We start from the raw sequence: 57,671 nt of genomic DNA, 5'->3' as shown, positions 1-57,671 counted from the left end.
CACTTTTTGAAAACGTGTATTTCTGTGCTCGGTTAGATAGGTTTGAAGGTGTTTTAAAAGGTCTAAATCCAAAATTATTGGGTTATTAGGTTATTGAATTTTTGCTAAGATAAAAGTTATTGGTTTAATTGGTTGTTTCTTAAATCAGCAATTATGAATAACTTAGTAACTAAATAATTTAATGATGAAAATTGCAGTACTCACAGGAGCTGGAGTCAGCGCAGAAAGCGGAATAAAAACTTTTAGGGACAGCGACGGACTTTGGGAAGGCCACGATGTGATGGAAGTTGCCTCGCCAGAAGGTTTTCAGCGCAATCCCGCTGCAGTGCTCGATTTTTACAATCAACGGCGAAGACAACTGTTGACGGTTCAACCCAACGCCGCACATATTGCGTTGGCAGAACTGGAAAAAAAACACGATGTTACAATCATCACCCAAAATGTGGACGACCTGCACGAAAGGGCTGGAAGTACAAATATTATTCACCTTCACGGCGAGCTTCTGAAAGTGAGAAGCACTTTTGATGAAGACTTGATTTTGGACTGGAAAAAGGATCTGAACATTGGTGATTTCTGTGAATACAATCACCAACTGCGTCCACATATAGTTTGGTTTGGCGAAATGGTTCCGATGATTGAAGTTGCCGCAGATATAGTTGAACAAGCAGATGCGATAATAATCGTGGGAACTTCAATGCAAGTGTATCCCGCGGCTGGTTTGGTTCAATATGCAAAACTAGATGCACAAATCTATTTTGTGGATCCACAACCGTCCATTTCAGAAAACAGAAGAATCACGGTTGTTGCAGAAAATGCTTCCACAGGCGTTCCAAAGGTTGTTGAACTTTTAAAATAATGAACTATGCTTCCCGAAGATTTAAAAGAAAAATTGATGGAGGTTGACAGCAGTCGCAAAAAGAGACTGGAAATTGCTTTTTGGATAACCAAAAAACCCCATTATGTGCGTGAAACACTTCAATGGTGTTTTTCAGAAGAAAGCGAACTTTTAGTTCAATCTGCTTGGGTCCTGGAAGTTATCTGTGAGCATAAAGCTAAAAGCTTCTTTAAATATATGCACTTGTTTTTTGAGCAGCTTCCCCAAATAAAAAATGATTCTGCATTGCGCTCTTGTGCTAAAATATGTGAAATGCTTTGTCATTATCATTTTATGAAAGTGTTTGGTATAGTTTCCAATGTCTTAAATAAAAACGAAAGACAATGTATTACTGAATGTTGCTTCGATTGGCTAATCACCGACCAGAAAGTTGCTTGTCAGGCTCCAGCTATGCAATGCCTCTATTATTTGGGGTGGGATCACGACAAAAAATGGATTTATCCCGAATTGCGAAACATTCTTACTGAAAATGCACCGAATAAAAGTGCGGGCTACCAAGCTCGAGCTCGAAAAATTTTGAAGCGGATTCCATAAATTCATTATAACTATTGTTAAATTAATTATAAGCTAGATCAACAAACACAAATATTTCTATAGCTTTAACTTTTAACAAACCCTCCTAACAAACTAAGAATCAATTCTATGAAAAACCATCTTTTAATTTTTACCGCCATTGCCACAATTATAGCTTCTTCCTGTAAAAATGAAAACAAAAGAGAAGAATTTGAAGTTATAGCTCCCGAAGAAGCGGATATTATGCAAAGCGATGTGAATTCTCCCGAAATTGGGTGTTATCGATATGTTTCTAAAAAAGACACCGTTCTGCTTCAGATGGAAAAAATGAACGATGAAGTTGCTGGAACTTTGAGCTATAATTATTTTGAAAAAGATAAGAACGATGGTGTTTTTGAAGGAAAAATGGTAGGCGACACCCTTTTCGCCGATTATACTTTTGGATCTGAAGGCTCCGTTTCAGTTCGCGAAGTTATGTTCGTGAAGAAAGAGAACAAGTTTGTAGAAGGTTTTGGCGAAGTGGAAGAGGTTGATGGGAAAATGAAATTTAAAAAAAAAACAAAATATACCTTTAATGATTCTATGCCTTTAAAAGAAATAGATTGCGATGAAAACTAGTAAGACAATTCTAGTTTTCAATAGTCCACCCACCCATATGTTTTAATTGAGAAAGTTGTAGAGTATAGAAAAAAGAAATTGAAGCAAACCTTTAAAGCAAAATCAAAACCTACCGCCCCACGCCTTTCAAAAACCAATTTTCCATAATTTTTAGTATCTATAAATTTTTAAATTAATTATCGGTTGAATTTATAATATTCCAGATAAGGATGTGGCGTTTTATTGATGGAATTAATTAATGCGTCCATTCCCATCACACTGAAAGTAATCCCATTTCCTCCAAAACCCAAGATATAATGTTCATCATTTTCAGTATCTGGTTTTCCAAAATACGGTAAGCCATCCTTGGTTTCGCCAAAAATTCCCGCCCATGAATAATCTGCAATAAACGGTATTTCGGGGAAACATTTCTGAAACTTTTTGGTAAGTTCCTTTTCTTTCTTTGGAAGTAAAGCATCACGGCGAATGGCGTTTTTAAAATCTCGATCGCCTCCGCCCATCACTATCCGGCCATCATCAGTGCTCCTAAAATATAAATATGGGGCATCTGTATTCCAATAAATATGATTTTTAAATGCCTTTGGAAGCGTTTCAAATGCTTCTGACGCCAAGGCAAATGTGCTTTTTAAATTTACAATATTTTCCTTAATGGTTTCCGTACTTTCATAACCTGTGCAGTGTACCACGTGATCAACTTCAATTGCGAAACCTGATTTTGTTTTGGCTATTGTTTTGTCATTTTTCCTTTTAATTTCCACAATATCCGTTCTGTCATAAATTTCCACTCCCTTTATACTGCAGTATTTTAATAAGTCATTAGCCAATTTATATACATCCATCACAGCTCCAGATTGAGATTCTATAGCTGCGTAGGCATTTAGTCCAAGTTCTTTTACATCTTCTTTTGATAGCCATTTAACCTTAAAACCGTGTCGTTGCCTTGCTTCAAATTCATTTTTCAAAAAAGTTAAATCTTTTTTTGATGAAGCGAAATAGATACTTTTTTTATATTCAAATCCGCAATCGCTACCAATTTTAGTTACAATTTTTTTTAAATCCTTAATTGCCTTCTCACAATTCTGATAACTGGAAACTGCGCAGGTTAATCCTACCTGATCGATCAATTTATGCAATGGTACGTCTATTTCATATTGAAGCATCGAAGTGCTTGCCGAAGTACTTCCATTAGCAACATCGCGGCGATCTACCATAATTACTTTTTTGCCCTCTTCAAGAAGTTTATAAGCGATAAGCGCTCCAGTAATTCCCGCGCCAATAATTAAGACTTCGGAAGAAATTGATTTTTGTAAAGAAGGATAACTGTAAGGAAGGGAGTTTTTAATAAGCCAAAATGGCTCGTTTGAACGTATATCCATAGTTTTTTATTGAAAGTTAATCAATACCTTCTATTATAAATAAACTTTAATATTTTTTTATTATTTCTGATAATATACAATGTGAAAACTTTTAACAAAGTTCGTTAAACACCTCTCAATTGTGAAATCACTAAGATTCATTTCTTTCTAATAGAATTATCTTTAAATAAAATTTTAAAAAACAAAACTATGGAAACTACAAAAGAAAAAGCCGATCAAAACATTCACGAAAATGTAGTGAATAATCTTCAGGATTTGTTGGAAAAAAATTATGACGCAGAAAAAGGTTTCACCAAAGCGATGAAAGATGCTAAAAACCAAAATCTGAAACGCTTTCTTCAGAACCAAGCTGCACAACGAAGCCGTTTTGCAACAGAACTAGACCAACAAATAAGAAATCTAAACGAACAACCAAAAGAAAGCGGAAGCCTTACTGGGAATTTGCACAGAACTTGGATTGATATTAAAAGCTCAGTAGCTGGAAATACTGATGAAGCAGTTTTGGAAGAATGCATCCGAGGTGAAAAAGCTAGCTGGAAAGAATATGAAGAGAAGTTGCAAAAGCAAAACTTTTCTCCAAATATTTCTGGACTCCTGAAAAATCAGGCAACAGAAATCCACAATACACTTAACCGTGTTAAAACTTTAGAAGATCTTGCCGATGTTGAATAACTCAGCAATATGAAGAAGAAAGATGGCAAGAAAAAAGCCCTGGAACTTAATTGTTTCAGGGCTTTCCGATTTAACTAATTCTAACAACATACTAGTTTTTAACAAACTTCTTATTCACTACTGGTTTGTTATTATCCAAAATGGTTAAATTATAAATTCCCTCACTTAAATTACTAATATCAATAATTCCATCAACACTTATTTCAGCTTTTGAAACTTGACGACCTAACATATCTGTAACCGCTACTGAATATTGACTTAAATCTATTCCTGTTGCACTGATGTTTAATCTTTCATTTGCAGGGTTTGGATAAAGGGCAAATCCCGAAGAATCAAATTCAGAAACACTTAAAGGAGCTGATGGAAGTGCTAAAAGAGCACCACCTAATGGACTAGCAACATACAACCCAAAAGCAGGACCATTTGAGTTTTGTGAAGGATCTAAAAATCCTGAAGCTAAAACCGTTAAGGCCGCCCCTTCCAATCCTAAAGTTGCCAATGGCGCTTGGTATCTGGCGACGGTCACTGTGCCCGTTTCATCCGTTATATCAAGAATGTAATCGGCAGTTGGAAGCTCCAAATACCCTTGAAATTCTGTGTAAGAAATATCATCTACAATAGTTCCAGCACCTACGCCTGTTTCAACTACGTCAACAGTTGGAGCGTCTGTAGCGCCATGATGTACTAAAACATCTACATTGGTAGGGTCTGCAGCCATTTCTCTTGCCATTGGAAAAACCTGAAGACTTAATGGCGGTGCTGGATTATAACCAGTCGGACTAACAATACCATCCGCTACCACTATATATTTTTCATTTTCAGTAAGCGTTACAGGTACCGTTAATAGCACATCTCCTACATCTGTACTATTTCCTGGAGCTATACCGATATTAATCTGTACACCTGCTGGAAGGTCAAGAAACGGAGTGGCTGTTCTAAAGGCAAAATCGTCTAGAGCTAAATCTGCATTTATATAGACATCTACTTCTGCTGCAGCTGCATCGGCTGAGTTGTGTATCACTTGTACACGTGCTGTTTGTGCAATTGAATTAACTGTAAATAGAACAATTGCAATAATTGGTAAAACTTTTTTCATAATACATATATTTTTTTGTTCGAAGTAAAACTAAGAAATATATTATTTTGTTTAATCTTTTTTCAGAAAAGTTTAACAAAACTGTTTTTAATATTGATTTACAGTATTTTATAAACTACAGAAAGCATTGTTTTTAAGATATATTAGAAATATTTAAAAAGAAAGTGGATTTAAAATAGCCATAAAAAAAGCCCTCAATTGTTTATTGAGGACTTTACTTTTATAAACTTACTTTTGAAATTACAAGACGGGAATACCAACGTTTTTAATAGCAGCAATACCTCCCGCAACATTTACCACATTGTGAATGCCCCTACTTTTCAAGATGGAAGCGGCAATTACAGAGCGATAGCCACCCGCACAATAAAGATAACACTTATCTCCATTTGGAAAACCACTCACATACTGGTTCAAAAATCCCAATGGCGCGTGGGATGCACAAGATATTCTGCCATTGGCATACTCGCCATCATTGCGAACATCGAAGACAGAAATTTCGTTTTCCAGTTTTTCCTTAAAGTTTTCGGCATCAATAGATTCCAAAGTATCAAGTTCCTTTCCGGCTTCTTTCCAGGCTTCAATACCTCCTTGCAAATAACCAAGAGTTCTATCAAAACCAACCCTTGATAATCTAGTAACTGCTTCTTCTTCCCTTCCTGGGGAAGCAACTAAAAGTATTTTTTGTTCCACATCAGCCAACAAAGCGCCTACCCACGGAGCAAAGCCACCATCCAAACCAATAAATATGGAACGGGGAATATGTCCGTCAATAAATTCAATTTGATTACGAACGTCCAGCACAATTGCATCGGTTTCGTTCGCCATTCTTTCAAATGTACTTGGATTCAATGGAGTTGTTCCTTGCGTAATTACGTCATCAAAAGCAGTGTAACCTTCTCGATTCATTTTTACATTCATCGGAAAATACAATGGCGGCGGCGCCAAACCGTCGGTTACTTCTTTAATGAATTCTTCGCGGGTCATATCTGCCCGTAGGGCATAGTTCATTTTCTTTTGGTTGCCTAAAGTGTCCACGGTCTCTTTCATCATGTTTTTTCCGCAAGCAGAACCGGCTCCGTGCGCAGGATAAACAATTACATCATCAGCTAAAGGCATTATTTTATTTCGAAGACTGTCAAACAAAATCCCAGCCAAGTCTTCCTGAGTAATTTCATTTGCTTTTTGAGCAAGGTCGGGACGACCAACATCGCCCAAAAACAGGGTGTCTCCACTGAATATTGCGTAATCCTTACCATTTTCATCTTTTAACAAATAGGTAGTGCTTTCCATGGTATGCCCCGGTGTATGCATTGCGGTTATGGTTACGTTACCAATTTTAAATGTTTGTCCATCCTTGGCTACTATGGTTTCAAAAGATGGCTTTGCCGTAGGTCCATAAACAATATAAGCTCCGGTTTGCTGGGAAAGTGTTATATGTCCACTCACAAAATCGGCATGAAAGTGGGTTTCAAAAATATATTTAATCTTCGCGTTGTCGTTTTTAACACGTTCCAAATAAGGCTTTGTTTCCCGCAACGGATCAATAATTGCGGCTTCTCCGTTGCTCTCTATGTAATATGCTCCTTGGGAAAGGCATCCAGTATAAATTTGTTCTACCTTCATCTTTTTTCAGTTTTTTTTGCAAATATAGGCATTGTCTACACTACAATTTTAGTGCGAAATATTCAAACAGATATTTTTCACAAAACTTTTGCATTAAGGCATTCAACTTATTTTATCTTTACCCGTTAACCTTTTAACTTAAAACAAATTGTTATGCAAAAATTAGCATTCATATTAATAACATTTCTCGTGGTTTCTTGCTCCACAGAAAATAAACAAGAGACGGTAGTTCGCGAACTTGCCAAAAAAGACGCCATTGAAAAATTGCAACTTCCCGAAGGCACAAAGTTTATTAACGATGATATAGAATTGACCGAAACCAAAACAGGAGAAGCCTCCATCGGGATAAGTTATATAGTAAAGATTACCGTGAAATCACAAGACCGTGATGGCAACGAAGTTTTAAAAATATATACTTTAAACTATAAAAAAATTGGAGAAGGTGGTCTAGCTCCCGAAGATTATGAACTCATTTCCTTTGAATAATCAGAACCCCTCAAATTTATGAAGCTTATATTTTTCTTTATTTTTTCGCCTTTCATTTTATGCTGTAATGCCACACAAAGCTCTAATGGTCCAAAAAAAACCAGCCTTGATTACGCAAATACCATAACCGCAAAAGACCTTAAAAAGCATCTATACATTTATGCTGGAGACGAAATGGAAGGCAGAATGACTGGCTCCAAGGGCCAAAAAATGGCGGCAGAATATATTCGTGATTTTTATAAAAAAGAAGGAATTTCAGCTGCTCGGGGAACCAATGATTATTTCCAGGATATTCCCGCTAGTTTTTTTGCAGGGAGAAGAGATCCACAAGCTTCTGAAAATGTAGTCGCATTTATAAAAGGTTCTGAAAAGCCCGAAGAAATTGTTGTTATTTCTGCGCATTTAGACCACGTGGGGATGGACAAGGAAGGAAATGTTTTTAACGGAGCAGATGACGATGGCAGTGGCACGGTTTCCATACTGGAAATAGCCCAAGCCTTTCACCAAGCTGTAAAAGACGGTCATCCACCAAAACGATCTATACTTTTTTTGCACGTAACGGGTGAAGAAATTGGTCTTTATGGTTCGCGTTATTATACTGAAAACCCTTTATTTCCATTGAAAAATACGGTATGCGATCTCAATATTGACATGATTGGCAGAATTGATCCAGATAAAAAGGACAACCCAGATTATATCTATTTAATAGGAAGCAACAAGCTGAGCCAAGAATTGCAGGATATTTCTACTGCAGTTAATGATGAATACACAAAGCTGGAACTAGATTACAAATACGATGATCCCAATGATTCAAATCGTTTTTATTACCGAAGTGATCATTACAATTTCGCAAAAAACAACGTGCCGATCATTTTCTATTTCAACGGCGTTCATGAAGATTATCACAAAATAACCGATACGCCCGATAAAATTGAATACGATTTAATGGCGAAAAGAGCCCAGCTTATCTTTTTGACAGCATGGGAAGTAGCCAATCGAGATCAAAGGATAAAGGTGGACTAGAATCTATAAACCCCACGAACTTAAACGAAAAAATCCTCCCATAAAAGGGAGGTTTTTTTTTGGATGGAAGACCGTTATAACATAAAAAAAAGCCTCTCATTTCTGAGAAGCTTTTGTCTTGGGTGGAAGACCGGGTTCCCTTCGACTGCGCTCAGGATAAACTTCTCACCCGGTAGCACAGTTTGAAGTTTTTGCATAAAAAAAAGCCTCTCATTTCTGAGAAGCTTTTGTCTTGGGTGGAAGACCGGGTTCGAACCGGCGACCCTCGGTACCACAAACCGATGCTCTAACCAGCTGAGCTACAACCACCATTTATTGTGCTTTAACACACAACTTCGCTAAGCGGACGCAAATATAAATCAAATCTTACGGTTGCGCAATACTAACTATAAAGAAAATTAAATTAAATCGAAAATTGAATTCACAGCGGGGTACCTTTCCGCAGTAAAGCCTTCCCCATATTCAGTTCCAATTAGCCTTCCCAAGTCCTGTGCTCGGTATGTAATGCTATCCCTAAAATTTGTTGAGGAAATTGGTGTTTCCGGTTCATCGGGTTCTTTTTGATGAAATTGGCTTTTATATGCAAAAACAGCTTCCAATTTTTTCTCCATAAAATCCGTGACATCTACTACAAAATCGGGCTCAATATTTTTCCATTGAATGTAATGATAAACGTGCTTTGGCCGCCAAGCTTTTTGATGATTGCCGTCCTGAATCGTTTCAATTTTTTGCAAGCCACTTAAAAAACAGGCATCACTGGCAAGTTTACTCGCTTTTCCGTGGTCAATGTGCCTATCATCAATAGCGTTACAAAGAACCACATCTGGCTGATATTTTCTGATAATTTTAATAATTTCATGTTGCGATGCAGCATTGTTCACCAAAAATCCATCGGAAAACTCAAGGTTGTGTCGAAACTTTACTCCTAAAATTTTTGCCGCGTCGGCAGCTTCTTTGTCCCGTATTTCTGCAGTGCCTCGCGTTCCAAGCTCACCTCGGGTAAGATCTAAAATGCCTACTTTCTTGCCTTTGCTTATTTCTTTTGCCAAAGTTGCCGAACAGCCCAATTCTACATCGTCAGGGTGTGCGCCAATGGCGAGTATGTCAATCTTCATATTATTTATTTAAATTTTTTCCATTTTGGAAACCTTTTGAAAGGCAGCTTCCAAATCGGCAATTATATCTTCTATTTCTTCAATTCCCACTGAAAAACGAAGCAGACCATCACTAATACCCTGTTCTTTGCGAGCTTCAGCTGTCAATAATGCGTGTGATGTTTTTGTTGGTGAAAGAATGGTAGATTCCACTCCCGCCAAGCTCATCGACGGTTTAATCAATTTCAACGCTTTTAAAAAATCGCCAACATTCAATGATTCGTTTATTTCGAAAGAAAGCATTCCTGTATAACCGTTCATTTGCTTTTTTGCAAGTTCGTAATCGGGATGGTTTTTCAATCCTGGATAGTAAACTTTTTCTACCAACGGATGTTTATCCAACCATTTGGCCATTTTTTTTGCATTTTTATTTTGTGCTTTTACGCGCAACACCATTGTTTTCATACTTCGCTCCAAAAGCCATACAGTATAGTCGCTAAGGCTTCCGCCCAAGTTTTTGGCAAGATTCCATATCTTTTTTATATGATCTTCGCTTGCAGCTACCGCACCTGCTAAAATATCACTATGACCGCCCATATATTTCGTGGCACTGTGAATCATAATGTCTATTCCAAAGTCGACTGGAGTTTGGTTTACTGGGGAAGCAAACGTATTGTCAATCATCGTAACGATTCCCTGAGGTTTTGCAATTCGTGAAATCATTTCCAAATCTGTAATTCGCATTAAGGGATTTGAAGGGGTTTCAACAAATATCACTTTGGTATTCTTCTGAATTTTTTCAGAAAAATCTTTTTCCGAAAAACCTTCGGCAAAGGAGTATTCTATTCCAAATTTGTGAAATTCTTCAACAACGAAATTATACGTTCCTCCATACAAGGTCTGCGGAAGTACAACGTGATCACCTTTGTGCAAAAATGCCAGCATTGTAGTACTCACAGCTGCCATTCCACTTCCGAAGATAAGTCCCGCCTCACTTTTTTCAAGCATCGCTACTTTTTTACAGAGTGCCTCTTGGTTTGGGGTGTTGAAATAACGCGGATAGCGTTTTACATCCACATCTTCATAGGCGTAGCTACTGGACATATATAAAGGCGAAATGGCGCCTTTAAACTGTTTATCTTCCACCTCGCCAATGTGGGTGCAGATGGTGTTGATTCCTATATTTTTTGATTTCATTTAAAGTAATTTTCAGTTGGTTAAAGGTATAAATAACTGAGAAGAAAATCCTAAATATCAAAAATCAAATGACAAATAAATTCCAAATTTGAAAATTGGCACTTCCCTTTTAGCATTTAGTTTTTCTATCTTTATAAAAAATAACCGCTATTAAATTCTTACAATGAAATTACTACTCACACATATAAAAGAATTGCTCCAAGTCCGCGAAAACTGCCCAAAAAAACTAAGTGGGAAAGAAATGAAAGAACTCCCTACTTTAAAAAACGCGTGGGTGTTTATAAACCACGGTATTATTGAAGATTACGGAACAATGGACAAAATGGGGCCGCACCAAGGATTTAAAACCTTGGATTGCAGCGGGAAAATGGTGCTGCCAGCTTGGTGCGACAGCCACACACACCTAGTTTACGCTGGGAACCGGGAACAGGAGTTTGTAGATAGGATCAATGGACTGAGCTACCAAGAAATCGCAGAAAAAGGTGGTGGAATCGTCAATAGCGCAAAAAAACTGCAACAAACTTCAGAAGAAGATTTATACCATCAATCTGCTGCAAGACTGGAAGAAGTGATGCGTCTTGGTACAGGCGCAATAGAAATAAAGAGCGGGTACGGGCTAACCACTGATGCAGAATTGAAAATGCTTCGCGTGGCTAAAAAGCTTTCTGAAGAATATCCTATTACCATTAAAACAACATTTTTGGGCGCACACGCAATTCCCACGGAATACAAGGGCAACAAAGATGGTTATTTAGACTTGCTCTGTAACGAAATGCTTCCCAAAGTAGCCAAAGAAAAGCTCGCCGAATATGTGGATATATTTTGTGAAGAAGGTTATTTTTCTGTGGCCGACATGGAACGCGTTCTTTCAGAAGGTAAAAAACACAACCTCATCCCAAAAGTACACGTAAACCAATTCAACAGCATCGGTGGAATTGCTGCCGCAGTAAAACACAAAGCCTTGAGTGTGGACCACCTGGAAGTTTTGACAGATGAAGATTTGGATGCATTGAAAAATAGCGACACCATGCCTGTGGCACTTCCCTCCTGCTCCTACTTTTTAAGTATTCCCTACACACCTAGCAGAAAAATAATTGACGCTGGATTGCCGTTGGCGCTCGCTACAGATTACAATCCAGGTTCTACACCTAGTGGAAACATGAATTTTGTGATTGCAACAGCCTGTATTAAAATGAGGCTTACACCTGAAGAAGCTATAAACGCCGCAACTATAAATGGCGCTTATGCAATGGGCTTAAGCAAAACCCACGGCAGCATTACCAAAGGAAAAATGGCAAATCTTATCATTACAAAAGAAATTCCTTCATACGGTTATTTACCTTATGCTTTTGGCAGTAATTTGATTGATTCGGTAATTATAAATGGTCAAGAAGTAAAATGAGTTTATTGAAAATTTATTCTGAAAAAGATATCGCTTCCCTCCTCAAAAAAAGAGACGGTGAAACCAAGTTTGGTGAAAAAGTATCTTTTATAAAAACGCTCGAGGATTTAAAAAACCATTCCGCAAAATATGTTCTTTTGGGAATCCCAGAAGATATTGGGGTTCGGGCCAATTATGGGAATCCAGGGACTTCTAAAGCTTGGACAGCCGCTTTGGGAAGCCTTTTAAACATTCAGCACAATCACTTAACGAATGCTGAAAACGTAATTCTTTTGGGTGAATTAGATTGCGACACCCAAATGAAGCAGGCAGAAAGCATTTCCAAAGAAGAAAACCATTATGCAGAAGAACTTGGTGGACTCGTTACCCAAATAGATCATAAAGTTTCTGAAGTTGTAAGGGCAATTGTTGCAGCCGGAAAATTTCCAATAATCATTGGCGGGGGCCATAACAATAGTTTTGGGAATTTAAAGGGCACTTCCGAAGGTATAGAAAAAGCAATCAATTGTATTAATTTTGATGCGCACACAGATTTCAGGTCTTTGGAACATCGCCATAGCGGTAACGGGTTTTCGTATGCTTTTGTGGATGGGTTTTTGGAGAAATACTTCATCTTTGGGCTTCATCGCAATTATACTTCGGAAGTGGTTTTTAATTCAATGGAGAAAAATTCACACAGAGTAAAATTCAATCTATTTGAAGCTATTTCCATCGATCAAAACTTATCTTTTGGCGAAGCATTGCAGGAGGCCGAAAATTTCTGCTGCAACGATAATTTCGGGATTGAAGTGGATATGGACGCCATTGAAATGATGGGCAGCAGCGCCATTTCGCCCAGTGGGTTTACTCTGAACGAAGCCAGGAAATTTGTTTCACACTTTTCAAAAAATACATATGCGCGTTATTTTCATATTTGTGAGGGCTCTCCTTCTGCAGGGATTTTTCCAAATCAAGTGGGCAAGGCGATTGCTTGTTTGGTGAGTGATGCAATTTCTTAAATTATTTCAAAACCGCAAATACTACTTTCTTTCTTAGTATCTTCATTACATTAAAATCAATTTATATGAAAAAATTAGCTCATTTGTTGTTTATAGCAATTGTATGTATAGCTTGCAAAAATACTTCGGAAAAAACTGAGTCCGAAACAATAATTGATACTCCGCTGGAAGAAGTTGATGGTGGGGAAGCTGCAACTGAAAAGGGTTTTACCATAAATCCAGTGGAACACGCAACAATGGTTTTGAATTGGGATGGAACCATAATTTACGTAGATCCCGTGGGTGGAAAAGAAACTTTTTCGAAGTTTACAGAACCCGACATGGTTTTGATTACTGATATCCACGGCGATCATTTGGACACTGCAACCATTGAAGCGATTGCAGTTGAAAAAACTGTAATATTTGCTCCAAAAGCAGTTTTTGAAAAGTTGCCGGAAAATCTTCAAAACAAAACGCAAGTTATAAACAATAGTGATTTGATCAATGATTTTGAAATGACAATTGAAGCAATTCCCATGTACAATCTTCGTCCAGAAGCTTTAAAATTTCACGAAAAAGGCCGTGGAAATGGCTATGTTCTTGAAAAAAATGGTGAACGTATCTATATTTCTGGTGACACCGAAGATATTCCAGAAATGCGCAATCTTAAAAATATTGACATCGCTTTTGTCTGTATGAATTTACCCTATACAATGACGGTTGAAAAAGCTGCAGAAGCAGTTTTGGCTTTTAAACCAAAAACCGTTTATCCCTATCATTATCGTGGCACGGAAGGTTTAAGCGATGTCGCCAAATTCAAATCTTTGGTGGAAGCAGGCAATCCCGATATCAAGGTTACGCAATTGGATTGGTATCCCAATAAATAATTACGATATTTACAATCAGTGAATTACGAGATCATTCTATAAAAACCTAAAATGCAAAATCTTTATTGATGAAAAACTACAAGCTCCCCTTAAACTTAATAGTACTAACATTCTTTTCCGCGCTTCTTTTTTCAAGTTGTAAAAACAATTCAGAAGAAAAAAGTATTGAAAAAGAAACCGGAAAGATGGAATATCCCGCAGAATGGATGTATAATCAGCGTGCCTATCCCAATAATTACATCAACAAAGAAGCTTACAAAGAAGCGGTTCTGCAATCCAAACAGATACTTGCAAACAGATCTCCTGAAATGGCTGGGGAGTGGACATTTGTTGGCCCATTAAATACTGGCGGAAGAGTTACAGATGTTGCAATAGCTCCAGACAACGATGACCATCTTTACGTAGCCACAGCTACGGGTGGTATCTTCAGAAGTTTTGATGGCGGAACAAACTGGACCCCAATTTTTGACGAAGTAACAAAACCTTCTATAGGCGATATTGCAATAGCTCCATCAAACGCACAACGAATTTATGCAGGTACAGGCGAAGCCAATGGAAGCGCTACTGACGGTGCTTATTTTGGCGATGGAATATACAGAAGCGACAATGCTGGCGATACATGGACAAACGCTGGCCTACCAGAAAGCAATCACATTGGTCGAATCGTAATTGACCCCACAAACCCAGACCGTGTTTTCGTAGCCGCTACCGGCCAATTGTACGGTAAAAATGTGGAACGCGGAATCTATAGAACTACAAATGGAGGAACAAACTGGGAACAAATATTGTTCGTAACCGATTCCACAGCAGCAATAGATGTTGCGATGAATGTGGCAAATACAAACATTATTTACGCTGCCATGTGGGAACGCACTCGCAAACCTTGGCAACGCGATTACGGCGGGGTTACTTCTGCAATCCATCGTTCTATGGATGGTGGTACAACATGGACAGAATTGGGTGCAGCCAATGGCTTACCTGCTCCAAATACCCAAACTGGTAGAATAGGTATTGCGGTTTCGGAATCTGACCCTTCAACAGTTTATGCGCGCTTCACCACAAATGAAATTACCAATGAATTCAATGGGTTATACAAATCCACAGACAATGGCAACAATTGGACGCTCGTGACTCCAGCGGGCGCTTTGAGCGGGATTGATGCTAATTTTGGTTGGTATTTTGGAAATGTTCGGGTGAATCCAACAAATTCTTCAGAAGTTTATGTTGTAGGTTTCGATATTGCGAAATCAACAAATAGCGGTGCATCTTGGAGCACCTTAAACGGAATGCACGTAGATCACCACGCGCTCGATTTTTCGAGAACAAATAGCAATTTTATGCTCGCTGGAAACGATGGAGGGGCGTATATTTCAAACAATGGAGGTAATAGTTGGACGAAGTTTTTAAATCTTCCAATAACGCAATTTTACAACATTGAAGTTGATTATCAGCATCCTGAAAGATTATATGGAGGAACACAAGATAATAACACCATACGAACAATGACAGGTAATCTGGACGATTGGAACTCCATTATTGGAGGTGATGGTTTTCATGTAAATGTAGATCCAATTGATAATAATTATGTGTACGCAGAATCACAAAATGGAAATCTACGCCGTTCAACCAATGGAGGAACCACTTTTCAAAATGGAACCAATGGAATTAGTGGCAGCGACCGTGTAAACTGGAATACTCCAGTTATTCTTTCGCCCTTTAGTCCAGATAAAATGTATTACGGAAGTAATAAACTATATACATCCACCAGAGCTGTTTCTTGGACTGCAATTAGTCCAGATTTAACGGATGGTCTTCACCCAAGTGGCTCGCTAGCCTTCGGAACGCTTACTGCAATCGCTGCTTCATATAATAATCTCGATGTGATCTACACAGGAAGCGATGACGGAAACGTAAACGTAACCTTTGATGGGGGAACAACTTGGACAGATGTTAGTGCCGGTCTACCGGATCAATATATCACTTCCATCGCAATGGTTCCTAGCGATGATATGATTGCTTATGTAACTGTTTCAGGTTTTAAATATTTGGATTACACCCCGCGCGTTTTCAAAACCACAGACGGAGGACAAAATTGGACGGATATTTCTTCAAATTTACCAAATATCCCTGTGAACGATATAATCACTTATCCTGCAGAAAACATACTTTTTGTTGCAACAGATTTAAATGTTTGGTATTCCAAGGACGATGGCGCAAACTGGACAATTCTAGGGAACAACCTACCATTGACAGTGGTTATGGATTTAAAATTTCACGAACCTACCAAAACGCTTTATGCAGGTACTTTTGGAAGAGCCATGCACAGCTATGATGTGAGCGATCTTTTAAGCGTGGGAGCTAATGAATTAGCTTCAAACGCAGTCAAAATCTATCCAAATCCTGCGACTTCAGAATTTACAATTTCACAAAATATTTCTTCGGAAGGGACTATTCAGCTTTATGATATTTCGGGGAAAAAGATAAAGGAATTGTTCAATGGAAATTTCGGCGCCAATAAGAACATCAATGTTAAAACCGATGGCCTTGCTGCAGGGATTTATCTTGTGAAAGTGAATAGCGGGAAACAATCTGTTACGAAAAAACTTATTATCAGCAAATAAATTGCAAAGTTTGAAAATTAAAAAATCCCGATTCTGTTCTTGAATCGGGATTTCTTATTTTATATTACTTTTTACTCCTTTTCGCAAACAACGCCCCAAATTGGCAAAGCATTTTTCGCGGTATTTATTTTTACGTTTTCTTTATCAATTACCCTAAAATCTGCCGCACCAGCATAATTGGCATCAAAAATAGAGGCCAATGAAAATTTCGGGTTTTTAAAATTTAAGGTTTTCCAATTTCCGTCCGTAGTGTAAGTTCCTTTTTCTGAAATGGTAATTGTTTTATCATCAGTGTCTGGCTGCGGAATGCTTTTGAAATCAAATTTGAACGTGTTATTTTCAAAAAGTTGCAATGATATTGAAGCAACTCCATTCCCTAAGCTTTTATAGGAAACAGCTTCGCTTTTACCCAAAACCACTTCTTTGGAATCTTTTGAGGCTTGCACTGCCGTTTTCTTGCTTCCGCAGGAAGAGATTGTTATCAATAAACCAAGTATCAATATATTTTTCAACATAACTTATCGTATCAATTTTTTGTATTTTATTCGCTTCGGCATTAAATCGCCGCCCACACGTTTCTTTTTATTTTCTTCGTATTCGCTGAAACCACCTTCAAAATAATACACTTCACTATTTCCTTCGAAAGAAAGAATGTGTGTACAAACTCTATCCAAAAACCAACGGTCGTGACTAATAACCACGGCACAACCTGCAAAGTTTTCCAAACCTTCCTCAAGGGCACGAAGCGTGTTTACGTCCAAGTCATTGGTTGGCTCATCTAGTAAAAGCACGTTTCCCTCTTCTTTTAAAGTCATTGCAAGGTGAAGTCTATTTCGTTCTCCCCCGGAGAGCATAGAGACTTTTTTGTTCTGTTCGCTTCCGCTGAAATTGAAACGGCTCAAATACGCTCTCGAATTCACTTGTCGCCCACCCATCATAATCAATTCCTGGCTATCGCTGAAGTTTTCCCATATAGTTTTATCGAGATTTATATTTGAATGTGCTTGATCCACGTAGGCAATTTTTGCGGTTTCACCCACTTCAAACGTACCTTTATCAGGCGCTTCTTCGCCCATAATCATTTTGAAAATCGTGGTCTTACCAGCGCCGTTTGGGCCAATTATTCCAACGATTCCCGCTTGGGGTAATTTAAAATTCAAGTCTTCGTAAAGCAGTTTATCGCCAAACGCTTTTGAAACACCTTTTGCTTCAATAACATTGGTTCCCAAACGCGGACCGTTCGGGATGTATATTTCCAGTTTTTCGTCCAGTTGTTTTTGATCTTGGCTCAATAGTTTGTCATAGTTCTGCAAACGTGCTTTTTGCTTTGTTTGGCGGCCTTTTGCACCTTGACGAACCCATTCCAATTCTCGTTCCAACGTTTTTTGGCGTTTTCCAGCTGTTTTTTGCTCCTGTGCCATTCGTTTTGATTTTTGATCCAACCAAGAGGAGTAATTACCTTTCCAAGGAATACCTTCTCCCCTGTCTAATTCTAAAATCCAACCTGCTACATTATCAAGGAAATATCTATCGTGGGTTACTGCAATCACGGTTCCCTTATACTCTGAAAGGTGATGTTCCAACCAATGCACGCTTTCGGCATCCAAGTGGTTTGTTGGCTCATCCAGCAACAATACATCAGGTTCTTTTAAAAGCAATCTACAAAGCGCGACCCTTCTTTTTTCACCACCAGAAAGAACACTTATTAATTTATTGGGTTCTGGAGTGCGCAAAGCGTCCATCGCAATTTCCAGTTTGGTGTCCAGCTCCCATGCATTTGTGGCGTCAATTTTATCCTGAAGTTTAGCTTGCTTATCCATCAGTTCATCCATTTTTGTAGGATTTTCGTAAACTTCAGGTAAACCAAACATATCATTTATCTTGTTGTATTCGTCAAGAATATCTACCACTTCTTGTACCCCTTCCTTTACAACTTCAAGCACCGTTTTTGACTCATCAAGTTTTGGCTCTTGTTCAAGATAGCCCACGGTATAACCTGGAGCAAAGACCACATCACCCTGATAATTTTTTTCTTCGCCAGCAATAATTCGCAATAAAGTGGATTTACCACTTCCATTTAAACCGAGGATACCAATTTTGGCACCATAGAAGAAACTTAAATATATATTTTTTAGAACTGGGGTCTGGGCGCTCTGATAGGTTTTGGTCAACCCTGACATTGAGAAAATTACTTTTTTATCGTCGCTCATTTTTTTGTTAATTCGTTAATTGTTTCATTTTAAATTCAACCTTTTTCAGCGTTTTAAAGGTTAAGTGTTCCGTAACTAATGGAGGTTTAGCAACCTTAAAATTACCATCATCTGCCCAGTATGGTATGCATTATGCTCAATCACCAACATTGTTTCACGTAGCAAAGTCTGTTCTCCCTTTCCATTCTTTACAGGTTGCATCAGTTTATTTTCTTCTTTTAATAGAAAAATTTTCAATCGTTCACGATCTGTAGTATATTCCGCTTTTAGGGTTTCCCATTCGACAGCACTCCTGCATATTTTTTCCTTCGGCCAATAATAATCTGGCCATTTGGGTTCTGTATAATCGTCAGAACAAGTGTATTTTACAATATCCTTTTGGGCAAAGACAATATGGTAAAACAATTCATAAATTGAATACGGTAAATTCCCGGGTCGTGTATTGATGTCTTCAAAAGAAATTTTCTTCAACATTTCCGTTACGGACATAAAAGCCTCACCACCTATGAGATGTTTGGCAAGCCGTTCGCGTATTTCTTTTTTTCCTGACAAGTTATTTGGTTATTAGGTCATTTAGACTGAATACCTGAATTAAACCCTTCCTTTTAAAGCATTAAAAACCCAAGCAATGGCAAAGAAACCAATGCCCACGGCAGCAAAGCCCCATCCAGCAACATCGTCATAGCGGAAAGCACCTAAGGCAATAAGGACACAACCTACAAAAATCATTATAAAAGTGGCCCAAGCCAGTACTGTATTTTTATTCATTCCCATTGTCTATTCTTGTTTGTTTTATTTTAAGTTGCAAATTTACACGCAAAACACGCAAAAGCAAATATCGGCAATATATAATGGATTTTCGTTAACAAAATGTCATAGTTTCTAAAGGAATTAGCGACAAGAAAATAGCGAATAGCTATAATAGAATAAAGAGTCAAGAGACAAGAACCAAGATTGACATTGAATAAATCAGCTTTAAACTTTGAACTTTGAACCCAAAACTTTGCAGCATTTTGTATTTTAGCGCAAACATAAATTTTCAATGGATTTGAACTTCAACAAAAACGAAGACCACAATAAACTTTTAGTTTCCGACCTAAAGAACAGACTGGCAAAAATTAAACTTGGTGGTGGCCAAAAACGAATTGACAAACAGCACGCACAGGGTAAACTCACAGCGCGTGAACGCATTGCATATTTGCTGGATTCCAATAAACCGAGTATTGAAATCTGTGCTTTTGCTGGCGACGGAATGTACGAGGAACAAGGCGGTGCTCCAAGTGGCGGTGTGGTTGTGAAAATTGGTTATGTGAAAGGAAAACAATGTATTGTTGTTGCCAATGACGCCACTGTAAAAGCGGGCGCTTGGTTTCCTATAACGGCAAAAAAGAATCTTCGCGCACAGGAAATTTCTATGGAAAACCGGTTACCGATTATTTATTTGGTGGATAGCGCAGGGGTTTATTTACCTATGCAGGATGAAATTTTCCCCGATAAGGAACACTTCGGAAGAATTTTTAGAAACAACGCCGTTATGAGCAGCATGGGCATCACACAGATTGCCGCCGTTATGGGCAGTTGTGTGGCCGGCGGCGCCTATCTTCCAATTATGAGCGATGAAGCTTTGATAGTTGACAAAACCGGGAGCATTTTTCTCGCTGGAAGTTATCTAGTCAAAGCCGCAATTGGCGAAACCATCGACAATGAAACACTTGGTGGTGCAACAACACATTGTGAAGTAAGCGGCGTAACCGATTATAAGGCGAAAGATGATAAAGATGCTTTAAATAAAATAAAAAATATTATTTCCAAAATTGGTGATTTTGACAAAGCCGGTTTCAACCGTGAAAAAACTGTAAAGCCAAAGGAAAAACAAGAAGATATTTACGGAATACTACCAAAATCGCGTGCAGAACAATACGATATGCGCGAAATTATAAAACGCCTCGTGGACGATAGCGATTTTGAAGAATACAAAGAAGGCTACGGACAAACAATATTAACAGGTTACGCCCGCATAGACGGTTGGGCCGTGGGAATTGTTGCCAATCAACGCACTTTAGTAAAAACTACAAAGGCCAAAACCAAACCGAGTGAAATGCAATTTGGCGGTGTAATTTATAGCGACAGTGCAGATAAAGCGACTCGTTTTATAGCAAACTGCAACCAAAAGAAAATCCCACTTGTGTTTTTACAGGATGTAACCGGATTTATGGTAGGCAGTAAAAGCGAGCACGGCGGTATCATTAAAGACGGTGCCAAAATGGTAAATGCCGTTAGCAACAGCGTTGTTCCAAAATTCACAATTATAATAGGAAACAGTTACGGTGCCGGAAATTATGCTATGTGCGGAAAAGCCTATGATCCACGATTGATTGTAGCTTGGCCAAGTGCGGAACTAGCGGTTATGAGCGGAAACAGCGCCGCAAAAGTATTGCTTCAAATTGAAACTGCTTCGCTCAAAAAGAAAGGTGAAACTATAACCCCTGAAGATGAAAAAGAAATGTTCGATAAAATAAAAGCCAGATATGACAGACAGATCTCTCCGTATTATGCTGCTTCTAGAATTTGGACCGATGCAGTGATAGATCCGCTGGACACGCGAAAATGGATTTCTATGGGCATTGAAGCCGCAAACCATGCGCCTATTGAAAAAGCTTTTAATTTAGGGGTTATTCAAGTGTAGTTTGGGGTTTGGGGTTTGTGATTCGTGATTCGTGATTCGTGATTCGTGATTCGTGATTCTTGATTCTTGATTCTTGATTCTTGATTCTTGATTCGAAAAATAAATAATTTTCAGTCGTTAATCGTTAATCCTTTCTTTTTTTCCAAATCTCGGGATTGCGGCTGGTGTGGATTATTGATAGGATTTCGATAAAACTTTCATCAACAATTCTATAATGTATTCCAAAAGGAAACTTTCTTAAATAGCGTACCCGCGTACTTTTATATTTCAATTGGAACAATTCTGGGTTTTCTGAAATTACATCGAGCTGGGCGTACAATACCTCCAAAAACATCAAAGCGAGTGTAGAATTAATATTGCCATAATAATCAAAGATTTCATCGGCTTCTTGTTGGGCAAGTATCCGTATTCGCAACTGATACATTTATTTCTTTTTAAAGGAATCTTTGAATTCTTGGTAAGTAACATAATTATCGGGGTTGGCATCTGCCTCTGCAACGCGATCATCAATTATTTTGTTATGCGCCTCGCTCAAAGAATAGTCTTTAATCTGTTCCTTTTCCTGCATCATTAAATACAGTTGAAACTCCTCCATGGTCTTAAAATGGGTTTTATCCAAGTTCAGTTCTTCATCTATATGGATTGTGGTCATAAGTAGAGAATTTATTTTTTAAGAGTTAATCTTCTAATTTCGAAAATCCTCTTTCCCTAACCCTAAAGGGTAAGGATTTTCTTAGTTCTTGCTGCGGTTAAGAATTTTTTCTCCCTTTAGAGCTGGGGAAGAAAAATTCTTATTGTGGTCATAACAAAAACGTTTTACCCAAAGATAGCGAATATTGCGAAAGTAATATTGTTACTTTTTTACGCAATGTCTTAAATATGCGCTTCTTTCCCTTATGTAAATTTAAAATCAAAAAGTTCGGTTTTTCTTTAAGGGGAAGGTGGCCCCGACTTTTTCTGTCGGGGACGGAAGGGGTTTGATCTTTTAGTTTTACCACGTGTACCCACCCCGACCCGCCGCGGCGGGCCACCCCTCTCTTTCAGGGCGGGGAACACACACGCTTAGCAATTACTGTAGAGTTTGCTTGTTGGACTAAACGGTATTTTTTCTAAACCAACCGTTTAGTTTTAACAAAATTTTATATATTGCAAATCAGTTTTTAGTGACAGTATCCAGTTGCAGTTAACAGAAATTGATTTGTCACCCTGAGCGCAGCCGAAGGGTTTAGCAATAAACCCCAAACAATAAACTCATAACTCATAACTCATAACCCAAAACTAAAAAAATGAAACACCTACTACTCACCCTAACCCTACTTACCTCATTTTTTGCCAGTGCGCAGATAGTAAACATACCCGATGCCAATTTTAAAAATGCTTTGTTGAACCATAACCCTGTTATAGATACCAATGGCGATGGGGAGATACAGGTTAGTGAGGCGGAGGTTGTAACTTTATTAGATGTTCAAAATAAAGATATACAGGGGCTTACAGGGATTGAAGCTTTTGTTGGATTACAAGCATTGTTTTGTGGGGGTAATCAATTGACAGAATTAGATGTTTCACAAATTGTAGATTTAATAACTTTAAGTTGTGCCAATAATTTAATCACAGGACTTGACCTCTCAGAAAATATTCTTCTTGAACAACTAACATGTTTTAATAATCAATTAACACAATTGGATTTTTCACAAAATATAAACTTATTGCAGTTGAGTTGCGAAAAAAATCCTTTGGTTTCTTTAAATGTAACTCAATGTCCTAATCTCAATCTCCTGTATTGTTATGAAGCCCAACTTAGTAATTTAGACGTTAGTCAAAATACTTCATTGGAATATTTGGCTTGCCATAGAAACTTCATATCCGTTTTAAATGTGAGCCAGCATCCAAATATATCAATTTTATCATGCTATGATAACCGGATTGAATTTTTAGACGTTACTTCAATTACAAATCTTCTTACTTTATGGGCTAATAATAATGATATTGCAAGTATTGATCTTTTAAATAATTCTAATTTATCAATGTTGCATATTTCAAACAATCCTATCTCAAATATTGATGTTTCTTCGAATTTGTTATTACGAGAAATCAAATTTTCTAATACATTAATTCAAGAACTCGATTTAAGCAATAATGCTGATTTATGTAAGATAGAAGGAATCAATAATTTAAACTTAACGTATATCAACCTAAAAAACGGCAATAACGAAGTTTTCGGAGGAAGTTGTTCAAGCCCCACTTTATCATTATTGAACAACCCAAACCTTCAATTTATCTGTGTAGAAGATGCCCAATACGCCGCCGCAAACTTTACAGATATTCCACCCTTAACCACTTTTGTTGAAGATTGCTCCATCGCAAATGGTGACCTAAATCATATTACAGGAACCGTAAAATACGACGACGAAAATAACGGCTGCGATGGTGGCGATGCCGGCGTTGGTAATTTGCTTGTAAACACCACGGATGGCACGAACAACTTTGCCACCACAACTATAAACATTGGCGACTATAATCTTACCGTTGCAGAGAATACTTATACCACAACTGTTTTGGGGCTTTCGCCTTATTTTACGTTAAGTCCGGCGCAAGCGGTTGATACGTTTGTTGGTTTTAACCAAATCGAGATTGCAGATTTTTGTATTTCACCCACAATCACAGCCAATGACCTTGCCGTTACGCTCGTGCCATTAAACGCTGCCCGTCCCGGTTTTGAGGCACGTTATAAACTGGTTTATGAAAACGTGGGCACCACCCAACTTAGTGGAAACGTGGAACTGGATTTTGACGGAGCGCTGATAACTTTTGTGGAAGCAACCCCTGCGGAAACTTCCGTTAACGGAAATACCATTTCTTGGGATTACAGCAATTTAAACCCTTTTGAAATACGGAATATTGAAGTGATTTTTGATGTTGCACAACCACCGATAGTTGAAGAAGGGGATGTGTTGGCATTTATAGCAAGAGTAAATCCTATTAGTGGCGATGCCGCGCCGGATGATAATGTTTTTCAGCTAAACCAAATAGCGGTAAACAGTTTTGACCCTAATGATAAACAAGTGCTGGAAGGCTATCAAGTGCTTATTGAGAATGTGGATGAATATTTACATTATGTGGTGCGTTTTCAGAATATGGGGACAGCCAGTGCCATTAACGTCCGAGTTCAGGATGCGCTGGATGAAAAGTTGGATTGGACAACGCTGAAAGTTTTGGATGCCAGTCACGCTATGGAAACACAGTTGGTGAATTCCACGATTGATTTTATTTTTGACGATATCAATTTGCCTACGGCTACTTCCGATCCCGAGGGCAGCCAAGGATTTGTAGCTTTTAAGGTGAAACCGCTTGGCACTGTTCAATTGGACGATGTAGTTGCGAATAAAGCAGACATTTACTTCGACTTTAATGCTGCGATTGTTACCAATACTGTTTACACGAGATTTGTTGATGTATTGGGTGTTACTGATTTTGATACTTTAAAAATCGTACTGTATCCAAATCCTGCAAACAATATGCTGAACATTCAAGCCGAAGCTCCAATTTCTTCAATCGAAATTATGAATGTGCTTGGGCAGACTTTGCTTACTTCCAAAGGAACCAGCAATAAAGAGCAAGTGGATATTTCTGGTTTTAGCGCTGGCAATTATTTTGTGAAAGTTACTGTGGGCAATAAAGGAAGCAAGGTTTTACGTGTTATAAAAGAATAATTTCTTTAAAAACCCTTCCTGCATTTGGAACGCTGGAAGGGTTTTTTAATTTATTTTAAATTCTTCAAAACCTCAGCCCGCTTTATCTTTCCGGTTTCAGTATAAATAAATTTGGACAGAGTGTATATTTTCTTAGGTTTTTCATAAGCCGAAAGCGTTCCAAAAGCTTCGGAATAATCTTCAACTTTTAATTGCTTTTCACTCTCAATTATCAAAATAACCCGTTCACCCAAAGCTCCATCTTTTTCCGATGTTATAAAGAAAGGCAGGTTTATGTGAATTGAAAGTTTTTCCTCCACTGCTTCGGGATGCACTTTTGTACCGCCACTATTAATCACATTATCTATCCTTCCCAAAAATTTAAAGGAAGTTGGAGAAATTAGTTCAACCACATCATTGGTAGCGACGGTTTCTTCTGAAATTTCGGGAGCGTGAATTTGTAAACAACCATTTTCTGACTGTGAAAAATTCACTTTTGGAAGTGCAGAAAAAACAGCAGATTTTTCCTTTCCATTTAATGGTCGAACGGCGATATGACTAATAGTTTCAGTCATTCCATAAGTTGCGAATATGTGCGTTTCACATTTCTGTAGTTCTTCTTCTAACTTCCATGGAACAGCCCCTCCACCAACAATCAGTTTTTTCACTTTGTACAAATCTGCTAAAGAGTGAAAAACTTGGTACGGAACCATTGCAGAAAAGTCGAAAATATTATCAGTATCAGCCAGCGGATTTTTTTCTGGTGCAGTTCTATATAAATCCCAACCCACTGTCATTGCACGCACGAGCATCATCTTCCCTGCTATATATTCCGCAGGAAGGCATAACAATGATTTGGTATTTTCCTTTAAATCGAAATAATTTACTGTGGCTTCAGCACTATTAAAAACGTGTTCTTTTTGAAGCTTGATATTTTTTGGAATTCCAGTGGAACCGGATGTTTTTACGGTTATAAAATCATTGTTATCCAGCCATTCCAAAATAAATTTTCCTATGGCAGTTTGGTCACCATTCCCTTTTTCAACAAAATGGTTTGCACGTTCCTTTAACGCTTCAGCTGATTCAAATGCTTCACCATTTAATTTGAACTTGGGATGTAATAATGATTTCACTATTCAATATATGTTGAGTTCGGAGTATTTTCTTCTGCTATAACAATAGGCTCTTCTACTTTCCCAAAAAGCTTTTCGCCCCAATCGCGCCATTTGTAGCGCCAAGCCATTATTAATAAGAAAATAGGATACAGAATAAATACTGGAGCAACAACATCAAATCCTGTAGAAGGTTCAGAAATATCTTTCAAGACCGAATGCGTTTTAAAAACGGTCCAATCTGCAGTTACCAACAACGCGGTAATTAGATTATTTCCAGCGTGGAAACCTAATGAGAGTTCCATGCCTTCGTCCATCAATGTCATAATACCAAGAAAGAAACCTGTGCCAATGTAATAAATCATAATAATATTTCCGAATTTATCAACCTCTGGGTTTGCCAAATGAAGCGCCCCAAAAACTACTGAAGTAATTACAAGCGGCAACCATTTGTTTTTTGCCAAAACACCAATTCCTTGCATTAAATAACCCCGAAAAAGGTATTCTTCAAAACTGGTCTGCAGCGGAATCATTATTAATGCAATTACTGCAAGAATAGCAAAGGGAACCAAATCAAATTGCAGCACATAATCCTCTGGATTGCTGTAATAATCTAAACCAGTTACAACAAGTGTGGTGATAGTTATAAGTCCAAACCCAAAAAATACACGGCCCCAATCGGTTTTTCTACGCGAAGTTGTAAGTTGAACAAAAGATTGTTTATGAAGGTAACGCACTACCAAATAAATAGCCAATAAACCCACGGCAAAACTAAGTAACATCAAAAATAGTGTAAGATTTGAATCCAAAACCCCCATCAATACATTTGGATCCTGAATGGATTCTATATCGCCTCCATCGGTCATTACCTTAAACGTTACAGCCATTAATAGTGGAATGGACCCAATTTGGCTGGCGAGAAAAATTATAATAAAACCTACAAGATAGCGCCACCATTCGTGGAGGGATTTAAAAGCTTGTTGAATGTACATAACAGGTAATAGGGATTAGTTTAAAGGTGTTTTGAAAACGCTGCCAAAATTAATGATTCTCAAAGAATTTCTTGCTTTTAAAATGTTCCGAAGACTAAATTAAAATTGAAACTTCCAGTGAGCAGACGGGTTGTAATGCAAAGTTCCATTTGAAACCTCCAGCGGACTGTCAATATTATTTGAGTAAAGGCTGCCCGTGCCCAAACCTTGCGGCAATTTACTGTTTTTTGTGAATGTATATTGCGAAATGGCGTTCAAACCCACATTGCTTTCCAATGCCGAAGTAATCCACCAACCTGCGTTGTGTTTTTCTGCGATGTTTATCCATGTATCGCTTCCACGGAAACCACCTATCAATGAAGGTTTTAAGATTATAAATTGTGGTTTTACGGTATTGAGTAATTTGCTTTTTTCTTCTTCGAAAAAAATGCCTATGAGTTCTTCATCCAAGGCGATGGGAAGCGGTGTTTCTTCACAAAGTCTTGCCATTTCCTGCCATTGGCCTTGTTTTATGGGTTGTTCTATGGAATGTAATTTCAAATCTGAAAGCACTTTTAATTTCTCTAATGCTTCTTTTGGTGAAAAAGCACCGTTGGCATCTACACGAAGCTCAACTTCTTGAGAAGAAAATTCTTTTCTTATTGATTTTAAAAGTTCCAGTTCGGTTTTGAAATCTATGGCACCAATTTTCATTTTGATACAAGTGAAACCTTGTTTCAGTTTTTCTGAAATCTGTTCGTTCATAAAGGCTTTATCGCCCATCCAAACCAAACCGTTTATGGGGATTGATTCTTCCCCACGCGTAAATTCTGAAGGAAATAATTCAAAAGGATTTTTTGAGTTTAAGGATTTAAAAGCGGTTTCAACGCCAAATTGTAACGAGGGAAATTCCTGCAAGGCTTCGTATAAATTTTCTTCGCTTACGCCCAAAGCAATATTTTCGCAAACACCCTCCAATTCTTCTTCGTAATCAGATCGGTCATCAATACTCAACCCGCGAAGAAGCCCGCATTCTCCGACTCCAAAACTTTCTTCGGTTTTCAGAATAAGAAAATAGGTTTCTTTGGAATTCATAACGCCACGCGAAGTGCCGCTTGGGCGTTTAAAGTTTAGGAGGTGTTTTTGGAATGAAGCTTCTAACATTGAGAAAGACCCCTCGACTGCGCTCGGGAAGACATTTAATTTATAATTCGATTGATTCGCCTATTTCAAGAAGCATTAAATCTTTATTTGCATCGTAAAATTTGCGTTTTGCTTCTTCGTGGTCTATTTCAATATAACCGAAAGTATCGTAATGGACGCCCAATACTTTATCGCATTGCACAAAATCACTGGCAATAAGAGCATCTTCAACTCCCATTGTGAAATTGTCGCCTATGGGAAGAACTGCCAAGTCTAATTTTGTACGCAACGGGATTAATTTCATATCCATCGTTAACGCAGTATCACCAGCTATGTAAATGTTTTTGTGTTCACCCTCAATCACAAAACCGCCTGGCTGGCCACCATAACTCCCATCGGCAAAACTGCTTGAGTGAATGGCATTTACAAATTTCACTTTTCCAAATTCGAACTTCCAGCTTCCGCCATGGTTCATTGGATGGACTTCAATCCCTTTTGCTTCATAATGGTTTGTAATTTCATAATTACTAACAATTATAGCACCTGTGTTCTTCGCTATCGTTTCGGCATCCAAAGTATGGTCCTGATGTGCGTGGGTTAGTAATATGTAGTCTGCTTTTAGGGTATTGATGTCTATTTTGTCTTTCGCCAGTTCGTTTCCGGTTATGAAGGGATCTACTATGATGTGTTTTCCTTTAACTTCAATACCGAGACAGTTTTGTCCGTAGAATGTAATTTTCATTTTAGATTTTTTTTAATATATAAATATACTAAACAGGACTGCAAACAAAAAGGTGCTAAGGGCAACCTTTTTCAATTCGCTGTCCAGCAGCTTAGGTGTTTTATTTTTGAAAACAGTTTTTATATTTAAAAGAAAAGGGATAAAGGCAATTAGATATACAAATTGCAGTGGTTCCCTATAATTTATTGCGGTGTAAACAATAGCGCATAACATTCCGAATAACAACAAAAAGGCATGATACTGTTTTGATTTTTCACTACCCAGTTTTACAACCAAAGTATGTTTTTTAGCAGCAGCGTCATTTTCAATATCTCGCATATTGTTCAGATTTAGCACTGCGGTACTGAAACAGCCAATCGCCGTGGCAAGTAACAATAGCTGCCAATTTAGGCTGTGAGTGAACAAATAATAGCTTCCCAAAACGCTAAGTAATCCAAAAAATAGAAATACAAAAACATCCCCTAAGCCAGAATAACCGTAGGCTTTCTTCCCCACGGTGTATTTTACCGCAGCGATTATGGATACAATGGCGAGATTGAAAAAAACAAAGGAAATGATGAGGTTTTTATTCCCGAAAGCCATAAAAATTAAAACTGTGGCCAAGAAGAAAGTGATGACTCCAGTAATGATCATCCCAATTTTCATCTGTTTGGGTGAAATAATCCCGGAAGCTACCATTCGTTTTTCTCCTTCTCTTTTGGCATCAGTGCCGCGTATGCCATCGCCGTAATCATTTGCAAAATTTGAAAGCACTTGAAAGCCGATTGTAACTAATATTGCAAGCCAGAAAAGACTGGACTGCCAAATATGTGAATTATATGATCCAGCAAAAGGTTGGTTCAGTGTTGTATTTCCCAAAGATGCCCCAACAATAATCCCAGAAACCGAAAGTGGTAACGTTCGCAATCTCGCGGCAGCAATCCAAGCTTTAATTTTTGTCATTCAATATTTCTTTGAAGCACAAAAATACGTTTAAAAAGTAAAAACCGCTTCTAATTGAAGAAGCGGTTTTCAAGCTTAACAATTCAACATTTAAAAAAATAAACAATTACTTAACAATCAACTTTTGAGATATTCCTTTTGAGTTTTTTATGATATAAGTTCCAGTACTAAGTGCAGAAATATTTAGAGAAGCTATTTCTTCTTTTGAAATAACCAAACGCCCAATCATATCAAACACACTGTATGAGTCTGGTATGCTAAAAAACACAGTGTCCTCAGCTGGGTTTGGATATATTTTGAATGTATCATACGAAGCAAATTCATTATCATTCACAGAAAGAAACACATTATCCAAAGAATAAATACTTAAGGTTGCACTCACTTCATTTGAAAGAATTACCAAAGCCTTTCCTGTCGGGCTATCGGCAGGTTCAATATACACAACACCTTCTGGACCTAAATCGCCACTTTCAGGATCTCCAGGAACTGTACCTCTACTATTCACATATTGAAGATATATTGGGTTTGCAGGGTCGGTAACATTATAAACCATCATTCCACCAACACGTTCTAACAAAATAAACGCATATGCCTGATCGCCAATTTGTTTTACAACAATACCTTCAGGCTCTGGGCCTTTGTTATCGCTTCGGTTTTTGAAGTTATTGTTATCATTGCTTGCGTTGAAGATACCTCCCAAATTAGGGTCTGCAGCTGTAATTACTTCAAAATCGTTTCCGCTGTCGTAAACCAAGTTTCCAGTTTCAGCTTCAAAGATGCTGAAGGAACGACCACCAAAAACGTGAATTTCTTCGTAAAGTCCGTCTCCATCGGCATCACCAGAAGCAGCAGTAACGTTTATATCACCAAGGTTGGCTTCCAATTTCAAAATATCGATTTCTGAAAATACTGCTGGATCAAGTATATAATCGGCATCGTTTAGTTTTCTTTCTTCGGCGTATCCAGAATAATCACGGGAGTCACCTTCGTTTGCTGTAACAATATAACCAATTCCATTTGCAGAATAATAAGAAACAGCATCAGGCATATACAAACCTTTAATTGGCCAAGAAGCATTAAAAATAAAATCAGTTTCATCTGAAGTATCCAAAGAGTTTCGAGGCAAACTATGATCTTTTTTTCCGAAGGAGATTACATCTGTGATTTCCAAAGTGGAAAGATTAATAATTGCATAAGCATTATTCTCTTGAAGCGTAACATAAGCCATTTGTGAATCATCAGAAACTGCAATGTATTCTGGCTCCATATCTTGTGAAACAGTTGCTCCTGGGCCAAATACTCTAACTCCTGCTGAAATTAATGCTGCTTGTTGTGAATCAAAAGAATTGAAATTTAAAGTAGTTACATCTGCTTGTGTAATATTACCCAAACCTGCAGATACTTCTATCACAGAAATAGAACCTTCTGGATCTACTGTATAATTATCACTTGGCTGACCTTCATTAGCAACCAAAAGTTTAGTGCCATCAGGAGAAAATGTAAGCATATCGGGCAATGAACCAACTTCCAAAATGGTTGGATTGTTTCCATCAGTATCAGCAAGCACAACAAAGCCATTATCAAGTGGATCGTTTGCTGAAATAGCCACCGCAACAATTCCATTACTTACAGAAACACTTTGTACTGAGCTTCCAAAAGGTGTTATATCTACCGTTGCTAATGAAGTAATATTTTCAGGATCTGAAAAATCCAAAACTTCAATTGCTCCTACATTAGTTACAAACAGACGCTGTGTAGCAGCATCGTAAGCAGTAATTTCAGCAGTTCCACCAGCATCCACCAAATAGCTTGCAAGGTAATTCACATCAAGTTCTGTATCATCGCCTGCAGGCACTACAGTATCGTCATCAAGAATATATACTGAAAATATAGCTGTAGTTCCTATAACCACATTCGATTCGTTTGTAAGTGAAAGCACAAAAAACAAGTCACTTCCATCTTCACTATTGTTAATGATTGGAATCGTTACCGATTGCGAAGAAGTGCTTCCTGCGGTAAAAGTTAAAGTTTGTGAAGTAGCAAATGTGAAATCTGTTCCTTCCACAGCTGTTCCACCTGTAGTTAAACTTACATCTACTGTTCCACCAACAGTTGGGGCTTGGGAAACTTCAACGTTTATTGTTACTGAAGTTCCATCTTCAGAAATGGAAACATAAGGTGTTTCAAATTGAACGCTAACTAATGAAATAGCAGAACCATTTCCTGGGGAACCAATGTTTGGAACCTCTGAATTATCACCACCCAAATCAATAGTTTCCATAGCGCCATTTGCATTGCCAACAATACTAAAAGCTGCAAGTTCTACGTCATAAGATTGACCATCATTCGCAGAAGTATCTGGATATGAAGCAGAATCAATTGGTGAAGTAGTTAATGGATCACCTTCCCAAAGATTTACAGCATCGCCTCCAGCTCCAAGTCCAGCTCCATCTGTAAATCCAACTTCAACGTTAGTTAAGTCAATTACTTGGCTCCAAATACCATCAAAAGTTGCAACATCAGTTATATCACCTATTAATACGATTGCAAAACCACCTGGTTGAATTTCAGAAATACCCTCAATGAGGTCTGCTGTAGTTGGATCTGCAGATTCGTCATCATAGTACAAATCACCATCAACTCCTAATGTCCATGCGGCAGTACCAATATTTTTAATTTCAAACCAATCTGCTGTTAAGTCAGTTCCTGCTTGACCAGGGAAAATTTCGGTAATAACAAGTTCATAGGAACCAGTAATTGCTGGACCGTTACCTGGCGAACCAATATTAGGCACATCAGTATTACTTCCACCCAGAGCTATTGTTTCCACTGCGTTATTTGCATTACCTATAACACTAAATGCGGTAAGTTCAACATCATAAGTTTGTCCATCGTTTACGGAAGTATCTGGATAGGATGCAGAATTTATTGGTGAAGTTGTTAAAGGGTCACCTTCCCATAATGTTACGGTATCGCCACCGCCACCTAGGCCGGCACCATCTGTATAACCAACCTCAACACCAGTCAGATCAATTACTTCTCCCCAAACATCTGTAAATATTGTAACGTCATTAACATCACCAGTAATCAAAACAATTGCAAATCCTCCAGGTTGAATTTCAGAAATACCTTGAACAATATCAGCAGTTGTTGGATCGGCAGAATCGTCATCGTAATATAAATCACCATCTATTCCAGAAACCCAAGCGTCAGTTCCAATATTTTTAATTTCAAACCAATCTGCAGTCAAATCTGTTCCTGCTTGGCCAGAGAAAATCTCAGTAATGATAAGGGTATTTGCCAAAGTAGCATTTTGAGCATCTTCAAAGGGAATATCAGACATGGTAGCCTGTTGCCCAAATGAAAAGAAGCCACAAAATAAAATTGCGAAAAATGTAATTTGTTTCATTATTATTTATTGTTTTAAAATTTCTGCTAAAGTAGGCCAGGCTTTTAGCAATCATTTTAAATCAACTTTAACTTTAAATGAAGAATAATATGGTTTATAAAGAAACTGTAGTAGTAATTTTACGCTATTGTAAATTGAAGGTTAATATTAAAAAAAATGGTTATTTTCGATGAGGATTTATAAAAACATACTTTCATGAACAATACTACAACCCACAATTTAGGAATGCTTTTACTACGTCTTGGCTTCGGCGGAATGATGCTCACCCACGGAATTCCCAAACTTCTAAAAATGATTTCGGGCGATTTTTCTTTTGGAGACCCAATTGGTATTGGTGAACCCGCTACTTTAGTTTTGGCAGTTCTTTGCGAAGTGTTTTTTCCTCTTCTCGTAATTATTGGGTTTAAAACCCGGTTGGCTGCAATTCCCGTTATAATTACAATGGCCGTGGCAGCTTTTGTAGTTCACGCTGCAGATCCTTTGGGAACGAAAGAAATGGCAATTCTTTATCTAATCGCTTTTACCGCAATTGCACTTTTAGGTTCTGGAAAATATTCGGTTGACAGAAAATAGTTGATGGTTGATATAAAATAATTAGTTAAATATCCTCACCAACAATTCCTTTAGTAAATCACCCTGCGGAAGATTGGCGGCGCCCACACCTTTGCTTTTCATATCTATCTCACGGATTGCACTAATAATGGCACTCACTTTTTTCATTGGGTAATTTCGCGCGGCGGTTTGATAATCTTTTATGAAAAACGGATGAACCCCCAAAGCTTTTGCAGCATCACCTTTATTGGTAAGTGCGTGGTATTTCAGCAATTTTGAAAAGAAACTATACAAAAGTGAAACCGTCATCACCAGCGGATTATTTTTTGGGTTCTGCGAAAAATATTGAATGATGGCAAACGCCTTTTTGATATCTTTTTCACCAATGGCATTCTGAAGTTCAAAATTATTGAAGTCCTTGCTGATGCCAATGTTTTCTTCTATAATTTGAGGGGTAATCTGATCACCGGGCTTAAGGATCAATTGAAGTTTTTCAAGTTCATTGTTTACTTTGCTAAGATCATTCCCAAGAAATTCGACCAACATTTGTGCTGCTTTTGGCGTGATGGTATAACCTTTTCCAGACAAAACACGTTTTATCCATTCCGGCACTTGGTTATCATAGAGTTTTTTGCTCTCAAAAAGAACACCCGTTTTGGCAACTGTTTTAGCTAGTTTTTTTCTTTTGTCTAAGGTTTTATATTTATAGCAAAGCACCAAAATAGTTGTGGGCTGTGGGTTGTTTGCATAGGAAACCAAATTTTCAATAGTCCGGGAAAGATCCTGCGCCTCTTTCACTATCACCACCTGTTTCTCCGCCATCATTGGATAGCGTTTGGCGTTGCTTATAATATCTTCAACAGTAACATCACGTCCGTAAAGTACCATTTGGTTAAAACCTTTTTCTTCCTCAGACAAAACATTTTCTTCAATATATTTTGAAATGCCATCTATATAATACGGCTCCTCACCCATCAAAAAATAGATGGGTTTTGTGTTTCCGTTTTTAATATCGTTGATGATGGATTTTACTTTGTCGAGTGGCATTGAAAAATTTTGTGTCTGTTCGAGCGCAGTCGAGAACTATTTTTAGACCTCTCGACTGCGCTCGAGAGGACATTCAATATTGATTTATAAAAGTATTTCCAGTCGAAATTTGTTTCTTTGCGTATGCAAAAACTAAACTTTCCCGAATATTCCTTTCGCTTCAAAAGTAGCGAAAATAAAACGTTGGTTTTTGATGAAATCCGAAAAAAATTCGTGGTACTCACTCCCGAAGAATGGGTACGATTGCACGTGGTCCAATTTCTTTTGAAAGAAAAAAACTATCCCAAAAGTCTTATAAATGTTGAAAAACAACTGAAACTGAACAATACCGTAAAACGTTATGATGTTGTGGTTTTCAATAATGATGGCAGTATGTTTTTAATCGTTGAATGCAAAGCACCTTCAATACCCATCAACCAAATTACTTTTGACCAAATTGCGCGATATAATCTTGCTTTGAAATCCGAATATTTAATGGTCACGAATGGTTTGGAACATTATTTTTGCCAAATGGATTTTGAAAGTGAACGGTATGTTTTTTTGAAAGATATTCCTGATTACAAATAAGTCATGAAAAAACACTTCAAAAATCTATCTTTGCAAAGTGAACGTAGCCGTAGTAATACTTAATTGGAACGGACAGGAGTTACTTGCAAAGTTTCTACCTTCAGTCGTCAAATTTTCAAAGGAGGCCACTGTTTATGTAGCAGACAATGCCTCTACAGACAATTCAGTTTTATTCGTTACTAAAAACTTTCCATCGATTAAAATAATTCAGAATAAAGAAAATGGCGGTTATGCTAAGGGCTACAACGATGCCTTAAAAAACCTTTCCGAAGATATTTTTGTGTTGCTAAACAGCGATGTGGAGGTAACCGGAAATTGGCTGCGACCAGTAATTTCAGAATTTGAAAAAGACCCCTCCGTGGTTGCCGTACAGCCAAAAATTCTCGATTTCAAAAACAAGGAATACTTTGAATATGCTGGGGCAGCGGGTGGATTTATTGATAAATATGGTTACCCTTATTGTCGCGGGAGGATTTTTAATACTTTGGAAAAGGATACTGGTCAGTACGATGCTGTTTCTGAAATCTTTTGGGCGTCTGGAGCCTGTCTTTTTATAAAATCCGAAGCTTTTTGGCAAGCTGGCGAATTAGACGAGGACTATTTTGCACATCAGGAAGAGATAGATCTTTGCTGGCGGTTGCAATCAAAAGGAGGGAAAATACTTTCCGTTGGCGCTTCAAAAGTATATCACGTTGGCGGTGCTACTTTAGCTGTCTTAAATCCGAAAAAGACTTTCTACAACTTCAGAAATTCACTTTTGAACCTTTTTAAAAATGCAAAAGGAGTAAATACATACTGTTCCATTTTTGTAAGAATGGTACTCGACGCAATAGCTGCAATACAGTTTTTAATTCAAGGAAAACCAAAACATTTCCTCGCTATAGTGAAAGCACATTTCAGTTTTTATAGAATGCTCCCAAAATTTCTTCAAAAAAGGAAAAAAAATGCCTCCGAAATAACCTATTTTAAAATCAAATCTATTGTTTTTCAGTATTTTATACTTAAAAAGAAACATTTTAAACAACTATAACCTAAATTATTGTTAATCGTTTTTAGACTAAGATGTATTTTAATAATTTTGGTGAGAATTATTTAAACAAACAATCTAATATAACACCAACAAATTATGAAGAAATTATTGATTCTAGTAGTATGTTCTAGTTTGGCTTTTACCTCTTGTGTATCGAGCAAGAAATATGCTGAGCTTGAAGCGAAACAAAAAAACACGCAAGATTTGCTGAATACGGCAACGGTTAAACTTAACGATTGTCTTACTGAAAGAGCTGCAGCTTCTGCAAGGGCTAAAGCACTTGAAGAGCGTTTGGCAGATATGAAGAAGACCAATGAGGATCTTATTCAAAGTTCAAAAGATCTTACTATGTTAACTTCAAAAGGTGCTACCAATCTTGAAAAATCATTGGAAAGTCTGAAAGAAAAAGATTTAAAAATTACACGTCTTCAGGATGCTCTTAACAAGAAAGACAGCGTAACACTTGCACTTGTTACAAGTCTTAAGAGAGAAGTTGGTATAAACGACCCAGACATTGAAATAAGTGTTGAGAAAGGTGTGGTTTATATTTCACTTTCAGACAAAGTAATTTTCAAAAGCGGAAGCTATCAAATTTCAGGAAGAGCTACCGAAATTTTAGGTAAAGTTGCCAAAGTAATCAACGGAAAACCTGATTTTGAAGCAATGGTTGAAGGACACACAGATAATGTTCCTTACAGCAACGGCTTGTTGCTTGACAACTGGGATTTGAGTGTAAAAAGAGCTACTGCCATTGTAAGAGAACTTCAAAAACTTGGTGTTGAACCATCTCGTTTGGTTGCTGCCGGTCGTGCAGATTACGTGCCTTTGGTTCCTAACACTACTGCTGAAAACAGAGCTACCAACAGACGCACACGTATCTTGGTTCTTCCAAAAATCGATCAATTCTATGATATGATCGAAAAGGAAATGAAAAACCTTGAAGCTGGAGGAAAATAATTTTCTGAATGCTTAAAAAATAGAACCCGGCTCAAAAGGCCGGGTTTTTTTGTTCTCTTAATTCATCAGCTATTTGCCAACCTTTTCGTATCTTGTATAGCGATTAATTCAATACCAAAATTGTAGAAAAATGGAAGATTTTACCACCAGTTGGACCCACGAAGAACTAAAAGCCTATATGTTGTTATACTGCGCCCACGCAGATTTTAATGTTTCAAAAGAAGAAAAAGAATATATTAAATCTAGAGTGGGAGAAGAAAAATATCGCAAAATTCACAAAGAATTTGAACACGATAATGATTACCAACAAATCCAGAAAATAAATGCTACCATAGAAAGGTTTGATTATTCCAAAGAAGAATTAGACGACGCCTTCCATAGCATAAAAAAATTATTCTTGGCTGATGGCGAAATTGATATTTTGGAGGAAAACCTTTATAGGGGATTGAAGCATTTACTCAAGAAATAGGTTAAATTACTGAAGCCATTAGTAAAAAAGATTTAAATATCATTGAAAAATTCTACCAAGCTTTTACAGACTTGGATGCAGAGCGTATGATATCATGGTATCACGACGATGTAACCTTTGAAGATCCTGCTTTTGGAATTTTACGTGGCGAGGAAGCCAAAAACATGTGGCGTATGCTTTGCCAAGCTCAGCAAGGAAAGGAATTCAAAGTAAAAACCTCAAACATAGAATATACCCCAAAAGCTGGAAAAGCTCGCTGGGAGGCTTATTACACTTTCAGTAAAACTGGTAGAAAAGTTCATAATGTAATAAATGCTTCCTTTAAATTCAAGGATGGCAAAATCATAAACCACATAGATCGATTTAGTCTCCACAGATGGGCTAAACAAGCGATGGGCTTCAAAGGATTCTTGGTTGGCTGGACGGGTTTTTTTAAAAAAAAACTTAATAATCAAACAAGGTTTTTGCTTTCAGAATTTGAGAAAAAACAAATTGCTAAAGGTTAAAGCTCTAGGCTCCCCTTACCTTCGCGTATTACTACAGGTTCAGCACCAGTAAGATCGATTACAGTCGAAGGAATGTTCCCGCCATAACCACCATCAATAACACAATCAACCAAATTATCCCACTTCTCCAAAATAAGTTCGGGATCCGTGGTATATTCAATTACCTCATCCTCATCTTTTATAGAAGTTGAAATAATTGGATTTCCCAATTCCTGAACGATGGCGTGGGTTATGGAATTATCAGGGACACGAATTCCCACCTCTTTTTTCTTCTTGAAAACCGTGGGAAGGTTATTGTTTCCTGGAAGAATAAAAGTATAAGGTCCAGGTAGATTTCTTTTCAGTAATTTAAAAGTAGGTGTGTCAATTTGTTTCACATAATCGCTGAGATTGCTCAAATCTTCACAAACAAATGAGAAATTGGCCTTTTCCAATTTCACTCCACGCAACTGGGCCACACGCTCCATCGCCCGATTATTTTTTATATCGCAACCCAAGGCGTAAACAGTATCACTCGGATAAATAATTACGCCGCCATCGCGAAGAATTTTTACAACACGTTTAATTTCTTTTGGATTCGGATTTTCTTCGTAAATCTTTATAAACTCAGCCATAGCGCAATTATTTTGTTTTAAATGTAAACCATTTTATAAGAATTAACAACTTAGTGAATATTGCAATAACATAAAAATAATATTTCTTCGTTATTCCTTTTAATAAACCCTGTTTATGAAAAAATTCCTCTTAATTATTTTATTCTTCGGAATCTATTTTTCTTTTGTTTCCTGCTCAAATGATAACGATACCGGAACAGAACTAGCTTTACAAGCTGAAACATTTTTGAATGTTTCCTACGGAAATAACCCACAGGAAAAATACGATCTTTATTTGCCTGCAAATCGTTCCGAAGAAAAGACGAAAATTATCGTTTTGGTACACGGAGGTGGCTGGACCGGAGGCGACAAAGCGGATATGGATTTTTTGATACCCTACATAAAATTGAGACATCCCAACCATGCGATTGTCAATATTAATTACGTTTTGGCAGATGCAAACACCCCAGCTTTCCCCAACCAATTTTTAGATTTAGATGCAGTAATCAACAAACTGACGGACGAAAAAGATGAATTGCACATTTTGCCGCAATTTGGATTAATTGGCGCTAGTGCTGGAGCGCATATTTCATTAATGTATGATTATGCTTATGATCTTGACGATCAAGTAAAAATGGTTGGTGATATTGTGGGGCCAACGGATTTTACGGATCCATTTTATATTGAAAACCCAGGATTTCAAGCTTTAATGGACGCATTGGTCGATGAGAGTGCCTATCCTCCCGGGACAAATTATGCAGAAGTTTTGAGCCCAGCACTTCAAGTTTCGAATGTAAGTAGCCCTACCCTACTTTTCTATGGAAATGCAGATCCTTTAGTGCCACTTTCAAATGCTACAACTTTAAATTCAGCGCTCAATAGTGCACAAATAGACCATACCTTGAATGTTTATGAAGGTGGCCATGGGGATTGGTCAAACGTAGATATTGAAAAAATGAAAGTACAGATTAGCACTTATATAGACAACTATTTGGTAGTTATCAATTAGAAAATCATTAATTGAGTACTTTCAGTTTTGCAAACCGGAGCAGTAACTTTTTCACGCCACCATTTTCAAAATCTATTTCAGCTTTTGTATCGGCACCAATGCCTTCAATTTTAACGATTTTTCCTTTTCCAAAGCGCACGTGCTCAACCATTGTTCCCTCTTCTAGATTTGCATCCTTGGCACTGAAATTTTTATCCGTTTCGCTGGAAACGGGTCTCAATCTTCGCAGTTTCCTAAGTTGCTCTTCGGTTGGGCCCATTGGTGCTTTGCCAGCAATAGGTTTCTTTAATCTGAGTTTGCTATGGTCAACTTCATCAAAAATATCGGCATCCAAAAGCGGTTTGTAACGGTTCTCGGTAATTGGGGTTAAATATTCCAAAAAGCTCTCGTCAATTTCCTCAATAAAACGGCTAGGTTCGGCGTCAATCAATTTTCCCCAACGGTAACGGGATTGGGTATAGGTTAAATAAGCTTGTTTTTCGGCGCGCGTTAAAGCAACGTAAAAAAGCCTTCGTTCTTCTTCCAATTCGCTTCGGGAATTCATATTCATGCCACTAGGAAAAAGGTCTTCTTCCATCCCGACGATATAAACGTAAGGAAATTCCAGGCCTTTTGCCAAATGGACAGTCATTAAGGCTACGCGATCACCATCGCCTTTATCGTTGTCCAAATCAGTGGCTAGGGCAACGTCTTCCATAAATTCAGAAAGCGAACCTTTGGTATCGGCTATTTCCTTTTGCTCTTCCACAAAATCGCGCATTCCATTTAATAATTCCTCTATGTTTTCAATTCTAGCTATTCCTTCAGGCGTGCCGTCTTTCTTCAGCTCCTGTAATAATCCTGTCTTTTTTGAAACGTGTTCGGTAATAGTAAAAGCATCATAATTCTGGTTCAAAACCTGAAAACTTTCTATCATCGTCACAAAATCCTGTAACTTGTTTTTGGTTCCCGTATTTATCTTTAAATCAATTTTTTCGATGTTTTTCATCACTTCAAAAATCGAGCGGTTGTAATGATTTGCGGCAACAATCAATCTTTCTATAGTTGTCTCTCCAATGCCACGGGCAGGATAATTGATGACGCGTTTCAACGCCTCTTCGTCTTTCGGATTTAAAACTAATCGCAAATACGCGAGTACGTCTTTTATTTCCTTTCTTTGATAGAAACTGAGTCCGCCGTAAATTCGATACGGAATGTCTTTTTTCCGAAGCGCATCCTCAATGGCCCGGCTCTGTGCGTTTGTTCGGTATAAAATGGCAAAATCTCCATCTTTAAGTTGATGGTTCATTTTGTTTTCAAAAATAGAACTGGCTACAAAACGGCCTTCGTCACCATCGGTCATCGTTCGGTTTACGAGGATTTTATTGCCTTCATCATTGGCGGTCCAAACCACTTTTTCCAACCGGGTTTTGTTTTTTTCGATGATGTTGTTCGCAGCGTTTACAATGTTTTTTGTGGAACGGTAATTCTGTTCCAAACGAAACACTTTCACATCATCATAATCTTTCTGAAAATTTAAGATATTATTAATATTCGCTCCTCGGAAAGCGTAAATACTCTGTGCATCATCGCCTACCACACATATATTTTGAAACTTATCGGAAAGTGCGCGAACAATCAAATACTGGCTGTGATTGGTATCTTGGTACTCATCCACCAAGATGTAGCGGAAACGGTTTTGGTATTTTGCCAAGACTTCAGGAAAACGGGTCAACAGTTCATTCGTTTTTAGCAAAAGATCATCAAAATCCATAGCGCCAGCTTTGAAGCACTTGTCAACATAAGCCTTATAAATATCTCCTAAGCGTGGCATTTTCGCCATTGCATCAGCCTCCATTAATTCTGGGTTATTAAAATATGCTTTTACGGTAATCAAGCTATTTTTATAGGAAGAAATCCGCGAATAAACCTGTTTGTACTTATAAACCTCCTTATCGAGATGCATTTCCTTAATTACAGCACGAATCACACTTTGCGAATCCTGCGTATCATAAATAGTAAAATTGGAAGGATAGCCTAATTTATCAGCCTCAAACCGAAGGATTTTAGCAAAAATACTGTGGAAAGTTCCCATCCAAAGATTCTTTGCTTCGCTAGACCCAACAATTTGAGAAATACGCTTTTTCATTTCGCGCGCAGCTTTGTTGGTAAAAGTTAATGACAAAATATTGAACGGGTCCACGCCTTGCGACATTAAGTATGCAATTCGAAATGTGAGCACACGTGTTTTGCCTGATCCGGCACCGGCAATCACTATCATGGCACCATCTTTTTGCAGCACTGGTGCTCGCTGGGCATCATTAAGTTGTTCTAAATATGTTTCCAAAACTTCATTTTCTTCAAGCCGTGAAAATAACCATTATGTAAGGAATATGTAAATAGATTTATGTGAAATTATAAACAATAACCACCTTCTCTATTATTCTTCTAAATGAGATTTATTTTAAATACCTTTATCAAAAATTGTTTTTATGGACGAATTTCTATCTTTCTTGGGGCAGTTACCTTGGTGGGCCTGGATTCTTTTTTTCCTCTTAATTGTTGCCATTCGCGACATATTTTTCAACAAACGCCATACGGTAAGCCATAATTTCCCCATAGTTGGCCATATACGCTATATGTTGGAAAGTATTGGGCCAGAGCTTCGGCAATATATTGTAGCCAACAACCGGGAGGAACTTCCTTTCAACCGTATTGAGCGCGGCTGGATATACGCATCTGCAAAAAATGAAAACAACTATGAAGGCTTTGGAACGGACCGAGATATATATGAGCCAAATTATATTTTCATAAACAATGCAATGCTGCCCTATAAGGTTGAAAAAGACAATCCAAACTACAAAAATCCATATTTCCTACCCTGCGCAAAATTGATGGGTGAGTTTCACAAACGTCGCCGCCCATATCGTCCCACTTCGGTGATAAACGTATCGGCTATGAGTTTTGGATCGCTTTCCGCAAGGGCAGTGGAATCTTTAAACAAAGGCTGTGGACTTGCCTATGCCTATCACAATACAGGTGAAGGTGGGCTTTCTCCTTATCATAAAACTGGTGCCGATGTTGTTTTTCACTTCGGGACGGGCTATTTCGGTGTGAGAGATGAGGAAGGAAATTTCTCAATGGAAAAACTTGTAACCCTCGTAAAGGAAAATCCACAAGTTCGCGCAATTGAAGTAAAGCTTTCACAAGGAGCAAAACCAGGAAAGGGCGGGGTGCTTCCAGGTGCAAAGATTACGCAAGAAATCGCGGACATACGCCACGTCCCTCTTGGGAAAGATGTGCTTTCGCCACCAAACCACTCTGCCTTTGAGGGCGTGAAAGGCTTGGTAGATTTTGTGGAAAGCATTGCTGAAGCTACTGGACTTCCCGTGGGGATTAAATCTGCCGTAGGTCGTTTGGGCGAGTGGGAAGAGTTGTCCAAAATTATGAAAGAAACTGGCAAAGGACCAGATTTTATAACCATAGACGGTGGTGAAGGCGGAACTGGCGCAGCACCCCCAAGTTTTGCGGACCATGTTTCGTTACCATGGCTTTTTGGTTTTGCCGAAATTTATAAAATCTTCAAAAAACACGACATCTGCGATCAAATTGTTTTTATTGGAAGTGGAAAATTGGGCTTTCCTGCCAGAGCCGCTATGGCATTCTCAATGGGTGCCGATTTGGTAAACGTGGCGCGTGAAGCTATGATGAGCATTGGCTGCATTCAGGCGCAGCTTTGCCATACCAACAAATGCCCCACAGGGGTAACGACACAAAATAAATGGCTACAGCGCGGGATAAATATTGAAGATAAATCGGTCCGGGCACACTTCTATTTTAAAAATTTTAGAAAAGAACTGTTGGAAATGACACACGCCTGTGGCTATGAGCATCCGTGCCAATTCACAATGGACGATGTGGATATGACCGTGGGAGATAAAAACCTCATCAGCACATTGGCTGAATCGTTTATGTATCATAAATGTTCGGTGCCTTTTGAAAGCATGAAAGCTTTGTCGCATTGTGAGCATCTGGGCGGCAACTTCCACGAGAAAGAAGCTAAAAAAGAAGTGAAAGCAATGCGGAAGGAAAATAAGGTACGTTATTGATTTTTTGAAAGAATTTATCTTTTGCTTTTACCTAAAAACACATTAAGTTTGTTTACATTAAAAAATATATGGAAGAAACAACTCAAATCATTAGCTACATAGCCTATCTTTTACCAGCCATTGTTGTGGGCATAATCGCCTACTTTTTCTTTAAGGGCCACACGGCTAACGAAGAAGGTCGAAGAAGGTATTTGGTTCAAAAAGAAGCGCAGAAGCAGGTTTTACCTCTTCGCTTGCAGGCCTACGAGCGCATTACACTTTTTTTGGAACGCATAGATCCCAATAAACTTTTGGTTCGCGTAAAACCTTTTTCAGATTCAAAAGACGAGTACGAAAGCTTATTAGTAAAAAACATTGAGCAAGAATACGAGCATAATCTTACACAACAGATTTACGTTTCCCCAGAATGTTGGAACTTGATAAATGCGGCCAAGAATGCCACAATCCACGTTATCAGACAAGGAGCTATGCACGAAAAGGATGGCAATGTAGACAAAATGCGGGAATGGCTGTTACAAAGTTTTATGGAAGAAGTTACACCGTCACAAAAGGCTTTGGCGTACATTAAAAAAGAAGTGAGCGAGCTTTTTTAAGTTTTTTTGAATATCATTTTTACGGCGTAAATAGATTGTGGTGAATGGCAAAAAGCATAAGCCCAATCCTGTTTTTTAGTCCGAGTTTTTTATAAAGTGAGTCCCTATAACCTTCAACCGTTTTGTAGCTGCAGAACATAGTTTCTGCAATTTCCTTGTAGCTCATATCTGTACATGCCAGTTTTATGAATTCCAGTTCTTTATCTTTTATTTCGGTGTCAATATTTTTTTCAATTGAATCCATTAGTATTTTCGAAACGGTATTGGTGTAGTATTGACCGCTTCGCATCACCTCCAACAAAGCTTTTTCAAGGATATCCTTTTTAGTATCTTTCATAAGATAGCCCCTGGCACCAGCGCGCAGCATCTTCAAAATAGTGTATTCATCTTCTTCAATGGAAAGGGCTAGTACTTTTACATTAGGATAATTCGTTTTAAGCTTTTCAGCAGTTTCTATGCCGTTTAAAATGGGCATCTTGATATCCATCAGCACCAAATCTGGAATGTTTTGAGGATTTTCAAATTTATCCAATAGCTCCTGTCCATTTTTGCAAAGGTAAAGCACATCGAAATTTTCAAACTCCTGAACAAGCCCACCAATAGCTTGGGAAAGCAAAAAATGATCGTCAACTACTACTACTGAATAATTCATCACTATGTCCTTTTAAAATTGTTTTATCTCTATAAATATGCTTAAGCGAATTCGTACGTTAAATGCAAAGCAGTACCTTCATCTTTTACCGAGTCTATCTTTAAAGATGAATTGATAAGTTTTGCTCGCGTTTTCATATTTTTCAATCCGATACCCATAAAATCATCCTCTTTTTCAAATCCAACTCCGTTGTCCTCGGCCGTAATGGTCAATTTCTCATCGGTATAATCAAGTACTACTTTGAGAGAAGAAGCCTTGGAATGTTTTATGGTGTTTGAAAAAAATTCCTGCAAAATCCTAAAAAGAATTATTTGCGTATTTGCTTCAATCGGCACCACTGTTCCTTCCACTGTTAAGTGTGCGGCTATAAATTTCAATCTATTGAACCGATCAATCTCCAAACTGATGGCTTCTCTCAAACTAAGACTTTTCAAAGCTTCGGGATTTATCAATTTTGAAAGTGCTCTTAGCTCGTCAATGCCCGTGCCAATAGTTTCTGAAACCTCGACCATCATCTCTGGTTTTTCCAACGACATTTGGGCTTGAATTTTTGCCAGAGTCATCAACTGCCCAATGTTGTCATGTAGTTCCCAGCTTATGTTGCGCAATGTTTCTTCCCTAATTTCTATTTGAGATTCTGCCAATTCACGTTCATAAACTTCTTTTGCTTTTTGCTGTTCCAAGAGCAAGCGGTTTTTTCTTCGTGCAAAAACACTGAACAGTACAATAACAATAATTACCAACGATATTGGAATAGCTATTGCGGCTATTATTATGATCTCTTTTTCATCCATAAAAAACCTATCAAAAAGCACAAATACATAACGACAATAAGCGAAAACTGGATTATCAATAAAATCCAAAAAAAACTGTTCTCTTTATAGAACCAGCTGCGTATTATTTTTATGGGAAGATACCCAATATAAAACAAAAATAGACCAACGCTAATCCAAAATAGCAGGTCGTTTTTTACAACAAAAACCTTGGAAGATTGTAAAATACTTATATAGTATAGGGTAATACAGAAAATCAGTATTCCTGCACCAGCAATATAGGATGCAGTGAAAGATTCATTCAAAATATCAATAAATATCAAATCCCTTAAATAAAACATCCAAAAAATCCCGATACCGATTTTAATGAACTTCTTAAATCTTTGTTCCTCAATAACCTTCATAAAAAGAAAATAGAATAAAGAAAAATAAAAGAAATAATAAGTATTAAATATCCCTATATTAGGAGCAGCGAGTACGTCCCTAAAATACATTCCTAAAGATTCCGCCATTAAGGTAATAAATAGTATTATTGGCAAAATCATCAAAGGGGTATGTCTGTAACTCTGGAACTTAATAATGGACAAGCAAAATACAAGGGCATAAAGTGCCAAAATAGTGTAGCTCCAGATTTCAAATAGTTCTTCCAAGCGCCAGAAATAATTTAATTGTTATTCCCGAAATCAATAGAAGACGGTGGAGGAGAAACCGTACCTTCATTCAGAATCAAACTTGTAGTACCACCTCCTTGTACCATTGTATTGTTTGACATAAAAAAACCAGCCTCATTCATTTGGCCAGTAGAATCAGTTTGGTTTTTATTCTGTTTTCCTTCTTGAGCCGAAGCACCTCTATTGATAGGTACTGCCGTGTATTTTCCATCCATTTCTTCAATTGAAAAGCCTACGTTTTTTCCTTCATAATCCATCGTTGGAACTACAAAAAAACTATTTCTCCGTGGGTATTTCACAACATCACCATTCGGAAATTTATCACTGTTTGGATAGTTAGAAAGGTAGAATCGCAAGGTGTTAATATCTACATTGGCTTGCATTGCTTCGTGTTCTATATAGGCAATGTATTGTTTTATGGTTTTCAAATCATATTCTGCATAGCGGGTTGGTTCAAATTTTGACCCATCTGAAGCAATGCTATCCTCGTACTTCTTTATTATAGGCAAACGTCTTTGCGAATAGGCATCAAACATTTCTTGGGCACGTTCCACTGAAATTATGTGATCCTTTGGTGGACCTTCATATGGAAGCTCAGTATGTGCTGAAGGATCTTGGCAACTAACAAGCATCAAATTTGCAAGAAGCAATAACAAAAAAAAGTTGGTCATTTTTGTAGTCATAATAAAAGGTTTTTACAGTTGTGGTATAAATGTAATTACAAAAGCACGAATTTAAAAATGTGGTTTTGTAAACCAAAAGTGAAGATACGCCATAAAGACTGATTGTTAACTACTTACACGAAATTTCATGATGAAATACAGGGAAAATACTTAAAAAAAGGGGGATTTCCCCCTATAAAAAGAAGGAAGATTAATCGTCTTTAGCACGAATTTCGTTCAATTCTTCATTTTTTTGATGTGCATATTCATATCCGCGCTCCCACCATTTGGTCATCATTTCTTTATCAAAAATCAATGAGTTGGTTGTCAGCACCGTAGGCGTATAATAAAGATTAATAATGACGTCATTATTGGCCGCCACAAATTTTCCAATACGGATGTTCTGTTTTTCAATGCGGTCCGCCATATAACTGTGCATATTTGTAAGCAGTGAAAACACGTTTTTTGACGGCAGCCGGTTATAATACGTAACTTCAGTTTCTAGAATAATCACATCAATAGTCGTAGCACCTCTGTTTATAGCTTCCTCAATGGGCACCATGCTGCCGAAACCGCCATCTGCATATTCACAACCATCCTTTTTCACAAGGCTCATAAAAGGAGTGTAATTTGAAGAAATCCAAATCCAGTCTAGAAAATCCTGATACTCAAAATCATTGATCGATTTATATTCCACTTGGTTCAACGATAGGTTTGAAACCGTAACAACCACTTCTTTTTCTGAAGCTTTCAAATTATTAAACTCTATTTCGGTCAGCGTATTTGCGATAAGTTTTCGCAAATTTAAACTTTCGCCGAAGGTCTTTTTCCCTTTAATGAAATTACGCAGTACCGTATAATGGTCTATCGCAATCTGTTTGCCGCCAAATTTATCTTCCTTGATGATGAATGGACAGCTATTAAAAATACTTTTTTGATTCACGGAAGTATAGACTTCCCTAATTTTTTCAACCTTACTTAGCGCCAAATGCGAAATGAGCAAACTACCTGTGGAAGTACCCACAAAAAGATCGTAATTATGGTGCAGCTCCTCAATTAAATATTGTGCCACGCCACCAGCGAATGCGCCTTTACTTCCTCCACCTGAAATTACCAGTGCCCTCATTCCTTTATGATTGAATTTAAATAATTAGCTGCTTTTTCTGAAATCTGCCTGCCCAAAACACTCAATTGCCCATAGTACTTTTTATCTTGAAGCAGCTTGTTCAACATTTCTTTTGAAGGTTTTGAAAAACGCCAAGTTGGGTGCACACAGGCTTCCGCAAGATTTTTAAGTGTTTCCAAATCCCAAAGTTGCAGTTCGTTTACATATTCAAAAGCCTTTTCACGTATTTCAAAGCTGTAATCAGTGGAAGTGTAATTTTTAAGTTCCTTTAAATAATCTTTTTTCTCAGAGTTTTCATAATCCTCAGTTAGCAAAGCTAAAGTAAGCCACAACTGACGAATGTTTTTATTCTGAAAACCTTCAATGCCTTCTGTTTTGTTGAGATATTCAGTTCTTTTCTCCGGAAACTGCGTCCACAATTGATATAAGGCCGTTTCCATTGTAACATAGGAATCATCGCTTAAAAGACTTTCATATTCCTTCTGAAGCTCCTTCGAAAGGGTTTGTAACGAAAGAGCAACAGCCTGCCGAACATAGAGATTATTACTTTCAAAAGCATTTTTATAAAGCGGAAGTGTTTCAGAAATAGGTTCATCTACCAATTGATAAACCGCTTCCTGCCCAATAAAATCATTCGGAAAGGTCAGCGCGGTTTTCAACTGAAGTTTCTTGTCTTGAAATGGCGTTGCCCGAAGCGCAGAGACTTCAAAATATTTTTTAATAAACGAAGATTTAAGCAACGATTGATAAGCTTCTTCACTTTGAAAAGCACTCTGCTGCAGCCAATCCTTTTCAAAATCTGAAATATTAATTGCTGAAACTGCTTTCACTTCATTTAAAAAATCTTCGGTGGAAACATTTTTGAATTTATATTTTTCCAAATAGTTTTTGATAGCAGTTTTAAAAGCCTCATCCCCTATCCGTTCCCTTAAAATATGCAGCGCCCACGCCCCTTTTTGGTAAAAAGTAAGCGAGCTCGCTTTCGGATTTAAAAGCGATTCGCCTTTCCCTTCATCGCTTGCAGCCTTTAATTGCTCTGCGGTTTGGTATAGTTGCCAGTAATAATAATCAGCTCCAAAAATTTCCTTTTCAGCCAGCAAGGCGTAATAGGTTGCGAAACCCTCCTGCAGCCAATGATCCTCGTTGGCCTTTTCGGTAACCATATCGCCAAACCATTGATGGGCCAGCTCGTGGGCATTTACATTAATGTAATTTTTGTCGTTAAAACCTGTGGAATCTACCATAAACGCTTCAGAAAAAAAGGTAGCGGTTGTGTTTTCCATTCCGGCATATAGAAAATCGCGAACTGGAACTTGCTTGTAATTTTGCCAGGGATAGGGCACGCCGATTTCAGTTTCCAAAAAGTCGAAAATCTGTTTGCTGTAGCGGTAGGTTGGCTCTACTTTTAGTGAATCTTTCGGCTTATAATACAGTTCAATTGGAATTCCAGAATTTGAAACGAGGTCTTTTTTATCAAAATCACCAATGGCGAAAGCCACCAAATAGCTGGACATGGGTTCTTTCATATCGAAATGCCAAGTATTTACTTCGTGTAAATTGCCAAAATCAATCAACTTACCATTTGCAATTACCGCTTTATCAGTTGGAGCAAATAAGAGCAAATCAAACTCAATCTTATCATTTACATCGTCAATACTAGGCAACCAGTGCGAAGTATATTTCCCTTGGCCTTGTGTCCAAATCTCATCACCAAAAAAGTAAAGAGTTTGTTTTGGTTTCATGTCATACCAAAAATCGGCTTTGTAAGTCATCCCTTTTTCAAAATTGCCGACAAACCAAACCTTCTTTTCGTCAGAAGTTATTTTGAAATTTTTAGTCTCAACTTCATTTATTTGAATATTCACGGCATCCATAAAAATGGAATCTGTTTCCTTCAATACTTCAAAAGTGGCTAAAAATCTTCCTTCAATTTTCTTTTCGACAGTATCAGTACCAATCGAGGCCTCAATATTCAAAAAATCCACCACATCCGTCTGCTGCGAAAAACCCGTAAAACATATAAAAAGGAAAACATAAAAAATTTTATTCATAATAAAGGGAAGCGTTTTTTATGGAAAGCAAATTACAAATTTTCAACCAATGAGATTCCCGACTTCGCGGGAATTAGTATTTTCGTCTTATGAATGCCAATTTCCTGCAAACTCCAATAGATTACTTAAAAGGCGTCGGCCCTAATCGGGCGGATTTGCTGAAAAAAGAGCTTGGTATTCACACCTTTCAGGATTTGTTGAATCTTTTCCCGAATCGGTATCTGGACCGCACTCAGTATTATAAAATTGCACAATTGCAGCAAACCAATGCGGAAGTTCAGATTATAGGAAAAATTACTCACATTAAAACCGTAGAACAAAAACGCGGAAAAAGACTCGTCGCCACTTTTATTGACGAAACTGGCAGTATTGAACTTGTTTGGTTTCGAGGTCAAAAATGGATTCGGGAAAATTTAAAGCTGAATGTTCCCTATGTGATTTTCGGAAAAACGAATTATTTCAACAACAGTTTTTCCATGCCGCACCCCGAAATGGAATTGCTCGATGCGCACGAAAAAAGTATCCGTTCTGCCATGCAACCTGTTTATCCATCCACCGAAAAATTGGGGAACAGCGGCATCACAAATCGGGTGATAAATGGACTGATGCAACAACTGTTTTTGGAGAGCAAAAATGCCTTCGCAGAGACCCTCTCAAAACCACTTTTGGAACAGCTCAAATTGGTCTCAAAAAAGGAGGCACTTTTCAACATACATTTTCCAAAAAGTCAGGCTCATTTGGCACGTGCACAATACCGATTAAAGTTTGAAGAATTGTTCTATATCCAACTGCAATTAATCCGTAAAAACCTCCTTCATAAATCGAAAATTAAAGGCTATCCTTTTGATAAAATTGGACACAATTTCAACACCTTTTTTTCGGAATATTTACCCTTTGATTTGACCGAAGCACAGAAGCGAGTCATCAAAGAAATTCGCAATGATTTGGGAAGCAATGCACAGATGAACCGACTCTTGCAAGGCGATGTAGGTTCCGGAAAGACCATAGTGGCGCTAATGTCAATTTTAATAGCTATTGACAACGGTTTTCAAGCCTGTTTAATGGCGCCGACTGAAATTTTGTCAGTACAGCACTACAACAGTTTAGTTGAAATGTGTAAAAGACTGAACACCAGTATTGAATTACTAACAGGCTCAACCAAAACTTCAAAGAGACGAGAAATCCATGAAAAACTCGAAAATGGCGAATTAGACATCCTAATTGGCACTCATGCGCTGCTCGAAGATAAGGTGAAATTTAAAAATTTGGGGCTTGCAATTGTAGATGAGCAACATCGTTTTGGAGTGGAACAACGCAGTAAATTATGGCACAAAAATGAGTACCCGCCACACGTACTTGTAATGACCGCTACCCCCATCCCCCGCACCCTTGCCATGAGCGTTTATGGCGACCTGGATATTAGTATAATTGACGAGCTTCCGCCGGGCAGAAAAGACATCAAAACCGTGCACCGTTTTGATGCAAATAGACTGAAGGTTTTTCGGTTTATAAGAGACGAAATTAGCAAGGGAAGACAGGTGTATATTGTGTACCCATTAATACAGGAAAGTGAGACCATGGATTACAAAGATTTGATGGACGGATACGAGAGTATTGTGCGTGAATTTCCGATGCCAAATTATCAAGTCTCTATAGTTCACGGACAGATGAAATCTTCAGATAAGGAGTATGAAATGAACCGTTTCATTAAAGGCGAAACACAAATTATGGTCGCCACCACCGTTATTGAAGTTGGTGTAAATGTTCCAAATGCCAGTGTGATGATTATTGAAAGTGCGGAACGCTTCGGACTTTCACAATTACACCAATTGCGTGGACGTGTGGGTCGTGGTGCCGAACAGAGCTATTGTATTTTAATGACCAGCCATAAACTTTCCGCAGACGCCAAAACTCGTTTGGAAACGATGGTAAGAACCAGCGACGGTTTTGAAATCGCCGAAGTAGATTTAAAACTGCGCGGCCCCGGCGATATGATGGGAACCCAACAAAGCGGCGTGCTAAACCTTCGTATTGCAGATATCATAAAGGATAGTGAAATATTAAAAATAGCCCGAAGCTATGCTATGCAAGTTTTAAAGGAAGACCCCAACCTCACTTCCGAAGAAAACAGTCCTATAAAGAATAATTATGCACAGCTTGTGAAGTACCGAAATATCTGGAATTACATTTCTTAATTCATAGACGCAACACCTTCTATCTGTTATTTGAAGGATTTTAATACCAACCCGTATATTTCAACCCGCAAGACATTTATTGTGGTATCATTACCTTGTAACAAATAAATCATATATATTTAAAAACTAAACAAACTTAAACATCATGAAAAAAACAATACTCTATTTTCTTTTTATTATTGGTTCTATAGGAACTGTACAGTCTCAAACCGTCGTTACCTTTTATACAACCTTGGGCGATTTTGAAGTGGAGCTTTATGATGCTCAAATGCCTATTACTGTTGGTAATTTTTTAAGCTTGGTAGATCAAGAATTTTATGACGGCATTATTTTTCATCGTGTGATCTCAAATTTTGTAATTCAAGGAGGAGATCCAACGGGAACCGGAAGTGGCGGCCCTGGATATACCATTGAAGATGAATTTAATCCAGACTTATCCAATTTAAAGAAAACACTTTCTATGGCAAATACAGGGCAGCCTAATTCTGGAGGAAGTCAGTTCTTTATCAACCTTAAAGACAACATCTTTTTAGACTTTGACAATCCGCCGCTTTCCTCTGCACACCCTATATTTGGCGAAGTAATTACAGGTTGGGATATCGTGGAATTGATTGAAAATGTTCCTGTAGATGGCAACGACAGACCCATAACTCCCGTAGTGATGAATATGGTTCGGGTTACACAACCGCTCGGCACAAATGATTTAGACGCTACCGAATCTTCATACACTATTTATCCAAACCCTGTTACAAAGCAAAGTGTTATTGAAATAAATAGTAAAACAACCGATATGACACTGTTTTCAATAATGAATGTGAATGGTGCAATCCTAGCTACTCAAAACATTCAAATACAAGAAGGGCTTAACAGAATTAATTTATCGGACTTTCAAATTGACAAACTTCCTGTGGGAATGTACTTTATAACTATAAACAACAACGCTGTTGTTACCCAGAAACGTTTTCTTGTTTCTGAATAAGTAAATTTTCTTAGTACTATGAAGCTCCTAGTTTATGAAACTAGCAGCTTCATAGTAGGAGAAAAAACAATACTTTCACAAAAAATAAATTCACGAATGAAATCAGTTCCCCAGCTTATACTTTTTCTTTGCTTTTTTACAATTTTCATTACGAATGCACAGGTTTTCAACCCTTATTACAACGGAATCGTTGAAAACACTTCTTCCACAAATATTTTAAACGACCTTACTACCTTGGTTGATTTCGGCGTAAAAGAACCCGGAAGCAGTGAAATTGAAAACGCAAAAAACTGGATAATTGCGCGTTACCAAGCTTTGGGTTATACCGCTATTGAAACTCAGGAATTTAATGTTTCTGGCCAAACAACTTCAAACATCATCATTACCAAAACAGGAAGCGTTTATCCCAACACTTTTTTAATAATTGATGGGCATTACGACACTATAAACGGGCCGGGCGCTAACGATAATGGTAGCGGAACGATATTAATACTAGAACTAGCACGGCTTTTAAAAGATGTGGATACAGAATATTCCATCAAATTCATTCACTTTAGTGGTGAGGAAGAAGGCTTGATAGGCAGCGAGTATTATGTGAATAATACCGTAATTCCTGAGAATCTGGATATCAAATTGGTTTTGAACATAGACGAAGTGGGCGGCGTTGCTGGTATGAACAACAACACCATAGTATGTGAACGCGACGAATCGTCGCCAGGCTCTAACAATGCACAATCTGCTCAGGCCACACAGGAAATGGCGAACTGCTTTGGATTGTATTCAAATTTGCAAACCGAGATTTCATACGCCTATGCGTCAGATTATATGCCTTTTGAAGATAATGGTGAAATTATTACCGGTTTATATGAAGCCAACGAATCGCCATATCCACACGGCCCAAACGATATTATTGAAAACATGGACCCCGATTATGTTTTTGAGGTAGCCAAAGGCACTTTGGGCTCGGCATTGCATTTTGCCGTGGCGCGCGAACCGTTGGGCATTTCTGAAAACAATCTTGAAGCAAACATTATGCTTTACCCCAACCCTACTGAGGGAATATTAAATATACGTTTAAACACTTCACTTTCTGAGCCTTTAGAAATGGCGGTTTTTGATGTTTTGGGAAAAAAGGTTTATAACACTTCTTTAAACATTGAAAATACTACTTTAGATTTGAGGTTTTTGGGAAGCGGCGTTTATGCTGCGGTTTTTAAGACTGGCGATGATTTGGCTGTCAAAAGGATTATTTTGGAATGAAGATAATAGACGCTGCGTCAAAGGGTTTTATTCGTTGATTTTATTGATTAAGGATTCTAATGTAGAACTTGAAGAGAAAAAAAATAGCTCACTATGAAAACAATTACATTTACCGTCGGTCTTTTCCTGCTCTTTACTTTTCAATCATTCGGACAAATTAACCCAGTTTTAAATCTTACTTGGGAGCAATCATATATTTTTCCAAATAATATCTTTGAACTTGCCTGGGAAGAACCTGCGTCTCCTCATGATGAATTGATAGGGTATAATGTTTACAGAGAAGATGAGCTGTATCGATTTCAAACTGAAACTTCATTAAATAATGCAAATTGTGGCGAAGATTTTCTATACTATGGAAATGGAGAGGCTTTTTATGCACACGTAACCGCGGTATACAATCCAGGGGCGGTGGAATCAGATTATACCGAGACTGTCTTGGTGGGTGGCTTAGTAATTGGAATCAAGGAATACACAACCCAAAAAGCGATACTATACCCAAACCCTTCCCACGGAATACTGAACATTCGTTTAAACACCCCACTTGCTAAGCCTTTAGAAATGACTATTTTTGATGTTTTGGGAAAAAGGGTTTATAGCACCGCCTTAAACAATGAGAATAGCGCCCTAGACGTAAGCTTTTTAGAAAACGGGTTCTATGTAGCCGTTTTTCAAGGTGAAAACGGCACTTATAAGAAGCAATTCATATTAAACTATTAAGAAAACCCGCTCCAACTTTCTTCACCCTTATGTTGGGCATGGATTACGCTGTAGTGCCAAAATATGAAAAAAGTACAATCTGCATTGCAGCCTGCTTTGGGAACTCTCCCTTGCCATAAAGCACAACTTTTTTGCAGACCTCGCCGCCCAGTTACCGCCAGACTTTACCACCAACGCCCCAGATCCTACCCTACCACTACAGGAGGGCATTGCTGCGCTGGAGGAGGAGAATAAATTGTTGCATGCTAAGGTGGAAACCTTGATGGCGGTGGTGCGAAAGTAGCAGGTTTTTTGTACTATATTTGGAGTTAAACAATATAACCCTATAAGGGCGGATAAATGCAACAGTTGCTTTTATCCGCATGTTACCTGCAATTTGAAAAAAAGAAACCTCATATTAATATTTTTAGCTTTCGGAATGTGGCATATTGCCTTTTCTCAACAAACTGAAGTCGAAAAATATTATGTTCGAGCTGACACACTTTTCATATCTCAATTAACCGAGGCTTATAATACTTCAACCGAGGAATTATTAAAAACTCTCGAAGTCAAAAACGACAGGCGTGAGGATTTGGGATTTGGTTACCAATTAAAAGAGAGTGGAAAAGGAGTTGGAAGCACATCATTTAATTACAAAATCTTGTATTATAAAAATGAGGTTGTTGCTTATGAACTTTCAACTTACATAAAAGCAAATAAATCAATAAGTTTAAAAAATCTTTATAAAGAAAGACTCTCTGCGATGTTTAAGGTAAGTGACGATTATGAAGTTGAGCCAATATATTCTGGAATTGATAGAGCAGGCTACCCTTTGGACGGAGCCGAAAAGCGAACTGACAACAAACTGAATAAAATAATGAATCCGTTTGCAGGAATAATTTTCGGAAATCGCTGTGGTATCGTAATGAATATATTGAACAACCGAGAGTTATTTAATGAAATAATCAATACAGATAATTGTGAGTATTTGCTATACAGTATAAATCCTGCAACTCGATTAATGACAGTTGAATTTTATTATTGTAATCTGACTGAATTTAGTGAGAATCAAAAAAATTCAATTGACTTACGAATCGAGGAACTGAAAAAAGTGCCTTTATTAACAAGAAACTGTTATGGCTGTAATGTTGGTTCGGAATTAACAGAAAAGACAATAACGGAATTAAAAAACTGCAGGTAACAACAGTAACCGTTGCACAACCCCATAATTTATAAAAACCCAACCCATATAAGCCGCTTTAAGCGGCTTTGTTTTTTTGATCAGGCTTGAAAATGTGCCAAATTTGGAGCTTTTAAAAAAAGCCATGCTACATTCTGGAGCAACGTTTTGGGCGAAAAAAACAAAACAAGGTATTCCGCCCCGCTCTTTGTGCGCTTTTGGATAAACTTTAGGTATTTTTTGAGGTTGTAGGCCATTGCCGAGAGATGCATACATTTGTTTGCCTGTGCCAGCCCCAGGGTGTTTACCTTGCCAAGCCCCATAAACTGGGTAAGTGTCCCGAATACCGGTTCCACCGTGCTCTGCCGTTTGCCCTTCATATACTTGCCCTGTGGGCTGTTAACCCGAGCAATGTTGCGCTGATACTCTGCACGGTAATAGGTAACACTGAATTTCTTCTCCTGTGCGCTCCTGCCCAAACAACTGCTCCTTATGGGACAGTCAATGCACACGTGCTTGCGAGCTCGGTATTCCTTTTTTCTAGTCTGCGTCCTGCTATCCAAAAACTCCTTGGTAAAAGGAATGGTCTTTCCCTGCGGACAGCGATAATAGTCTCCTTCCTCATTGTAAA

Annotated in this window: 55 protein-coding genes and 1 tRNA gene (1 of these 56 running past the window's edge); 27 read left to right on the top strand and 29 right to left on the bottom strand. The window is 37.9% G+C overall.

The window, feature by feature from the left end:
• Window positions 1-75: the beginning of a TrmH family RNA methyltransferase gene (locus ESU54_RS14935; RefSeq protein ID WP_170253296.1), read on the bottom strand. It extends 588 nt beyond the left edge of the window; only the first 75 of its 663 coding nucleotides appear in the window; it begins with the start codon at window positions 73-75; its stop codon lies off the left edge, out of view.
• A gap of 106 nt (window positions 76-181) precedes the next feature.
• Between ESU54_RS14935 and ESU54_RS14930 the strand changes: the two genes are divergently transcribed.
• The 3 genes from ESU54_RS14930 (at window position 182) to ESU54_RS14920 (ending at window position 2,026) form a co-directional block, all read left to right on the top strand.
• Complete coding sequence (locus ESU54_RS14930; protein WP_111845051.1) at window positions 182-856, top strand: SIR2 family NAD-dependent protein deacylase; 675 nt, start codon at window positions 182-184, stop codon at window positions 854-856.
• A 6-nt stretch (window positions 857-862) separates the two neighbouring features.
• The gene (locus tag ESU54_RS14925; protein ID WP_111845050.1) at window positions 863-1,429 is read left to right on the top strand and encodes a hypothetical protein; all 567 of its coding nucleotides are present in this window, start codon (window positions 863-865) and stop codon (window positions 1,427-1,429) included.
• 108 nt (window positions 1,430-1,537) lie between these two features.
• Window positions 1,538-2,026 carry a hypothetical protein gene (locus ESU54_RS14920; RefSeq protein WP_111845049.1) on the top strand — a complete coding sequence of 163 codons (489 nt, stop codon included), beginning with the start codon at window positions 1,538-1,540 and terminating at the stop codon, window positions 2,024-2,026.
• A 176-nt stretch (window positions 2,027-2,202) separates the two neighbouring features.
• On the opposite strand, the gene ESU54_RS14915 is transcribed toward ESU54_RS14920, so the two are convergent.
• Window positions 2,203-3,402 carry an NAD(P)/FAD-dependent oxidoreductase gene (locus ESU54_RS14915; protein WP_111845048.1) on the bottom strand — a complete coding sequence of 400 codons (1,200 nt, stop codon included), beginning with the start codon at window positions 3,400-3,402 and terminating at the stop codon, window positions 2,203-2,205.
• Window positions 3,403-3,591: 189 nt separating this feature from the next.
• On the opposite strand from ESU54_RS14915, the gene ESU54_RS14910 reads away from it, so the two are divergent.
• Complete coding sequence (locus tag ESU54_RS14910) at window positions 3,592-4,074, top strand: ferritin-like domain-containing protein (RefSeq protein WP_111845047.1); 483 nt, start codon at window positions 3,592-3,594, stop codon at window positions 4,072-4,074.
• Between the two features lie 91 nt (window positions 4,075-4,165).
• On the opposite strand, the gene ESU54_RS14905 is transcribed toward ESU54_RS14910, so the two are convergent.
• Together ESU54_RS14905 and ESU54_RS14900 are read right to left on the bottom strand one after the other, a co-directional pair.
• Window positions 4,166-5,170: a T9SS type A sorting domain-containing protein gene (locus tag ESU54_RS14905; RefSeq protein WP_160113291.1), complete on the bottom strand. Its 1,005-nt coding sequence runs from the start codon at window positions 5,168-5,170 to the stop codon at window positions 4,166-4,168.
• Window positions 5,171-5,410: 240 nt separating this feature from the next.
• Window positions 5,411-6,793, bottom strand: a complete 1,383-nt coding sequence (locus tag ESU54_RS14900; RefSeq protein ID WP_111845046.1) for an MBL fold metallo-hydrolase — start codon at window positions 6,791-6,793, stop codon at window positions 5,411-5,413.
• Window positions 6,794-6,946: 153 nt separating this feature from the next.
• Here ESU54_RS14900 and ESU54_RS14895 point away from each other — a divergent pair, with 153 nt between their 5' ends.
• Window positions 6,947-7,279, top strand: a complete 333-nt coding sequence (locus ESU54_RS14895) for a hypothetical protein (RefSeq protein ID WP_111845045.1) — start codon at window positions 6,947-6,949, stop codon at window positions 7,277-7,279.
• A gap of 18 nt (window positions 7,280-7,297) precedes the next feature.
• Window positions 7,298-8,302: a M28 family metallopeptidase gene (locus tag ESU54_RS14890; RefSeq protein ID WP_111845044.1), complete on the top strand. Its 1,005-nt coding sequence runs from the start codon at window positions 7,298-7,300 to the stop codon at window positions 8,300-8,302.
• Window positions 8,303-8,536: 234 nt separating this feature from the next.
• Here ESU54_RS14890 and ESU54_RS14885 read toward each other — a convergent pair.
• The 3 genes from ESU54_RS14885 to ESU54_RS14875 form a co-directional block, all read right to left on the bottom strand.
• A tRNA-His gene (locus ESU54_RS14885) sits at window positions 8,537-8,612 on the bottom strand.
• 88 nt (window positions 8,613-8,700) lie between these two features.
• Window positions 8,701-9,417: a bacillithiol biosynthesis deacetylase BshB1 gene (bshB1, locus tag ESU54_RS14880; protein ID WP_111845043.1), complete on the bottom strand. Its 717-nt coding sequence runs from the start codon at window positions 9,415-9,417 to the stop codon at window positions 8,701-8,703.
• 9 nt (window positions 9,418-9,426) lie between these two features.
• Window positions 9,427-10,593, bottom strand: a complete 1,167-nt coding sequence (locus ESU54_RS14875; RefSeq protein WP_111845042.1) for a trans-sulfuration enzyme family protein — start codon at window positions 10,591-10,593, stop codon at window positions 9,427-9,429.
• A 163-nt stretch (window positions 10,594-10,756) separates the two neighbouring features.
• On the opposite strand from ESU54_RS14875, the gene hutI reads away from it, so the two are divergent.
• The 4 genes from hutI to ESU54_RS14855 all read left to right on the top strand — a co-directional run bounded on the left by hutI (window position 10,757) and on the right by ESU54_RS14855 (window position 16,480).
• Window positions 10,757-11,995 carry an imidazolonepropionase gene (gene hutI, locus ESU54_RS14870; protein WP_111845041.1) on the top strand — a complete coding sequence of 413 codons (1,239 nt, stop codon included), beginning with the start codon at window positions 10,757-10,759 and terminating at the stop codon, window positions 11,993-11,995.
• Window positions 11,992-12,993: a formimidoylglutamase gene (locus ESU54_RS14865; protein ID WP_111845040.1), complete on the top strand. Its 1,002-nt coding sequence runs from the start codon at window positions 11,992-11,994 to the stop codon at window positions 12,991-12,993. Before hutI ends, ESU54_RS14865 begins: the two co-directional genes overlap by 4 nt.
• A 65-nt stretch (window positions 12,994-13,058) precedes the next feature.
• Window positions 13,059-13,859, top strand: a complete 801-nt coding sequence (locus ESU54_RS14860; RefSeq protein WP_111845039.1) for an MBL fold metallo-hydrolase — start codon at window positions 13,059-13,061, stop codon at window positions 13,857-13,859.
• A gap of 68 nt (window positions 13,860-13,927) precedes the next feature.
• Complete coding sequence (locus ESU54_RS14855; RefSeq protein WP_111845038.1) at window positions 13,928-16,480, top strand: T9SS type A sorting domain-containing protein; 2,553 nt, start codon at window positions 13,928-13,930, stop codon at window positions 16,478-16,480.
• 71 nt (window positions 16,481-16,551) lie between these two features.
• Here the strand turns inward: ESU54_RS14855 and ESU54_RS14850 are convergent, their stop codons facing one another.
• The 4 genes from ESU54_RS14850 to ESU54_RS14835 all read right to left on the bottom strand — a co-directional run bounded on the left by ESU54_RS14850 (window position 16,552) and on the right by ESU54_RS14835 (window position 19,464).
• Window positions 16,552-16,995 (bottom strand): hypothetical protein, encoded by a 444-nt coding sequence (locus ESU54_RS14850; protein WP_111845037.1) that lies wholly within the window; start codon window positions 16,993-16,995, stop codon window positions 16,552-16,554.
• 3 nt (window positions 16,996-16,998) lie between these two features.
• Window positions 16,999-18,690 carry an energy-dependent translational throttle protein EttA gene (ettA, locus tag ESU54_RS14845; RefSeq protein WP_111845036.1) on the bottom strand — a complete coding sequence of 564 codons (1,692 nt, stop codon included), beginning with the start codon at window positions 18,688-18,690 and terminating at the stop codon, window positions 16,999-17,001.
• Window positions 18,691-18,765: 75 nt separating this feature from the next.
• Window positions 18,766-19,242: a DinB family protein gene (locus ESU54_RS14840; RefSeq protein ID WP_235004601.1), complete on the bottom strand. Its 477-nt coding sequence runs from the start codon at window positions 19,240-19,242 to the stop codon at window positions 18,766-18,768.
• Between the two features lie 39 nt (window positions 19,243-19,281).
• Window positions 19,282-19,464 carry a CAL67264 family membrane protein gene (locus tag ESU54_RS14835; protein WP_111845035.1) on the bottom strand — a complete coding sequence of 61 codons (183 nt, stop codon included), beginning with the start codon at window positions 19,462-19,464 and terminating at the stop codon, window positions 19,282-19,284.
• A 268-nt stretch (window positions 19,465-19,732) separates the two neighbouring features.
• Between ESU54_RS14835 and ESU54_RS14830 the strand changes: the two genes are divergently transcribed.
• Window positions 19,733-21,376 (top strand): acyl-CoA carboxylase subunit beta, encoded by a 1,644-nt coding sequence (locus ESU54_RS14830; protein WP_111845033.1) that lies wholly within the window; start codon window positions 19,733-19,735, stop codon window positions 21,374-21,376.
• Between the two features lie 124 nt (window positions 21,377-21,500).
• Here ESU54_RS14830 and ESU54_RS14825 read toward each other — a convergent pair whose 3' ends face one another.
• Both ESU54_RS14825 and ESU54_RS14820 read right to left on the bottom strand, forming a co-directional pair.
• Window positions 21,501-21,800, bottom strand: a complete 300-nt coding sequence (locus tag ESU54_RS14825) for a type II toxin-antitoxin system RelE/ParE family toxin (RefSeq protein WP_111845032.1) — start codon at window positions 21,798-21,800, stop codon at window positions 21,501-21,503.
• Entirely contained in the window at window positions 21,801-22,028 is a 228-nt protein-coding gene (locus tag ESU54_RS14820; protein ID WP_111845031.1) for a hypothetical protein, read from the bottom strand.
• A 634-nt stretch (window positions 22,029-22,662) separates the two neighbouring features.
• Here ESU54_RS14820 and ESU54_RS14815 point away from each other — a divergent pair.
• Window positions 22,663-25,086, top strand: coding sequence for a T9SS type A sorting domain-containing protein (locus tag ESU54_RS14815; protein ID WP_111845030.1), 2,424 nt, complete (start codon window positions 22,663-22,665; stop codon window positions 25,084-25,086).
• A gap of 50 nt (window positions 25,087-25,136) precedes the next feature.
• Here ESU54_RS14815 and ESU54_RS14810 read toward each other — a convergent pair whose 3' ends face one another.
• The 6 genes from ESU54_RS14810 to ESU54_RS14785 form a co-directional block, all read right to left on the bottom strand.
• Window positions 25,137-26,198, bottom strand: a complete 1,062-nt coding sequence (locus ESU54_RS14810) for an AMP-binding protein (protein WP_235004600.1) — start codon at window positions 26,196-26,198, stop codon at window positions 25,137-25,139.
• Window positions 26,198-27,169: a CPBP family intramembrane glutamic endopeptidase gene (locus ESU54_RS14805; protein WP_111845028.1), complete on the bottom strand. Its 972-nt coding sequence runs from the start codon at window positions 27,167-27,169 to the stop codon at window positions 26,198-26,200. Before ESU54_RS14805 ends, ESU54_RS14810 begins: the two co-directional genes overlap by 1 nt.
• Window positions 27,170-27,268: 99 nt before the next feature.
• Window positions 27,269-28,312, bottom strand: a complete 1,044-nt coding sequence (locus ESU54_RS14800) for an o-succinylbenzoate synthase (protein WP_111845027.1) — start codon at window positions 28,310-28,312, stop codon at window positions 27,269-27,271.
• Between the two features lie 40 nt (window positions 28,313-28,352).
• On the bottom strand, window positions 28,353-29,033 hold the full coding sequence (locus ESU54_RS14795; protein WP_111845026.1) for a metal-dependent hydrolase: 681 nt from the start codon (window positions 29,031-29,033) through the stop codon (window positions 28,353-28,355).
• Between the two features lie 12 nt (window positions 29,034-29,045).
• The gene (menA, locus tag ESU54_RS14790) at window positions 29,046-29,975 is read right to left on the bottom strand and encodes a 1,4-dihydroxy-2-naphthoate octaprenyltransferase (protein WP_111845025.1); all 930 of its coding nucleotides are present in this window, start codon (window positions 29,973-29,975) and stop codon (window positions 29,046-29,048) included.
• 106 nt (window positions 29,976-30,081) lie between these two features.
• Window positions 30,082-33,384 (bottom strand): choice-of-anchor I family protein, encoded by a 3,303-nt coding sequence (locus tag ESU54_RS14785; RefSeq protein WP_111845024.1) that lies wholly within the window; start codon window positions 33,382-33,384, stop codon window positions 30,082-30,084.
• Window positions 33,385-33,579: 195 nt separating this feature from the next.
• Between ESU54_RS14785 and ESU54_RS14780 the strand changes: the two genes are divergently transcribed.
• Window positions 33,580-33,957 (top strand): DoxX family protein, encoded by a 378-nt coding sequence (locus ESU54_RS14780; protein WP_111845023.1) that lies wholly within the window; start codon window positions 33,580-33,582, stop codon window positions 33,955-33,957.
• 21 nt (window positions 33,958-33,978) lie between these two features.
• On the opposite strand, the gene holA is transcribed toward ESU54_RS14780, so the two are convergent.
• Window positions 33,979-34,983, bottom strand: coding sequence for a DNA polymerase III subunit delta (gene holA / locus ESU54_RS14775; RefSeq protein WP_111845022.1), 1,005 nt, complete (start codon window positions 34,981-34,983; stop codon window positions 33,979-33,981).
• 123 nt (window positions 34,984-35,106) lie between these two features.
• On the opposite strand from holA, the gene ESU54_RS14770 reads away from it, so the two are divergent.
• From ESU54_RS14770 to ESU54_RS14750, 5 genes are all read left to right on the top strand, one after another.
• Window positions 35,107-35,550, top strand: coding sequence for a type I restriction enzyme HsdR N-terminal domain-containing protein (locus ESU54_RS14770; RefSeq protein WP_111845021.1), 444 nt, complete (start codon window positions 35,107-35,109; stop codon window positions 35,548-35,550).
• Window positions 35,551-35,587: 37 nt separating this feature from the next.
• The gene (locus ESU54_RS14765) at window positions 35,588-36,580 is read left to right on the top strand and encodes a glycosyltransferase family 2 protein (protein ID WP_111845020.1); all 993 of its coding nucleotides are present in this window, start codon (window positions 35,588-35,590) and stop codon (window positions 36,578-36,580) included.
• Between the two features lie 96 nt (window positions 36,581-36,676).
• The gene (locus tag ESU54_RS14760) at window positions 36,677-37,537 is read left to right on the top strand and encodes an OmpA/MotB family protein (RefSeq protein ID WP_111845019.1); all 861 of its coding nucleotides are present in this window, start codon (window positions 36,677-36,679) and stop codon (window positions 37,535-37,537) included.
• A gap of 130 nt (window positions 37,538-37,667) precedes the next feature.
• The gene (locus tag ESU54_RS14755; protein ID WP_111845018.1) at window positions 37,668-38,006 is read left to right on the top strand and encodes a hypothetical protein; all 339 of its coding nucleotides are present in this window, start codon (window positions 37,668-37,670) and stop codon (window positions 38,004-38,006) included.
• A 5-nt stretch (window positions 38,007-38,011) separates the two neighbouring features.
• Complete coding sequence (locus tag ESU54_RS14750; RefSeq protein WP_317046626.1) at window positions 38,012-38,512, top strand: nuclear transport factor 2 family protein; 501 nt, start codon at window positions 38,012-38,014, stop codon at window positions 38,510-38,512.
• Here the strand turns inward: ESU54_RS14750 and ESU54_RS14745 are convergent.
• A complete protein-coding gene (locus ESU54_RS14745) occupies window positions 38,509-39,126 on the bottom strand; it encodes an L-threonylcarbamoyladenylate synthase (RefSeq protein ID WP_111845016.1) in 618 nt (205 codons plus the stop codon). The two genes, ESU54_RS14750 and ESU54_RS14745, sit on opposite strands and share 4 nt — an antisense overlap.
• A 115-nt stretch (window positions 39,127-39,241) precedes the next feature.
• Here ESU54_RS14745 and ESU54_RS14740 point away from each other — a divergent pair, with 115 nt between their 5' ends.
• The gene (locus ESU54_RS14740; RefSeq protein WP_111845015.1) at window positions 39,242-40,114 is read left to right on the top strand and encodes an alpha/beta hydrolase; all 873 of its coding nucleotides are present in this window, start codon (window positions 39,242-39,244) and stop codon (window positions 40,112-40,114) included.
• Between the two features lie 7 nt (window positions 40,115-40,121).
• Here the strand turns inward: ESU54_RS14740 and ESU54_RS14735 are convergent, their stop codons facing one another.
• Window positions 40,122-42,440, bottom strand: coding sequence for an ATP-dependent helicase (locus ESU54_RS14735; RefSeq protein WP_111845014.1), 2,319 nt, complete (start codon window positions 42,438-42,440; stop codon window positions 40,122-40,124).
• 145 nt (window positions 42,441-42,585) lie between these two features.
• On the opposite strand from ESU54_RS14735, the gene ESU54_RS14730 reads away from it, so the two are divergent.
• Window positions 42,586-44,202: an FMN-binding glutamate synthase family protein gene (locus tag ESU54_RS14730; RefSeq protein ID WP_111845013.1), complete on the top strand. Its 1,617-nt coding sequence runs from the start codon at window positions 42,586-42,588 to the stop codon at window positions 44,200-44,202.
• A gap of 68 nt (window positions 44,203-44,270) precedes the next feature.
• Complete coding sequence (locus ESU54_RS14725) at window positions 44,271-44,795, top strand: DUF7935 family protein (RefSeq protein ID WP_111845012.1); 525 nt, start codon at window positions 44,271-44,273, stop codon at window positions 44,793-44,795.
• Between the two features lie 19 nt (window positions 44,796-44,814).
• Here ESU54_RS14725 and ESU54_RS14720 read toward each other — a convergent pair whose 3' ends face one another.
• From ESU54_RS14720 to ESU54_RS14700, 6 genes are all read right to left on the bottom strand, one after another.
• Complete coding sequence (locus ESU54_RS14720; protein WP_146848143.1) at window positions 44,815-45,447, bottom strand: response regulator transcription factor; 633 nt, start codon at window positions 45,445-45,447, stop codon at window positions 44,815-44,817.
• Window positions 45,448-45,488: 41 nt separating this feature from the next.
• Window positions 45,489-46,241, bottom strand: coding sequence for a sensor histidine kinase (locus ESU54_RS14715; protein ID WP_111845011.1), 753 nt, complete (start codon window positions 46,239-46,241; stop codon window positions 45,489-45,491).
• Complete coding sequence (locus ESU54_RS17880; protein ID WP_170253295.1) at window positions 46,220-46,870, bottom strand: hypothetical protein; 651 nt, start codon at window positions 46,868-46,870, stop codon at window positions 46,220-46,222. The genes ESU54_RS14715 and ESU54_RS17880 overlap by 22 nt, the downstream gene beginning before the upstream one ends.
• Before the next feature lie 14 nt (window positions 46,871-46,884).
• Window positions 46,885-47,574, bottom strand: coding sequence for a hypothetical protein (locus ESU54_RS14710; protein ID WP_111845009.1), 690 nt, complete (start codon window positions 47,572-47,574; stop codon window positions 46,885-46,887).
• 190 nt (window positions 47,575-47,764) lie between these two features.
• A complete protein-coding gene (locus tag ESU54_RS14705) occupies window positions 47,765-48,679 on the bottom strand; it encodes a patatin-like phospholipase family protein (RefSeq protein WP_111845008.1) in 915 nt (304 codons plus the stop codon).
• Window positions 48,676-50,730 (bottom strand): M1 family metallopeptidase, encoded by a 2,055-nt coding sequence (locus ESU54_RS14700; RefSeq protein ID WP_146848142.1) that lies wholly within the window; start codon window positions 50,728-50,730, stop codon window positions 48,676-48,678. Before ESU54_RS14700 ends, ESU54_RS14705 begins: the two co-directional genes overlap by 4 nt.
• Before the next feature lie 89 nt (window positions 50,731-50,819).
• Here ESU54_RS14700 and recG point away from each other — a divergent pair, with 89 nt between their 5' ends.
• From recG to ESU54_RS14675, 6 genes are all read left to right on the top strand, one after another.
• Window positions 50,820-52,925 (top strand): ATP-dependent DNA helicase RecG, encoded by a 2,106-nt coding sequence (gene recG / locus ESU54_RS14695; RefSeq protein WP_111845006.1) that lies wholly within the window; start codon window positions 50,820-50,822, stop codon window positions 52,923-52,925.
• A 145-nt stretch (window positions 52,926-53,070) separates the two neighbouring features.
• Window positions 53,071-53,904: a peptidylprolyl isomerase gene (locus tag ESU54_RS14690; protein ID WP_111845005.1), complete on the top strand. Its 834-nt coding sequence runs from the start codon at window positions 53,071-53,073 to the stop codon at window positions 53,902-53,904.
• Between the two features lie 96 nt (window positions 53,905-54,000).
• The gene (locus tag ESU54_RS14685; RefSeq protein ID WP_111845080.1) at window positions 54,001-55,164 is read left to right on the top strand and encodes a M28 family peptidase; all 1,164 of its coding nucleotides are present in this window, start codon (window positions 54,001-54,003) and stop codon (window positions 55,162-55,164) included.
• Between the two features lie 93 nt (window positions 55,165-55,257).
• Window positions 55,258-55,881, top strand: coding sequence for a T9SS type A sorting domain-containing protein (locus ESU54_RS14680; protein ID WP_111845004.1), 624 nt, complete (start codon window positions 55,258-55,260; stop codon window positions 55,879-55,881).
• Window positions 55,882-55,944: 63 nt separating this feature from the next.
• On the top strand, window positions 55,945-56,115 hold the full coding sequence (locus tag ESU54_RS17875) for a hypothetical protein (protein WP_160113290.1): 171 nt from the start codon (window positions 55,945-55,947) through the stop codon (window positions 56,113-56,115).
• 142 nt (window positions 56,116-56,257) lie between these two features.
• Complete coding sequence (locus ESU54_RS14675) at window positions 56,258-57,061, top strand: hypothetical protein (protein WP_235004598.1); 804 nt, start codon at window positions 56,258-56,260, stop codon at window positions 57,059-57,061.
• A gap of 80 nt (window positions 57,062-57,141) precedes the next feature.
• On the opposite strand, the gene ESU54_RS14670 is transcribed toward ESU54_RS14675, so the two are convergent.
• Window positions 57,142-57,671 (bottom strand): transposase (locus tag ESU54_RS14670; RefSeq protein ID WP_249041332.1); only part of this gene is annotated, 530 nt, incomplete at its 5' end.

Source organism: Aequorivita antarctica (assembly GCF_007997155.1).
Classification (GTDB): domain Bacteria; phylum Bacteroidota; class Bacteroidia; order Flavobacteriales; family Flavobacteriaceae; genus Aequorivita; species Aequorivita antarctica.
This window is presented reverse-complemented; position numbering and strand designations above follow the sequence as displayed.

Bases quoted from the DNA above. Each gene is read 5' to 3' on its own strand.
- ESU54_RS14930 (WP_111845051.1), top strand. From the start codon at position 182: ATGATGAAAATTGCAGTACTCACAGGAGCTGGAGTCAGCGCAGAAAGC.
- ESU54_RS14925 (WP_111845050.1), top strand. From the start codon at position 863: ATGCTTCCCGAAGATTTAAAAGAAAAATTGATGGAGGTTGACAGCAGT.
- ESU54_RS14920 (WP_111845049.1), top strand. From the start codon at position 1,538: ATGAAAAACCATCTTTTAATTTTTACCGCCATTGCCACAATTATAGCT.
- ESU54_RS14915 (WP_111845048.1), bottom strand. From the start codon at position 3,402: ATGGATATACGTTCAAACGAGCCATTTTGGCTTATTAAAAACTCCCTT.
- ESU54_RS14910 (WP_111845047.1), top strand. From the start codon at position 3,592: ATGGAAACTACAAAAGAAAAAGCCGATCAAAACATTCACGAAAATGTA.
- ESU54_RS14905 (WP_160113291.1), bottom strand. From the start codon at position 5,170: ATGAAAAAAGTTTTACCAATTATTGCAATTGTTCTATTTACAGTTAAT.
- ESU54_RS14900 (WP_111845046.1), bottom strand. From the start codon at position 6,793: ATGAAGGTAGAACAAATTTATACTGGATGCCTTTCCCAAGGAGCATAT.
- ESU54_RS14895 (WP_111845045.1), top strand. From the start codon at position 6,947: ATGCAAAAATTAGCATTCATATTAATAACATTTCTCGTGGTTTCTTGC.
- ESU54_RS14890 (WP_111845044.1), top strand. From the start codon at position 7,298: ATGAAGCTTATATTTTTCTTTATTTTTTCGCCTTTCATTTTATGCTGT.
- bshB1 (WP_111845043.1), bottom strand. From the start codon at position 9,417: ATGAAGATTGACATACTCGCCATTGGCGCACACCCTGACGATGTAGAA.
- ESU54_RS14875 (WP_111845042.1), bottom strand. From the start codon at position 10,593: ATGAAATCAAAAAATATAGGAATCAACACCATCTGCACCCACATTGGC.
- hutI (WP_111845041.1), top strand. From the start codon at position 10,757: ATGAAATTACTACTCACACATATAAAAGAATTGCTCCAAGTCCGCGAA.
- ESU54_RS14865 (WP_111845040.1), top strand. From the start codon at position 11,992: ATGAGTTTATTGAAAATTTATTCTGAAAAAGATATCGCTTCCCTCCTC.
- ESU54_RS14860 (WP_111845039.1), top strand. From the start codon at position 13,059: ATGAAAAAATTAGCTCATTTGTTGTTTATAGCAATTGTATGTATAGCT.
- ESU54_RS14855 (WP_111845038.1), top strand. From the start codon at position 13,928: ATGAAAAACTACAAGCTCCCCTTAAACTTAATAGTACTAACATTCTTT.
- ESU54_RS14850 (WP_111845037.1), bottom strand. From the start codon at position 16,995: ATGTTGAAAAATATATTGATACTTGGTTTATTGATAACAATCTCTTCC.
- ettA (WP_111845036.1), bottom strand. From the start codon at position 18,690: ATGAGCGACGATAAAAAAGTAATTTTCTCAATGTCAGGGTTGACCAAA.
- ESU54_RS14835 (WP_111845035.1), bottom strand. From the start codon at position 19,464: ATGGGAATGAATAAAAATACAGTACTGGCTTGGGCCACTTTTATAATG.
- ESU54_RS14830 (WP_111845033.1), top strand. From the start codon at position 19,733: ATGGATTTGAACTTCAACAAAAACGAAGACCACAATAAACTTTTAGTT.
- ESU54_RS14825 (WP_111845032.1), bottom strand. From the start codon at position 21,800: ATGTATCAGTTGCGAATACGGATACTTGCCCAACAAGAAGCCGATGAA.
- ESU54_RS14820 (WP_111845031.1), bottom strand. From the start codon at position 22,028: ATGACCACAATCCATATAGATGAAGAACTGAACTTGGATAAAACCCAT.
- ESU54_RS14815 (WP_111845030.1), top strand. From the start codon at position 22,663: ATGAAACACCTACTACTCACCCTAACCCTACTTACCTCATTTTTTGCC.
- ESU54_RS14805 (WP_111845028.1), bottom strand. From the start codon at position 27,169: ATGTACATTCAACAAGCTTTTAAATCCCTCCACGAATGGTGGCGCTAT.
- ESU54_RS14800 (WP_111845027.1), bottom strand. From the start codon at position 28,312: ATGTTAGAAGCTTCATTCCAAAAACACCTCCTAAACTTTAAACGCCCA.
- ESU54_RS14795 (WP_111845026.1), bottom strand. From the start codon at position 29,033: ATGAAAATTACATTCTACGGACAAAACTGTCTCGGTATTGAAGTTAAA.
- menA (WP_111845025.1), bottom strand. From the start codon at position 29,975: ATGACAAAAATTAAAGCTTGGATTGCTGCCGCGAGATTGCGAACGTTA.
- ESU54_RS14785 (WP_111845024.1), bottom strand. From the start codon at position 33,384: ATGAAACAAATTACATTTTTCGCAATTTTATTTTGTGGCTTCTTTTCA.
- ESU54_RS14780 (WP_111845023.1), top strand. From the start codon at position 33,580: ATGAACAATACTACAACCCACAATTTAGGAATGCTTTTACTACGTCTT.
- holA (WP_111845022.1), bottom strand. From the start codon at position 34,983: ATGCCACTCGACAAAGTAAAATCCATCATCAACGATATTAAAAACGGA.
- ESU54_RS14770 (WP_111845021.1), top strand. From the start codon at position 35,107: ATGCAAAAACTAAACTTTCCCGAATATTCCTTTCGCTTCAAAAGTAGC.
- ESU54_RS14760 (WP_111845019.1), top strand. From the start codon at position 36,677: ATGAAGAAATTATTGATTCTAGTAGTATGTTCTAGTTTGGCTTTTACC.
- ESU54_RS14755 (WP_111845018.1), top strand. From the start codon at position 37,668: ATGGAAGATTTTACCACCAGTTGGACCCACGAAGAACTAAAAGCCTAT.
- ESU54_RS14745 (WP_111845016.1), bottom strand. From the start codon at position 39,126: ATGGCTGAGTTTATAAAGATTTACGAAGAAAATCCGAATCCAAAAGAA.
- ESU54_RS14740 (WP_111845015.1), top strand. From the start codon at position 39,242: ATGAAAAAATTCCTCTTAATTATTTTATTCTTCGGAATCTATTTTTCT.
- ESU54_RS14730 (WP_111845013.1), top strand. From the start codon at position 42,586: ATGGACGAATTTCTATCTTTCTTGGGGCAGTTACCTTGGTGGGCCTGG.
- ESU54_RS14725 (WP_111845012.1), top strand. From the start codon at position 44,271: ATGGAAGAAACAACTCAAATCATTAGCTACATAGCCTATCTTTTACCA.
- ESU54_RS14720 (WP_146848143.1), bottom strand. From the start codon at position 45,447: ATGAATTATTCAGTAGTAGTAGTTGACGATCATTTTTTGCTTTCCCAA.
- ESU54_RS14715 (WP_111845011.1), bottom strand. From the start codon at position 46,241: ATGGATGAAAAAGAGATCATAATAATAGCCGCAATAGCTATTCCAATA.
- ESU54_RS14710 (WP_111845009.1), bottom strand. From the start codon at position 47,574: ATGACTACAAAAATGACCAACTTTTTTTTGTTATTGCTTCTTGCAAAT.
- ESU54_RS14705 (WP_111845008.1), bottom strand. From the start codon at position 48,679: ATGAGGGCACTGGTAATTTCAGGTGGAGGAAGTAAAGGCGCATTCGCT.
- ESU54_RS14700 (WP_146848142.1), bottom strand. From the start codon at position 50,730: ATGAATAAAATTTTTTATGTTTTCCTTTTTATATGTTTTACGGGTTTT.
- recG (WP_111845006.1), top strand. From the start codon at position 50,820: ATGAATGCCAATTTCCTGCAAACTCCAATAGATTACTTAAAAGGCGTC.
- ESU54_RS14690 (WP_111845005.1), top strand. From the start codon at position 53,071: ATGAAAAAAACAATACTCTATTTTCTTTTTATTATTGGTTCTATAGGA.
- ESU54_RS14685 (WP_111845080.1), top strand. From the start codon at position 54,001: ATGAAATCAGTTCCCCAGCTTATACTTTTTCTTTGCTTTTTTACAATT.
- ESU54_RS14680 (WP_111845004.1), top strand. From the start codon at position 55,258: ATGAAAACAATTACATTTACCGTCGGTCTTTTCCTGCTCTTTACTTTT.
- ESU54_RS17875 (WP_160113290.1), top strand. From the start codon at position 55,945: ATGAAAAAAGTACAATCTGCATTGCAGCCTGCTTTGGGAACTCTCCCT.